We start from the raw sequence: 56,071 nt of genomic DNA, 5'->3' as shown, positions 1-56,071 counted from the left end.
ACTCCGGCGGCACCGAGCGGCCCGGCGCCTGGGTCGCCGAGATCACCGACATACCCGACCTGAGCACCTGGCCCAAGGGAATGCGGCTGATCGTCCGCAAGGAACGCCCCCACCCCGGCGCCCAGTTGCGCTTCACCGATCTCGACGGACTGCGGCTGACCTGCTTCGCGACCAACACCAAAGGTGGCCAGCTCGCCGACCTGGAACTGCGTCACCGCCGAAGGGCCCGTTGCGAAGACCGCATCCGAAACGCCCGCGACACCGGCCTGCGCAACCTGCCCCTGCACGACACCGCGCAGAACCGGATCTGGCTGGAGATCGTCTCCCTCGCGCTCGACCTCCTCGCCTGGATGCCGATGCTCGCCCTGACCGGCGACACCCGCCGCTGGGAGCCGAAGCGCCTCCGCCTCCGCTTGTTCTCCGCCGCCGCCCAGCTCGTGAACACCGGCCGCCGCCACTGGCTGCGTCTGCCCACCCAATGGCCATGGACGCCCGTGATCACCAGCGCCATGAACCGGCTCCAGGCCCTCCCGAACCCCGGCTGACCAGCCAATTCGACTGTCCCAACAACCCGCACGACCACCCCGGGAGTGGAACCCGGCGCTCATCCGACGCGACAACCGGGCCATCAGTCTGCCCCGCCCCAAGAAAACGGCACCCCACACGCACAGAGTCCCCGTCAACGAGCTGACGAGGACTCATGAACGATCGAGGCTAAAGGCCCTAGAACCGTAACTAAAGCGGGATCATCAGGCGCTGATGAAGCGGCTCGACATGCAGCGAGAGGCAGCCGAGCGTGCCGATGCGGCCGCCACAGCGGCAGCGGAGCATGAGGCCCAGGAAAGGCGGGAGCAGCGTAAGCACAGCCGGTACATGGCCGGCCTCGTGATCGGCGCCGTCGTGGCTGTTGCGATGCTCGGCGTTGGCGTTTACGTGGCGAAAGACGCCTGGTGGCTAGCCACCCTCCTCTGCGGGCCCAGCCTCTTGGCCCTTGCCAAGATCTTCGTCCTACGGCGCAGCGACCCCGACGACATGAAGTTCGTCTCCAATGTGACTCGCGCTTCCACGAATTCCGCCTCTCAAACGCAGCTGCCCTCGCCCTAACTCGGCCATTGCGGCCGCATTCGTTGCCCTAGCTCCGCTCCGGAATTCCACAGCGGCCGAGTATCTCTGAGCAAAATGGTCAATCATCATCGAGGGACTGCCCCCTACCAGTGTCAGGAGGCTGAGGCCAAGAGCATCGACCTCCTTTTGATGCTGGCAGCCCCACTCTGGACCTCATCGGCGCTCATCGAAGGCGTAGCGGGGTCACGAGGGCGTGGCGGGTGGTGCCTGCCAGGACTTCCACGACGGCGAGGCCAGAAGGAATCCTGGTGTAGGTATCACCGGTGTCTGCGCGGCTGCGTTCTGCTGGACCGGCCGCAACCAGGACCTGCGCAATTTGCGCAGCGAGCGGCGCCGAAAGCGTCTGCGTGAGTGAGGTGCGTCCGTTCGGAAGACGTACCGCGAGCATGCGGGGCCGGGTCTGCGGCCCGGTGTAGCCGATCACGTCGGCATCGACAGTCTCAGCATGCCGGATCTTCTGCCATGCCCCGGTGCGGCCGGCCCGGTAGGGAGAGGTGACACGTTTCGCGACGATGCCTTCGACGCCGTGCTCGTGGTGGAGGGTGTTGTACCAGGTGAGTGCGGTGTCGCGGTCGGTGGTGGCGGACACGGCCTGGATCGGGGTGTTCACGGGCAGTTCTGCCAGGAGGGTGAGGAGGGCTGCGCGGCGCTCGCTGTACGGGCGAGGCCGGACATTGCCGGACGGCAGTTGCAGGGCGTCGAAGGCGATGTAGTGCGCGGGGCGCTGGGAGGCCAGTCGGCGGGCGCGGACGGGGGAGGAGGCAGCTCGGGCTTGTGCGGCCTCGAAGCTGATCCGTCCGTCCTCGGTGGTGATGACGGCCTCGCCGTCGAGAACGGTCCCGTCCGGGAGGTGGTGGCCGGCGAGGGCGAGGTCTCCCCATGCGGCGGTGACGTCGCGCCCGGAGCGGGCCTGCAAGCGGACCCCGTCGCCGGTCCGCCACATGATCATTCTGTGGCCGTCCACCTTCATCTCGTAGCTCCAGTCCGTTCCGGTGGGCAGTTCCGGTACGGACCGGGCGAGGGCGACGGAAACGGGCCAGTCCACCCGTCCAGCCTGCGGCGGCGACGGCTGTGGTGCGCGGCGGCGTCGGGAAGCGGGCCGTGTCGCAGGCTCATACGCTGGTGGGGCTCGGGGCTGTCGTGGAGGTCTGTGATGCCCCGATCGCTGTGGAGCGGCGTCTTTTCCTTTGGCCTGGTGACCATTCCGGTGAAGCTGATGAGCGCCACCGAGGACCATTCGGTCCGTTTCCATCAGGTCCATACGGAAGACGGAGGCCGGGTGCGGGTGCGCAAGTACTGCGAAGCGGAGGACCGCGAGGTGTCCGCGGGCGACATCGGCAAGGGGTACGAGGTCTCCAAGGACACGCTGGTCGAGGTCACGGACGAGGAGCTGGAACAGATGCCGCTGCCGACCGCGAAAGCGATCGAGATCGTCGCGTTCGTGCCGGCCGCGTCGATCGACCCGGTGCGACTGAGCGGCGACAGCTACTTCCTGCAGTACGACGGCCCGGTCGCGGCGAAGCCCTACGCGCTGATCGCCCGGGCCTTGGCCCGCAACACGAAGGTGGCCGTCGCGAAGCTGGCGTGGCACGGGCGCGAGCACCTGGTGCTGCTGCGGGTGCGGGACGGGGCACTGGTCGCACACGTGCTCAAGTGGGACGACGAGGTGCGCGACCCCTCTGCGAAGAAGACAGCGGCGGCGAAGAAGCCGGCCCGGCGGCAGCGGGGCGCCTAGGACGGCGTTCCGTCGGGATGCCGCAGCCCGGAGTGTGCGCCGGCACGACGCCCGGCCCAACAAGTCCGTCGTCCAGGACGAGTGCTGTCTGAACTCCTGATCAAGAGGATTCTGCGCAGCTGCTCGGCCGCCGGTCAGCTCGCCATACTGGCCGGCTCCTGCTCGCGGTGGTGCTTGAGCGCGTCACGGGCGGCCTGTACGTCGTCGGGAGCGAACTTCGGTCCAGTACTGGTGGCACACGAGAAGCTCAGCGAGTTCGAGTTCCCTCGCTCGCGGCCGGGCAATCGCCGCGGCGTCCTCCGGGTCCCAGCCGGGCGAGGCGGGACGGGACGCCGGCCGCCACGCGTTCTCGTGCGTCTCCCACCCGTCCATCGGCTCCACCGACCACGGCACCTTTTCGAAGAGAGCCCGGAGGTCGGCGCGGACCTGATCAAGCTCGTTCTGGGCGTCGATCAGCATCGGCGGAAATTCGTACGTTGCCACGCCCCTATGGTACGTCTGTTCGAATCGAACCCTGGCCTGCCCAGGGCGGATTGCGGCACCTCCTGCGCCTTCACGTTGTCCCCGCATCGGCTGGTTGATCGACTGCGGATGTCTCTGGGAGCGGTTGCGCGGGCGTGCCAGTGGCCGGGGTCTGGCTGAAGTAGGCGAGGACATCGCCGGCCTGTGCTTCCCGGAGGGCTCGCCGTTCGTGGGGCCCGCGCAGGAGCTTGTTCCACGCGTCGACAAGCTGTGTCGCATGGCCGTTCCCAAAGACGATGACAACGACGGCACAGCCAGCTGCCCCACCAGGGTGCATCGGCCACTGCCCCTAGCAGGCCACCCGTGATGACGCTGGTGACTGCGGAAGCGTTCATGCCACGCTCCGGGCGGTGCAACGGCTGCAGAGCCGGCCTGCGCCGCCTTCGCGGCCCTCGAATGAAGGACCAGTCAGTGACAGTCTCCTCCCGGTCCCGCAGAGCCGTCCAAAGCCGGATGAACCCTGCACGTCGACCCTAAGTCGCGGCCTAGGAGCGTGTCTGAGTAACGGGCAACTGGCCGGGAGGTCGTGATGGGCGGGATCGGTCGTGGTCGCTCGGTCAGCGCCTGTGGGGCCGATGAGCGGGTCGGTCGGAGGGGGATTTCGGCCCGCTGAGGCCGGTGTGGCCGGATGGTCAGCCGGCCAGGACGGCGAGTCCTGCGGTTCCGGCGTGTCGGAAGATCTTGCGGAGGTTGTGGCAGGCGGCCAGCAGTCGCCACTCGCCGCGGGCTCCGTCCTCGCCGCGGAGGAGGAGTTGGCGGCCGTTCTGGCAGGTCATGATCTGGCCGAAGACGGGTTCGACGATCGCTTTGCGGCGGCTGTAGGCGGCCTTGCCGGGCTTCGTCCGCAGTGTGCGGGCCATGCGCTCCTTGAGGGTGGCGCTGGCGGGGATGCGTCCGCGGGGTGCGGGCGGGACCTGTTCGTCGTGGCCGAGTCGGCCGGTGGCCATGAACGTATCGGTGCCGCAGGCGAGTTGGCGCTCTTTGGAGGCCTGCAGGTTGGTCTCGGAGCAGTAGCCGGCATCGACGAGGGCCTGCCCCGGGTGGACGCCGGTGTTCTGCGCGGACTGGTCGAGCATCGGGGTGTAGTTCAGCGCGTCCGAGGCGTTGGTGGTGATGTCGGCGGCCGTGATGACCTGGTGCTCTTCATCGACGACGGCCTGGGCGTTGTAGGCCTGGATGTAGGCGCCGTCGCTGTTCTTCATGATCCGCGAGTCGGGGTCGGTGAAGTTGGCCTGGGCCTTGGGCTTGGGCCGGGCCTTGGCTGCTGCCTGCTCGCCCGCGTCGGTGACGGCCCGCTCGTCGCTGGTCCCGGCGCGTTCCTGACGGCGGCGTTCCTTGTCTTCGGCGTGAGCGCGGGCCTTGTCGGCGGCCTCGGTCTCGATCTGCGCGCGGGCGGCCTGCAGCCTGGCCAGGCGCTTCTCGCGCCGGTCCAGCTCGGCGGGCAGGTCGGCCTCTTTGCCGTCCACGCCGAACCGGGCATCTTCGGCGGTATCGACTGCTTCGGCGTCGTCCAGCAGGGACCGGGCCGTGGCCTCCAGGGCGGCGATCTCGGCTTCGATCTGCTCTTCCTTGCCGATCAGGCGGCCGTAGCTCATCGCCTTGTGCTTGGATGCGCTGGCCTCCAGCTTGGTGCCGTCCAGCGCGACGCGGCCCATCTTGACCATGTCCAGCTTCCGCGCCAGGTGCAGCGACTGCAGGAACAGGCCGGCGAGCGCGTCCAGGTGGCGGCGGCGGAACCGGGCGATCGAGCGGAAGTCCGGAGCCTGGTCGGCGGCCAGGAACCGGAACGCGACGTCATCGACACACTTACGCGTGATCGCCCGCGAGGAGCGCACCCCGGTGGTGTAGCCGTAGATCAGCAGCCGCACCATCAGCCGCGGATCGTAGGGCGGGTAGCCGCGCTTTTCGGTGTAGTCCGCCAGGATCGGCGACAGGTCGAGCACCTCGTCGACCAGGTCGGCAACGAACCGGGCCAGGTGATCCTCGGGCAGCCAGTCGTCCAGCGACGGCGGCAGCAGCAGGACCTGGTGCGGGTCGAACGCCCGGAACGTCTTGTCCACCGCCGCCGGACGACCCTGCGGCTGCTCCTTCTCACCCGGCTCGATCTCGAACAGACCATCCCGATCACGCATACCGAGATCATCCCGCATGAATCATCACGAACCGCAAGCGGGGTGTCCGTTACTGAGACACGCTCCTAGCCAGGTTTGATGGTGGCGAGCTGCGCGAGTAGCAGGACCAGCCGGTAGACGTCGGCGAAGTCGGCGGCGGTGAAGGTGACTGTCCGGCCACCTTCACCGCGTGAGACACCTGGCACGAGTGTCGCCAGGTCAACCATGTACGGCGCGGAAAGGTCGACCTCGACGTCAAGCGGTCCGGCAAGGGCCAGCGGTGAAACCTGTGCACGCTGCGTGATGGCTTCGGCGGCCGCATGGCGCAGCCGCTCCCGAGCTTCCTCGGGGTGCAGGGCGACGGCGGCGCCCTGACCGAGGGCTTGCTTGACCGCGACGGTGACCGCGGTGGGGACCAGATCTTGCAGTTCGGCGCAGGCGCTGTCGTCGCCGCTGAGCAGCACGACCGGTACGTCCAGATGTCCGGCCATGGCGGCGTTGAGGCCGATCTCGCCCATGGAACGTCCGGCCACGCGCACGTCGAGGATGCCGTCGTTCATGGTGTGTGCCAGCACGGCCGGTCCGCCGCCGGCGCGGGCGTGGTAGCCGACCAGCAGGACCGCGTCGGTCTGTTCGTCGAGTCCGCCGAGCATGCCCAGGGGCCGCGGCTTGCCACGGACCAAGTGCGCCCGGCGGTCGAGTTCTTCGGGCAGCAGGTTGCGGAAAGGGCCGTGCGCGTCGGCGACCCGCACCTCGGCCGTGGCTTCGACGTCCAGGACACCGGCAATCACGGCGTTCGTCTCCGCCGTCATTAATGCTCGGCCGCGCTCGTAGTCGTAGCGATCCGGGTTCGTCTCGGTGGGATGCACGATCCCCGAGATGCCCTCCATGTCAACAGAGATCAATATCTTCATAACTCAGGAAGCCTAAGTGCTCTGCACGCCAGGCTGACACTGCGCGACAGAACCCCTGAGCTTGTCGGCCAGGCCGTCCCCAGGCCCTGACGCTATTTCTCGTGAACATCCAGGAACTTGTCGATCACCAGATGCCGCCGCAACCAGTGAACAAACGCTGCTGCTGAACGCGAACGAAGCTACGTTCTCCAGACTCGGCTTTGTCTTGCCGCAGGTCAGGGCACCGCTCGGCGGCAAGATCAGATGAGACGGGACAATCCGCATGAACTGTGGATTCGAGGTTCAGAAACCCGGGAGCGTTGACCGCTAGGTGTCTCGCTGCCCGTGATCGACCTGCTCCGTGGGCTTGTCATCTGGAGGGGGCGGTGGTGGTGAGGGGAACAGGAGGTCTTCGAAGAGGTCCAGCGCCAGCAGCAGGAGCAGGAGCAATACCGGCACGAGCAGAGCCAGCACGACCACGATGCCTCCCGACGAAGCGGTGATCACGGGAACGGTGCGGCGGCAGAAGGTTCAGTCTGAGTGTGGGCTGAATGGGTGAGGGCCGCATGCCCGAGGCGAGGACGTGTAAGCCGTTCGGGTGACATTGGTCCGGCGTCGGCCTGCTCTCGCAGGGACTGCCACAACGTCGGCGCAGCACCGCTGTCTCACCGACCACGTTGACCAAGTTGTCCATTCGGCTGCTTCAGCTTGCCCACCGACGCCTGCGGGTCCCGCCGGCGCATCTCCCCTTTCGGCCGGTGTCTGCGGCGTGCTGGTGAGCGCGGACGATGGTGGAGTCGATGCAGTGTGCCAGCAGTGTGGTGGCGTTGCGGACACGGCCAGTGGGAAACCCTCCCCGACGCCCTCGCCAACCCCGCCGACCTTGACGCCTGGTACGCCCGCGACGAGCAACGCCGCCGCTGGCGTGAGGAAGCAGAGCAGCGACGGCAACAGGAGTGGGAAGCGGAGAGGGAACGCTGGGCACAGGAACCTGACCCGGATCCCGGGCCCGCCCCCGAGGCCGCGCCGTGTGAGCGGTGCAAAGGGCCGATCACCGGCCCGCTCGGCTAGGACCTTGAGTTCGCCCCGCCGGAGGACGGCCGGCACTGCCCCCTCCTGCCGCACCGACCTGCGCCAGCAGTACCCGACGCTGCGCCAAGCGGTCTTCGGACGGCGCTCGCGCAGCAAGTAGCCCGGCCCCGCCAGAACAGTACGGGACCGGGCTAGCGCTGAGGGTCGGCCGGGACCTCAGCGTTGCGCGTGCTGTGACCGGAAACGATCACCGGGGCGGGCAGTCAGCGGGGGAGGGGGATGATGCGAGGATGACCACCAGCTCACGCGCCCATTCGTTCAACGCGGCGGCTGACCAGTACGCGGCCAGCCGGCCTTCGTATCCTTCCGCGCTCTTCGACTGCATCGAAGAGCTCACGAGCCGTCCCCTGGCGAGTGCCCGCGTCGCCGATATCGGCGCGGGCACCGGAATTGCCACCGCTCTGCTGCGTGAGCGCGGGGCTGACGTGATCGCCGTTGAACCGGGCGACGCCATGGCCGCCAAGTTCCACACCGTGCTCCCGGATGTGCCGATCATCAGAGGTGACGGCAACGCCCTACCCCTCGCGGACGCCTCCCACGACCTCATCACCTACGCGCAGTCCTGGCAGTGGACCGACACCATCCGCTCGGTCCCGGAGGCACTGCGGGTCCTGCTTCCGGGCGGTGCGCTCGCGATCTGGTGGAACACCACTGCCTTCGACGTGCCCTGGATCCGAGAGCAGCACCAGCGGATCGCGCACCACTGCGGAGTGAAGCCGACTTCTCGGGTGCGTCCCGACGACGGCGACGCCGTCCGACTCGCGGGACTGTCGGGGCTCCGGGTCGCGCGCCGCCAGGTGCGATGGAGTCGCGTGGTCTCCCTCGACATGCACCTTGCCAATATCAGCAGCCGCTCGGCGTTCCTTGTGCTTGCCGAGGACGACAGGCGTGCCTTTCTCTCCGGGGAGCGTAGGCGACTGCGCGAGTTCTTCCCCGACGAGGTGGTGGAAGAGACCTACGTGGTTGATCTGCTGGTGGCCACTCGTCCGTGACCTGGATGGTGTCCTGGGTTCGGGAAGGGCAGTCAGGCCACTCCGGCGGCGGGGCGGCCGCCGAATCGGATGCCTTTCTCGCTGCGGCGCGGGCGCGTTCACACCGCTGTGCGGCCAGGACGTCGGGATGCCAGCCGTTTTGGTTGCGCCAGCGCAGGTAGCGGTGCAACTCGCGTGTCTGGGCGGTGTGGTTGGGGTGGTGGGAGTTGGCGAGGGTGAACTGCCGCAGCGGCCCGAAGTGCGCCTCGATCGGGTTCGCCCACGACGCGTTCGTCGGCAGACGGCCGGTCAGCCGCGGGGGCCGCTCCCTTCGTGGTAGCCGAGTTCGGGGTAGGGGGTGCGGGTGCTCCAGGAGCCGAGGTCGGGTGTGTTGGCCAGGACGTCGTGCCAGGGCCGGGCGCCGGGAGTGGCCGCCTCGCCGGGAGCCGCCGCCTTGCCGGATCTTCGTCCCCCCAACGGGGATGATCAGCCCGTCGGGCGTCCTGCACGTCCGATCGGAACACGTGATTCGAGGGAGTGGACATGTCGCAGCGCCAGTCCGGCACCGTGAAGTGGTTCAACGAAGAGAAGGGGTTCGGTTTCATCACCCCCGAAAGCGGACCTGACCTATTCGTGCACTTCAGGGCGATCCAGGGCAACGGCTTCAAGAGCCTGAAGGAAGGCCAGAAGGTGACTTTCATTGCGGTGCAGGGCCAGAAGGGTATGCAGGCGGACGAGGTCATCGCAGAGCCCTGAGCTCCCACCACGGAACAGTCGGACCGCTACCGGCTCGGCACCGATACACAAGGGGACGCATGCTTGCGGCGGTGGTCAAGCTTCGGTGAGACGCGCTCAGGATTGAGCGAGACGGGACACCGAGCCGCCCGCGGAGGGAGGCCAGGTGGTCCGTGCCCATTCGTCACCCTGCCACCCGCATTTCGTCGCTTCCCCTCCGTTCGCCACGCGCGCGTGCGGCCGCCGGACCCTCGTGGGTGCCTTGCACGATCAGTTCCCGGATGAAGTCCGCGAGCGCGGCGAACACGTGGAGGACCAGGCGGCCGTCCGGAGTCGTGGTGTCCAACGCCTCGTGCAACGACTGGAAGCCGGTACTGCGCCTCTGCAGGTTGGACACGATGGAGATCAGGTCTTGGATCGATCGCCACAACCGGTCGAGGGAAGGCACCACCAGAGTGTCGCCGGGCCGGAGGTAGTCGAGGCACTTCCCCAGTTCCTCGCGCTCCGCAGTCTTGCCCGACTTCTTGTCGGCGAAGACCCGCACGCAGGCGGCCGCGTCCAGGGCCGCGATCTGCCGCCGTCGTCTACCCCGCGCGGAGCGGGTGGGAGGGATCCGGCGCCGCGTCGTTGGTGAGGCCGGCGCTGAGGGTTCGTCGGGGGCTCGGCGGCGCTTTGGGGTGGGTTCCGAGGACTCGGCGCAACGCGGCGACCCGGGGCGGGCGTCTGGACTACCGGGCCTCGGTCGCGCAGTGGCACGCCGACCGGCAGGCCCGCCGCCCCAGAACGTCCAAGCTGGCCGGCAACGAGCGGCTTCAGGAGTATGTGCGGGACCGACTCGCCGGCACGGTCACCACCACGGACGGCAGCACGGTCCCTGGACCGCAGACGCGGTGGATCGGGCGACGGCATGGTCCGCGCAAGGACCGACGCTGGGCGACATCCTGGAGCCCGGAGCAGATCGCCCGCCGACTCCCGGTCGATTTCCCCGATGATGAGTCGATGCGCATCTCCCACGAGGCGATCTATCAGGCCCTCTACGTCCAGGGGCGCGGAGGGCTGAAACGCGAGCTGACGGCCTGCCTTCGCACCGGCCGTGCCCTGCGCGCTCCTCGGGCCCGGGCCCGAGGCCGGGGCAAGAACTTCGTCACCGACGAGGTCAGGATCTCCCAGCGTCCTGCCGAGGCCGAGGACCGTGCAGTGCCCGGACATTGGGAAGGCGACCGTGCGACACGAAGTTGCACGAATTTGAGTGGACTGACCGATTGGAGAGGCAGTTGATGAAGCTGTAGGTGCAGTCACGGGTCCGTGTCCGTATGACCCGTCCCCACCCTTGACGTGCGATGCCGGTAACGGCGTGGTGCGAAGCTCAGGGGAAAGCCCAAGGACTTCCGTTCCATCCGGGAGTTACCGGCAAGGGGAAGACCGGACGGGTGAAGTACATGAACTCCCGATGATGCCTCGTGATCCCAAGCCCTGCCGATGGAATGTGTGAGTGGGGTGTATGGCTAGCCGTTGAGAAGCGGCAGGCGCTGGCCGGTAGAGGTCACTCCGGCCAGGTAGACACCGTCGCCTCGGGGTAAAGGGAGCACCCACCCCGGTCGTATCTCATTCGTGTGGAACGTGGAAACCCCGTTGGGGTCCGGGCCTTTTTTGGCTTGGTCAGCCGACCGTAAGGAAGGCTCAACTCCCCAGCGGGAACAGGACGGCCCAAGAAGCCAATGCCGGAAGCCGAAAGGAATCGGGAACCCGGGGCGGACGATCGGACTCTCCGCCGGTCGCCCCGCACAACCGTCCGGATACGGGTGAACTGCCCGGACCCGAAAGGGTGCTGACGTGGGCCGGGTGAGCCTGTGGAGAATCACTGAACGACGACGACGGAACCGAGGGGCAAGTTGGACACAATGCAGATAGCGGACGAACCGGCCTCGGCCCTTCCGACTGCTTCTGTGCCGGTGAACGGACCCGAGGGCGAAGACTTGGACTGGGCGTCGATTGACTGGCGGCGGGTCGAGGAGGACGTACGGCGTCTGCGGCAGAGAATCTTCACGGCATCGCAGGCAGGGGACCTGAAGAAGGTCCGCAATTTGCAGAAGCTGATGCTCCGGTCCCGCTCGAACACGCTCCTGAGCGTGCGACGGGTCACGGAGATCAATGCTGGACGCGCGACGGCGGGAGTCGACGGAAAAGTCGTGTTGCTTTCCCAGTCCAAGGCCGCATTGGTCAAATGGGTCCAGCATCGCGCCCGACCGTGGATTCCCAAGCCCGTCAAGCGGGTGTTTATCCCCAAACCGGGGACCATGAAGAAGCGCGGACTCGGAATTCCCGTGATTGTTGACCGGTGTCTGCAAACTGTGGCATTGGGAGCATTGGAGCCCGAGTGGGAAGCGCGGTTCGAGCCGAAGTCGTACGGCTTTCGGCCCGGCCGCGGCTGTCACGACGCGATCGGGGCCATCTACTCCACGCTCAACGGGAAGAACCCGCAGCGTGCGTGGGTACTCGACGCAGACCTGACGGCGGCGTTCGACCGCATCGACCATGATCGGCTCATGGCCGCTCTCGGCACCTTCCCCGCCCGGGGACTGGTCCGTCAGTGGCTGAAGGCCGGGGTTGTGAATCGCGGTCGGTTCGCCCCGACCGAGGAGGGAACTCCGCAGGGTGGGGTGATCAGCCCGTTGCTCTTCAACGTGGCCCTGCACGGGATGGAGGAAGCCGCAGGGGTCCGCTATTACACCACCGGCAGAGATGTCGGGAGTGCACAGAGCGGCAGCCCCGTGCTGGTGCGGTACGCAGATGATTTTGTCGCGATGTGCACCAGTCGTGAACAGGCCGAACAGGTCAAGGAACGGCTGGCTGCATGGCTGACGCCCAGGGGACTCGCCTTCCACGAGGACAAGACACGAATCGTCCACGCGGAGAGCGGGTTCGACTTCCTGGGGTTCAACGTCCGCCGCTATCACGGCAAACTGCTGATCAAGCCGAGCAGAGCGGCTCAGAGACGGATCCGGGAACGGCTCAGCACCGAAATGGTGGCCCTGCGAGGGGCCAACGCCGGTGCGGTACTCAAGAAGATCAACCCGATCGTGCGGGGTTGGTCAGCCTATTACCGGACGGTGGTGTCCAGCGAGATCTTCACGGCGCTGGACAATCACATGTGGAAGCTCGCCTACAAGTGGGCCAAACACAGCCATCCGAACAAGCCGAAGCACTGGATATCCGACAAGTACTTCGGCCGGTTCAACAAGTCCAGGAACGACCGGTGGGTGTTCGGTGACCGCGACAGCGGCGCCTACCTGCTCAAGTTCTCCTGGACGAAGATAGTCCGGCACCAGTTAGTCAAGGGGAAGGCGTCCCCGGACGACCCTGCTCTGGAATCCTATTGGGCTCAGCGTCGCCGCAAAGGAACCCCTTTACCAGTCGATGCTATGACCGTGCGTCTACTACAGGCACAGCACGGCCGTTGCTCGATCTGCGGAGGGCTCCTGCTGCACGCCGACCACCCGCCGCAAAGCCCAGGAGAATGGGAAGCGTGGCGGGTTGTCATCCGGAAGGCGATCTCCAAGCAATACATCGCCTTCCGGAACTGGAGCACGCCGGACGGTCAACGACTCCGTCTCCTCCACACCCATTGTCAACGGCGGAATGGAGCCGCTGCGATGACGAGACCAGCACTTTTGCCTGCCAGCGAGCCTCCGGGACTTGCTTGAGCCGTGTGCGGTGAATAGCTGCTTGCACGGTTCTGAGGGGGCGGGGACGCAGTAATGCGTCCCCGCTACCCGACTCATCATCGGCCTGAACAGATCAGCGATCGGCACGCTGGTCGAACGCACCACCCGCTTCACCATGCTGCTGCACCTGCCGCCCATGCCCGGCCACGACGGCCCGCGGATGAAGAACGGCCCCGCCCTTTCCGGCCACGGCGCCCAGGCCGTCCGCGACGCGATCGCCGAGACCATCACCACCCTGCCTGAACAACTCCGCAGGTCACTGACCTGGGACCAGGGCGCGGAGATGGCCCAGCATGCCCAACTCCGCCTCGACACCGGCTTGGAGGTCTACTTCGCCGATCCCCACAGCCCCTGGCAGCGCGGCACGAACGAGAACACAAACGGCCTGCTGCGGCAGTACTTCCCCAAGGGCACCGACCTCGCCAGGCACAGCCGTGGCGACCTCAACGCCGTCGCTCTCGCGCTCAACAGCCGCCCCCGCAAGACCCTCGCCTGGAAGACGCCCGGCGAGGCATTGAGCGAGCAGCTACGCTTGTTGACAGACAGTGTTGCAACGACTCCTTGAACCTGAGCAGTACACCTCTCGCGAATTCGCCGAACTGTGCGCCCAGTTGGGGGTCAGGCAGTCCATGGGAGCGGTCGGCACGAGCGCGGACAACGCACTCGCCGAGTCGTTCAACGCGGCCCTCAAACGTGAGACGCTCCGTGGCGCCCGCGGCTTCGACGGGGCTCGTACGCACCTGCCCTGCGGCGGGCCGACATCGGGGTCGCCATGGGCCGCTCCGGCACCGACGTGGCCCGCGAGGCCGGTCCGGTGCCGCTTGGACTCCCCGACCACCCGTGCGCCGCTTCCGAGCCGGACGGCATCGTCGCCTGCGGGCGACGTCTGGGGCCACCACGGTGGGACGCGTCCGTGCTGGACACACCCACGGGTACCGCTCTTCAGGACGGCATCGGGTGCGAGACCGGTCGGCCGCTGCGAAGAGCGCGATCGACGTCCTCGCTGGTGGGCTTCTGTCGCGTGAACACATCTTGCCCCACCACAGTGGACTCCCACGCCTCCACCGTGGCGGAGCGGGTCAGCAGCCAGGTGCTGAGGATGCGTTCCGGGTCTGCCAGGAATTGGCCGCTCCAACTCGTGACCGAGCCTACGTTGCCGTGTTCGTTGCGCCAGGCGACTGTCCAGCCGAGAGCGATGCCGTTCCCCGGGCTCGTAGGCCCGTCATGGCGCCCGGTGAGGAGGTACGTGCCCGGCGTGTGTCCTACGGCGGTCACGTACCGTCCACTGACGGTCCCTTCCGGGTCCACCTCCAGTTGCATTTGTGAACCAAACTCGTTGTACCACTCTCCATCAATGGGCATGATCTTCTCTCTACTCGCTCACGCCTGCGGCATCACGGCCTGGAACCGTCAATACCACCTGCAGTGATTGCAACCGTAATGTCAAATGTCCGGATGAATTCGACAGGCGTGCCGGAGGCTGGGAAGTTGGGCGGGGTGCCACAGAAATCAGGCTGCGTTGGGATGGGCTGCCAGGGAGCGTTGCTGGGTGTCCGGTCTGCTGCGCGCATGTGGACCACTCAGCATGCATGCTAGGAATGCGACGCGCCCGTGGCCTGTGGCGGAGCGCCTGGTGCCGGTGTTGACGACATACGGTCACCCACCTTCTGGGACAGGAAGACTCTGGGCGATCTGCATTCCCTTGACACTGGCTGGCCCCGGAAGCGCTCAGGGACCCCACACCCGCGATCGCGAAGATATGCGCCTATCCGGACGCCCGCTCTTGGACGGCTTCGCCGTGGGGCCGTACGAGTGCGATTTACGCCCGTACAGCCGGAGGTAACCGTCCTGGGCCGTGGTTGCCCTGGGCGAGGCGGTCGAGTTCTCAGGCTGCGTCGACCGGCGCAGCGGGGGAGCATGGTCGCTGGGGCAGGGACTGACGCGGTCGGCGTGTCGGAGTCCATGCCTCGACGTTGCCGAGCGAAGTGGGGCTTATATGTCCGAACCATCACAGAGACCTGCCTGGCGACGGATCCCCGAGGACGTGGCCGACGCAGCCATCACGGTGGCCCGGGCCGCCGGGCGCGCAGCCCTACACCCCAAGTCCACGATCGATCGCGCACGTCATCTGCCCGAGATCGTGCCCGCGCTGGGGCAGGCAGTGAAGCCGATCCTGACCGGGCGAATGGACGACTGGCGTGGTGAGTACGCCTACACACTCGGTGAGCAGGCATTCGTCTACGGGTTTCCTTACATCTACAACGCCCAGCTGAGGCACGACTGGGTGACGCAGCCGCGGAACCCGTCGACGGTTCCGTACGCGCCCGTCAACCATTTCTGGCATGCCGAGCGGTTGCTGGACGCGACCTATCGCGACGGCGGGTGTCCCAACAGCGACACCCTGTATTCGGTGGCCTGGGTGAACCTCGGCAGTGAGCCGGTCATTCTCTCCCATCCGGACATGGGAGATCGGTACTTCACCTTCGAGCTGGTGGGGATCACGTCCGACAACTTCGACTACGTCGGTCAGCGCACCACCGGCTCCGGCGCGGGCAGCTTCGCCCTCGTCGGCCCGGAATGGCAGGGAAAGCTTCCCGCCGGGGTGCGGCGCCTGAAGGAGGCGCCCAGCCCCTGGGTTCTCGTCCTCGGCCGCACCCTCGTCAGCGGCCCGGACGACGTGCCACGCGTCCGGGAACTCCAGGAGCAGTACCGGCTCACCCCGCTCAGCCTGTTCGGCAAGCCGGACGCGAAGGTCCCCGAGAGCCGTGACGTCCTGACCCCGATCCCGGCGGCGGAGGACCCCCTGGGGCCGTGGAAGACCCTGAACGCGATGCTGGGCGAGAATCCTCCACCGGCCCATCACGACGTCCTTCTCCGACAGTTCGCCCAGATCGGCATAGGCCCCGGCCTCGACGTCGAGGCTCAGCCCGCTGCGGTCAAACGAAGCCTGATCCGGGCCGCCGGCGTCGGCGTGCCCCTGCTCAAACAGCAGATTCTCAGCGGCGACTGGGCCCACCTCGTCCACGGCTGGCGCTACCCTCCCCCGCAGATGGGACGCTTCGGCGACGACTTCCTCAAACGCGCCGCCGACCAGTCGCTGATCGGCGTCGCCGCCAATGACCCCGCCGAAGCGGTCTACTTGCTCAACTTCGACGACGCGGACGGCAACAAACTGGCCTCCGAAGGCCGGTACGAACTGCACTTCCCCGGTGACGCCCTGCCACCGGTCGACGCCTTCTGGTCGTTGACCGCCTATGGGGAGGACATGAATCTCATCCCCAACCCGGCCAGTCGCTACTCGGTGGGCGACCGCAGCGCCGGCCTGCAGCAGGACGCGGACGGCGGACTGACCATCCACCTGCAGAGTGAGCAGCCCGACCCGGGCAAGGAAGCCAACTGGCTGCCCACCGCGAAGGACGGCACATGGTTCGTGGCCCTTCGCATGTACCGGCCCCGTCCCGAGGTGATCGACGCGACCTGGGAGTGTCCTCCGCTGACCCGCGTCGCCTGACTTTCCACGTCGGCAGAGCTACCGCCAACCTCGGCATTCGCACAGGGAGGCCGCTATGGCCACCACCCAGGAGACCATCCGATTCAATGAGCTTCGCAACGCCCGCTACGGAGAGTTCTTCCTGATCAGCGCGGGCGACGAGGGCGGTCTCCGAGCTGACGTGTACAACACCACCGGTCTCAACGACTGTCCGCCGGAGAAGTGGTCTGCCCTCGATCCGCAGACCCTGGCCCGGGATACCGGAGTGTCTGCCGTCTGACCGAACGGCCCACGGTTCTGGCTCATGGACCGCATCACCGCGTTCAAGGCCGGCGACGTCCGCTCCTTCCAGGGTCTCCAAGCCCGCTGGCTGGCCGTCCTCAGCATTCCCGCAGAGTTCGACTTCAGCGGCAGCGGTGCCGGGCGTTTCTACACGGACACCGTGATCAACCGGGACACCGAGTGGCTGTTCTCCGCGGGCAAGCCCGTTCACCAACTGCTCGATCCCGAGGGCCGTGTCTACGTGATGCAGGCGTACTCGCACATCGTGGATGACACCCTCACCATGGACGCCCTGCCGGCGCTGAGGGACCGAATGCAGCTTCCGACCTACTGGACGTACCGCATGGAGACCCCCGAGCGCGACCTCGTCCTGCGGACCACGACCGGTGAGGCGCATATCCTCCAGGACGAGTTGGAGAACACCTACATGCTCCCTGAGATCCCCTCAAGCCGCTTGTGGTATCTCGCCCCGCCTTCGTACTGATGAACAGCGAGCCGGGAGTTCCACCACGGGGCGGACAGATGGCCGCGGCCGGATGACCAGCACGCCGCTCAGCCATGCGACTGCGGCCGTCGAGGCCGGGGTCTACGGCGTGTCGGTCGCCGCTGGCGTCTGCCTCGTCGTGCTGGCGGGCCGGTGCTGGGCGGTGGTTCGGCTCACCGCGGCCAGAAGCGGGCGTGGGAGAACGAGTGGGTCACTGGGGAGCCATCCAACGTCTGACGTAGGGAGCTGGGCGCCGGGGCCGGAATGCTGGGTAGGGCGAGTACGGGTCAGCGTCTCCAGCGACGTTGCTCAGCCGTTCGGCGCCGGATCACGTACAGGTGGGCGATGGCCACGACGGTGGACGCTGCGCAGAGCGCGGCCAGCGCGATGAACAACAGCCGATCGGGGTGGGAGGCTGAGCCGGCTTTCCAGGCCAGCAGAGCGAAACCAGCGGCACCCAGCACGAACAGGGCTCCGAAGATGCGGGAGAGGAGGCGCCGGGCGGGCAGGTCGCTCTGTGCCCAGCGTGGCTCGCTGCCCGTGTGGCGCCAGCGGCGCGCAGCGGCCCGTGCCCGCCGGTCGGCCGCTCGTGCGTGCCAGCGCTGTGTCGCATGGTGGCGGTGATGGTGTGGATAGGCCATCGCTTCATCCCTTCCCCGAGGCGCCGTCCTTGTACGCCTCGGGTGCTTCCTCGATCACGCTGCGCCACGAGGCGGGGCGCACCGCGACCCCCGCACCGGCCAGCTCCTGGCGCAACTGCCGGGCGGACGTCTCACGGTGGGCGCGGTGTCGGCTCCAGACGCGGCCCGCGCCGTGGCAGCAGGAGTCGAAGGCCCGGTTGCCGGTGCTGCCGGTCATGACGTAGGAGGCGGTGCCCATCGTGCCGGGCACGAACACCGGCTGGCCGAAGGGGCGCAAGGCGTCCGGTAGGTCGGGGTGGCCCGGCGGCGCCCGGGTGGCGCCCTTGCGGTGGACGCACAGCTGGGGCCGGGCGGCGCCGTCGTCGATGTGGCGTTCCAGCTTGGCCAGGTTGTGCGATACGTCGTACAGCAGGTCCAGACCCGCGCCGGTGGCCTCGCGGAAGACGCTGCGGGCGGCATCGGCGAGCAGTTGGCGGTTGGCGCGGGCGAAGTTCGCGGCTGCGGCCATCGCGCCCAGGTAGGCGCGGCCCTCGGGCGAGTCGACGGGCGCGCAGACGAGTTGCGGGTCGGGTACCTCGATGCCATAGCGCTGCATCATGCTGTCCATGGCCCGCACGTGGTCGGAGTAGATCTGGTGGCCCAGGCCGCGCGATCCGCAGTGGATCATGACGCACACCAGGTCGACGCGCAGGCCGAACGCCCGCGCGCACGTCTCGTCGTAGACCGTGTCGACCGTCTGGAGTTCCAGGAAGTGGTTGGCCGACCCCAGGCTGCCGACCTGGCTGGCGCCGCGTTCCAGCGCGCGCTCGCCGACCCGGGTGACATCGGCGTCGCCGACGGCCCCACCGTCCTCGCACCGCTCCAGGTCCCGCGGCACCCCGTGGCCCTGCTCGACCGCGTACCGGGCGCCGCCGCGCAGCACCTCGTGCAGCTGTGCCCGGCCCGCCAGGTGCCACAGGCCGCCGCGCCCGAGCCCGCGCGGCATCAGCCCATCCAGCCGGTCCATCAGCACGGGCAGCTTCGGCAGCAGGGCGGCGCGGTCCACGTGCGCGGTGAGCAGGCGCACTCCGCAGGAGATGTCGAAGCCCACGCCTCCCGGCGAGATGACCCCGCCGTGGGCGACGTCGGTCGCGGCCACGCCTCCGATCGGGAAGCCGTAGCCCCAGTGGATGTCGGGCATCGCGTACGAGGCGCGGACGATGCCCGGCAGCGTGGCCACGTTGGCCACCTGCTGAAGGGCCTGGTCGTCGGGTTCGTCCGGCAGCAGCTCCTGCGGGGCGAGGACGACTCCGGGTACGCGCATGGCGCCGCTCTGTTCGATGCGGAACCGCCAGGGTCCGTTCGCCACGAGCCGGATGTCCATTTCGGTTCGGTCTCCCTGGTGTGCCGTTCCGGCGGGGGACGTCGCGACAGGCGTCACACGTCCAGGGTTACCCGGCAGGCCCACCCGTGCGCGTCCTGGGCCAGTTGCAGCCCGTGCAACGCGACGGCCTTGGGCACGGCCCCGGTCTGCGTGGCCATCGAGCCTGAGTCGCACACGTACCCCGTCGGCCTCCGGCATCATCGCGACGTCCACAGGGAGTTCGTCCGAGCCGTCCATGCGGTAGATGACTTCCTCAAGTACGGCGCCCAGGAGTCGGCCGTCGTCCTCGGCGGACACCACGCACTCCCGGGCGACGCCGGAGACGCCCGATGGGAGTTCGGCGAAGCTGCCGACCATGCCTCGCACCGCCTCGGCAATGCACTCCGCGCGTGTCGGCGCCCACGCCTCGACACGCAGATCACCGGTGTGCGGAAGGTTCCGATGACCTCGCGGCAACTGCCCGGGCCTGGCATGGGTCATGGTCGTCCTGGGATTCCTGCCGGTCGGCCGAGCATGCGTTCCGCCACGGCCGATCATGGCAGGTACGTTGTTGTCGCATGGTGCAGGGGCGTGCGGCAGGTCTTGTAACCCATCCTGCCCCCTTCCACTGGTCACCCCACGTGGTCGCACGGGTGCGGATCGAGGGTCAGAGTCGTCCGCACCCGTCGATCGTTCCTTTAGGGGTGGCGGTTCAGCCCTCGATCTCGATGTGACGGGGCTTGGCCGCCTGAGCCTTGGGGGCGGCGACGGTGAGGATGCCGTTGGCAAGGGTGGCGTGCACGTCCTCGGCCTTCACATCGGTGGGCAGCAGCGCCCGGTACTCGAATAGCCCGGTGCGGCGCGTGGCGCGGCGCAGCATGCCTTCCCGTTCGCGTTCCTTCATCTCCCCGGTGATGTGCAGTTCCCGTCCGCTGACCTCGACGTTGATGTCCTCGCGCTTGATGCCGGGCAGTTCGCACTCGACCTTGTAGGCCTCGTCGGTCTCGCTCAGGTCGGCCAACGGCGCCCAGGCCATGGGCTCCGTCCGGGACGGTGCGGCGGACTCCAGGAACCGGTTCATCCGCTCGAAGAATTCGTCGAACTCGGCGGCTATCGGCGGGTAGGCCCGCTCCAGCAGGTGGCCGTGCCGGTGTCGTGCGGGCAGAGTCATGAGGCTCACCTCCGCGGATGTGGACTGGAAAAGCCATGTGACTCTCTCGCTCTCCATCATGAGCGGCGGCTGCCCGGTCTGCGACTTGCACCGGCACGGCACGGATGCTGCGGGAGGGCGTGCTTCGGGGGCCGACGATCAGTGCGGCGACGCCCGGGGCGATCAGGGCCGGCAGGGCGGCGCCACTTTCCAGGAGTCTCGTGCTCGGGGGCACGGTCTCGTCGCTGTCCGACGTGCCCTGTAGTTTCAGCAGCCACTCGCCCAGAACACCGTGGAGGACGCAGGCCGGGAGGAGCAGCGGGAGTAACACCCAGGCGCGGCCTCAGCCGGAGTTCCGGGTGCAACCCCACACTGCGCGGGGCCAGGCTGACATAACGTCAGCTTTCCAACCGAGTCCAGGTGCTGTCGCCCCACGACGTGAGGGTCCGGGCCGTTGCCGTAACCACTGGGATTCCTGGGCGTCGTTGACAGTCGTGGCCGGTTGCGAGAAGCGGCCGGTACCCTCGCTGCAATCCAACTCCCAGGATTCAACGAGGAGTTGGCGCGGGCCCACCTCGCTGACTCTGGTGAACCCCCGTCCCGGGCGCAACGCAGGATGCGCGCCACGCCCGAGAGGGCCCTATCCCTCAACTGTGGCTTGTGAGAGTGCGGAACGTGGGCTCTTGTCCGTTTCGTGGTTGAGGTTGTGGAAGGACCGCTGGTCGCGGGTGGGGGGTGGTCCTCAGGCGCCGGGGCAGGCGAACAGGCCGGGTTCGGGTTCGATGAGGATGCCCCGGCTGACCAGGCGTTTCAGTTTGCAGCGGATGCCTTCGGTGTTCTTCGGGAGGATCGGCAGGTCGAGGGCCTGGCAGAGGTCGCGGGCGCGTATCGGCCGGCCCGCGTCGGTCAGGGCGGTAAGGATCTGCTGGTAGGCGGGGTGGTCCGGGATGTCGGGGCGGTCCGGCCCGGTGGAGGGTGAGGGCAGCGGGAGAGTGAGGAGGGTCTTGCGGGTGATGCGCAGGTTCTCGCTCTCCGCGTCGAGTTCGCCGAGCTGCCGGGTGAGCTCTTCGATGCGGGCCCGGAACTGCCCGGCCTGGTCGTCCAGTTCGCGTTCGCGGGTCTCGATGTGTTCCAGGATGACTTTGACCTGCGGGTTCTCGCTCATGCGGTCCTCCAGGAGGCGCTGGTGGCTCCGGTGAGGCGACGGCTCATGACGGAGGCCATCGCCCACAGAACGCGGGAGCGGGAGGAGGCGGGGCGGTGTTCGTAGTCGCGTACGAGACGGCGGTAGAACATCAGGATCCCGTTCGTCTGCTCCACGATCCACCTCCTAATGATGTTGTCAAGCCGCAGCAGTGACGGGGAGGTTGCTTTGGTAGCACTGTCCGTCACGGATGAGAGCCCACAGGACGTTCACGCGTCGTCGGGCCAGGGCGAGGACGGCCTGGATGTGCCGCTTGCCTTCGGCGCGCTTGCGTTCGTAGAAACGACGCGACTGGTCGCAGCTGCGGATGCTGATCAGCGCGGAGGTGTAGAAGACGCGTTGCAGCCCGCGGTGATAGCGCCTGGGCCTGTGCAGGTTGCCACTGATGTTGCCCGAGTCCCGGGGGACCGGAGCGACTCCGGCAAGGCTGGCCAGGCGGTCAGCGGTGCCGTAGCGGCTCATGTCGCCGGCGGTGGCGGCGAGGAACTCCGCGCCCAGCAGTGGGCCGATGCCGGGCATGCTGGAGATTACTTCGGCGAGTTCTTGGTCGCGAAACCGGGCCGCAATGAGCTTGTCGATCTCGGTGATCTGCTCGTTGAGGCTCATCACCTCCTTGGCCAGGGTATGGATCACCTGCGCCGTGATCTTCTCCCCGGGGACGGCGGTGTGCTGGCGCTCAGCCGCTTCCAGGGCGACCTCGGCCAGGGCTTCGGGACTGCGGGTGTTACGGTTCCGCAGCCAGGTCTCCAGGCGCCTGCGGCCAGTTCGACGCAGAGCGGCCGGCGTCTGATAGCCGGTCAGCAGAATCAGCGGCCCGGCGTTGCCCAGGTCGAGGACTCGCTCCAAGGCCGGGAAGATGCTGGTGAGTTGGCCGCGCAGGCGGTTGATCCGGCGGGTGCGGTCGGCGTTCAGGTCGGCCCGACGGCTGGTGAGGATCCGCAGTTCGATGGCGTGCTCGTCGTCCGGCTTCAGGACGGTCAGGTCTCGGCGCATCCGGGCCTGGTCGGCGATGACGGTGGCGTCCTTCGCGTCGGTCTTGCCCATGCCCCGGTATCCGGCCGAAGCCCGGTTAACCGCCAGGCCGGGTATGTAGACGAGGTGCTGGCCGTGGTTGAGCAAGAGGCTGATCCACAGTGCGGCCATGCCGTCGGCAACGTCGACCGCCCAGACCACGTCCTCGTCGAGGGCCAGCACATCGGCGAGCAGGGCCAGCAGCTCCGGCTCGTCGTTCAAGACCCGTCGCGACAGCAACCGTACGCCCTCCGCGTTGAGGACCACGCAGTGGTGATGGGTCTTGCCGATGTCCGTACCCGCCCAGATCTGGGCCACCTGTTCCTCCGGTCGTTCGATGACGCTCTGTTCTCCCGGACGACCTCGCCGGCGTGGTCCTACTCAGCGATCCGCTCGAAGGCGTTCGCAGCTCCTAATCAGCGGCCGAGTCGTCGTGAGACACCGGGCGGCCAGGTGGATGGAACCATCGAGGGCAACCGCTTGGAAGCCATACCCGGTGTCTCTGGGTCTCTGGACCTTACGACGGCCCGTCCAACCCACGAACAAGGTAGGACCGTTTGGCCTGTGGAACGAAGCCCTTGTCGTCCGGGTTGCGCTCGACGATCTCGACGTCGATACCCACGTTCTTGCCGTGCTCGACGACCTTCTTCTTGAAGCCCTGGTCGACCAGGGCCTTTTTCACCGTGTCGCACTGCTCGGTGACAGCGTCCAGCAGGGCGATGCCGGCGGTGTTCTCGTGCGCGGAGGCGGGCAGGACGACGCAGTCAATGACGAGGCCCAGCACGTCCACGGCCAGGCATCTCTTCCTGCCCGGCACCCTTTTCGCGGCGTCCCGGCCCGTCGTCGTGGCCGGGACGCCGACGGCCACGTGGATGCTCTGCGTGTCCAGGACCACCAGGCTCGGGTCGGCTAATCGTTTCCGCTTCTCCCGCAGCTGCCAGCGCAGCAGGTCGTGAATGTCCTGGTCGGTGCCCTCGTCGCGCCAGAGGTAGAAGTAGTACTTCACCGCTCCGGGCGGGGGCATGTCGTGGGGCAGGAACTCCCACTGACAACCCGTGCGGTTCTGGTAGAGGATGGCGTTCACGATCTCCCGCATCGCGTACTTCCCCTGATGCCCGCTGACCGACGGATGCCGGGCCTTCCATGCCGTGATCACGGGTTCGAGGAGCTCCCACTGCTCGTCGGTGAGATCACTCGGGTACGGCTTGCGCATGCTCATGCCACAACTCAAGCGAACCCCGAACTCCTGACCACCAGCGATGCCCCAACATCACACCATCGAGCGATGACAAGACCGACGGAACGCCACATCCCGCACTCTGAGGGTCTTCGTGTACGACTGCCCGGACGACCACGGTGTCCGCCACGTCGGGCACATCATCAACCCGGTTCTCGACGAACTCGACCCGCCTGGCCGGCGACTCGTCGACGAAGGGGAGGGCTGCCTGTCCGTGCCGGGGGCCGTCATGGACGTCCCGCGGACCGACCGTGCCGTAGTACGCGGTTTCGACAAGGACGGCAGGCTGCTGGTCATCGAAGGGACGGGGTACTTCGCTCGGTGCCTGCAGCACGAGACCGATCACCTCTTCGGACACGTGTATCTGGACCGGCTCTCGAAACGGGACCGAAAGGATGCGCTGAGGCAGATGGCTGACCGCCGCGAGCAGGTCTTCGCCCATCGGGCCACCAAGGCGGCCAGACTGATCCGTTAAGCACCGGCCGGGGTTGCGGCCCTTGATCAAAGATCCTGCAGGCCACCTTTCAGGGGGTCCCACCGCAAGCCCTCAAGCGGTGTCAAAACACTCTCCGCCAACACCGGGCGGTGTCACCGCCGATCGATAGTCGCTGCCAGAACTCGGTTCTGGCACAGATCTTGGGGAGCTGTCACGGAGGGTGGCCGCAGTGTTCGATTGCGATACACCGAGCGGGTGTGAGAACCCATCTTTGAACCTCGATTGATCTCCTCGCGCCCGCCCGGCTTCATCGCGGTGAGTGCGGACACTGCCGAGCACGAGCTCAGTCGGACAGCGCGACCGGGGACCACATGCCGAACCACTGCTCGGCGCCGTAAGCCTCAAACCGCTCTACCTCGATGAACGGCGCTGTCACGTTGTTAAGTGCGTGGGTTTCTGACGTCGTGTCGGGGCGTGGCGGAGGTCGGGTCTCGGGTCGGTGCTCAGGCTTCGGCGGGCAGGCCCGCGATGCCGGTGACCTGGTCCCAGATCGCGAAGCGGATGGTCATTTCGGATCGGTAGTCGGAGGCTGTCATCAGATGGCGGCGGGGCCGGAAGTGCGGTGAGATGCCGCTGAACGCGGACAGAAACCGCTGCGCTGCGCCCACACTACGGAAGCCTTTCATCGCCTGTTCACGCTGCCTGGTGGGCTGATGACTGTTCTCCGCCCGGTTGTTCAGACCCTTGTGTGAGCGGTGTTCGACCGAGGGCATGCCCTCGCGGTGGGCCGCGCCGTAGGAACGCAGCCTGTCGGTGACGATCACCCGCGGCACCGCCCGGGTCCTCTTCATCAGACGACGGAAGAAACGTCGAGCCGCGGCCTTGTTGCGACGGTTCTGGACAAGGATGTCGAGGACGTTGCCGTCCTGGTCGACGGCCCGCCACAGGTACTTCAGCTCCCCGTTGATCTTGATGAAGACCTCGTCCAGGTGCCACTTGTCGCCAGGCCGGGGCCGGCGGTGGCGCAGCGCGCCTGCGTAGCCCTGCCCGAACTTGACGCACCATCGCCGGACCGTCTCATACGAGACGACGACACCGCGCTCGAGCATCAGCTCCTCGACCTCGCGGAAGCTGAGCGGGAAGCGGTGGTAGAGCCACACGCAGTGGGCGATGATTTCCGCTGGGTACCGGTGCCCCTTGTACGACGGCGGCGCGCTACCCACGGACAACCCCCCTCCACCATGATCAACCAGAAGATCATCCCATCCGGTCAGCCAAACGTGACAGTGCCCTGCCCGGAGAACAGGCACATCGCCAACACGAAGTAGACCACCAGCCGGGCCGGCAACAGCCGGTTCCGCTGCTGCACCTGACCCGTCTCCGCCAGCACCTCATCCACCAGCGACTGAGGGAACGCCTGTGTCAGCACCCCGACCGCGACCCGATCCGACAGCCGCTCACCAGATGACTTCAGTTGACCCGCTCTTGGCACATCAACAACAACGACCGGATTGCCTCTAAGAACTCCTAACAAAGTGAGAGGTTGACCAGTCGGCGCCAGCAGATGATGCCGCAGGCCAGGCTGAGGAAGGCTTCGTGGATGTCGTCGCGGATCTCCCAGCGGATGCGCAGTCGGCGGAACCAGTGCAGCAATGCAAAGCTCTGCTCGACCACCCAGCGGTGCACGCCCAGTCCGGAACCGTGCTCGACGCCGCGCCGCGCGATGACCGGGGTGATCCCGAGGGCCCGCACCTGCTTGCGGTACTTGTCGTGGTCGTAGCCGCGGTCGGCGTAGAGCGCGACCGGTCGTTGTCGGGGCCGTCCGCGCCGGCCTCGTACGGGCGGGACGGCCTGGATCAGGGGGATGAGCTGGGTGACGTCGTTGCGGTTTCCGCCGGTCAGCGATACCGCCAGCGGGATGCCGTGCCCTTCGGTGATCAGATGGTGCTTGGAGCCTGTTCGGGCACGGTCGACCGGGCTCGGTCCTGTTTTGGGCCGCCTTTGAGCGCCCTGACGTGCGAGCCGTCGATCACCGCCCTCGACCAGTCCAGCGCGCCGGCGGCGTTCAGTTCGGCCAGGAGTGATTCGTGCAGACGCTGCCAGACTCCCGCGTCGTTCCAGTCACGCAGGCGCCGCCAGCAGGTCATGCCAGAGCCGAAGCCCAGCTCCTGGGGCAGGAACTCCCACGGAATGCCGGTGTACAGCACGAACAGGATGCCCGACAGCACCTTCCGGTCGTCCAGACGCTTGCGGCCGGGGTGATCCGTTCGGCGCGGCACAACCGGCAGCAACGGCTCGATCCGCGCCCACAGCCCATCCGGCACGATCCACGGCGGTTGCTCACCCCTTCTCATGTGCAGGCTAACAACCCATCAGACACCAACATTCCAAGGCAAGTTGCGGCATTCTGTTAGGAGTTCTAAGTTACCGGTACTGAGGCTAGGCCACGTCCACCCGTTCGTAAACGGGACTGGACCGCCTTCGATGGAGCGGGGGCCGGCCCCGGCCCTCAGTGGCCGCTCGTCCTGCTGACCCGCGAACGGGCACCGTGCTCCGTCGCGGACGCGGAGGCAGTGGCCGCAGGCACGACGACCGGTTCCCACCAGAACACCGTCCAGCACTGGATGTCTCTCACCGAGGCATCGCCCACGCCCTAGCCGGATGACGCGGTCCTCCCATTCGAAGGCCGATGTGACGGGGGATCGGGTGAGATGCCGCTGGCGCACCGGAGTAGCAGGACGTGACGATGCGTCACCTCATGTGGTTCCGAGGTATATTTCCGCGAACGGCTTCAGCCACGCTGTGATGGTCTCGGGGCCGCTGGGGACCGGGCGACAAAGGTGCAGCGCTGAGGCGGGACCATCGCGCGCCCAACTGATCCTGAACCGGCGCCAGGCATCAGCGCTGTGGCCTGAATGCGCCGGGTCTGACTCCCTTTAAGGAGACGTCGGCGATCGGCGTCACCCCGTCCCAGGAAGTGCACCGGCGGCCGCCCGTGCGGAGCTCCGAGCAGGCGCGCTGGGGTGGGGGGCGGGCAGCATGGGGGTGACGACGTACTGGTCGGTCGACCCCTGGTCTATGACGGGTGCCGTCTCGGCGGGGTCGACGCGACGGGGTCTTCCTGCATCAGGGAAGTGGCTCAGTCACCCGACCACCTCTTGTACTGCGTGGTAGGTGTGCCCCATCATCGGTGTGCCGGTTCCCCGCCATCGGTGCCACGGCGGCGGCCTTTCTGAGCGACACCACTCTGTTCCGCTTCCGGGAGGTCCTGTGTCTCTTCTGTATCTGCGCACCACCGCGGCCGGCTTCGCGCTTGTCCTCGGGGTCTGCGCCGCACTGCTGCCGGGCAAGAACGCATCCGCCGCACCTGCCGAGTCGGCCGCTGCCGTCAGCGCGGCCCGAGCTGTAACCACCTCGGCGGTCCAGGCGTCCTCCGCCGTGCCGCCGGTCGGGCCCTTCGCCGAGCCGGAGTTCGCCGGCACGTGCACCTGGCACGAGTTCGGCGAGGGTGAGCAGCCGCCGTTGTGGCTGATGTTCATGAACCCGCTGTGTGTGGAATACAACAAGCGCGACATCACTTTCGACGACGGTGGAGCCCTGCGCTTCCTGGTCGCCGAGCCCTCCCGCTTCGCCATCACCATGCTGACCTGCCGCTACTACCAGCGGGACCACTGGAGCGTGCAGGCCACCAACGGGGCCGTACCGTATGTGGCCTGGGACGGTCAGTACTGGTGGGACAAGACCAACCAACGGGCCGGTGCCCGCCTCAGCCATTTCAGCGTCAACGGCCGGACGGTGGGCATCGGTGACGCCATCGCCGTCCTGCGCTCGGCGAACTTCGACGAACTGGCCGACGTGCTGTCCGGCTATGGTCAGGAGGCCGGCGAGACGGGTTTGACCGTGGCGCTTCCCTTCGACCTCGGCTGCGCACTGATCGGGTGATGGGTCATGTCTACCCTCGACCGACGAGCGATTTTGAAGGCGCTCACCGCATCGGTTGCCGTGTTGGCCACCGGGGGGCTCACCGCCGCCCCGGCATCCGCCGCGGCTGATGTCTCCGAGGACTGGACGACACAGACCCTGGGGGCCTTTGCCGACACCCTCATCCCCGGTGAGAGCCGGTTCTCGGGTGATCGGGTGTGCGCCGGAGCGGTCACTGGGCCAGGCGCCGTCCAGGCGGGTGTCATCGACGTCATGAACTCGCCCCAGTTGCCGTTGGCCCCGCTGCTGCCGGCGATTGCGGCCCTGCTCGACGTCCGTGCCGTCGCCTACGCGGCGGTCCGGCTGATCTGGCTGTCGCCCAGCCGGCCACCCTTCGTCGATCTCTCCTTCTCGCACCGAACCAACCTGGTCCGCGGCCTGTTCGGCTCGGATGACATCGACCAGCCGGTCTGGCAGGTCCTGAGCCTGATGGTCGGTATCGCCTTCGACACCGCCGGGCAGTTCGACACGGGCTCCGCCCTGACCCAGGGCCACCCGGGACTGGCCTGGCTGCGCTTCCCCACGCCGGACCCGGACGGCCTGTGGCGGTTCGCGGACTTCTCCTACGGCCGCCCGCTCGCGGCACTCCACCCGGCCACGACTCCCTCGGGAAGCCCCGCATGAGCGAGACCACGGACGTCCTGGTGATCGGCAGCGGGTTCGGCGGGGCCATCCCCGCGTACTACATGGCCGCGGGCGGAGCACGCGTCACCATCCTCGAACGCGGGCCTCGTTGGGGTGCGGCGGAGTTCAGCCACTCCATGCGGCTCGGCACTTTCAACAAGATCGTCGACGTGATCCGCGGCGACGGCGTGTCGGTGGTGGCGGGCAACTGCGTCGGCGGCAGCAGCGTCGTCTACTTTGCCGGCTCACTAAGGGCACCGTCGTACGCCTTCGAGCGCCGCGGCAGCATCGGGCGGCGGATGTGGCCGGCGTCCATCAGCCGTGCCACGCTCGACCCTTGGTACGACCGGGCGGAGCAGGCGCTGCCGGTCGCCCGCACCGGCTGGTCGGACGTCTCCTACGCGGGTGGGGTGCTGGCGGCCGCCTGCCAGCGGGCCGGGCACACCTGCAATCCTGTTCCGGTCGCGGTGGACACCGCGGCCTGCACCAACTGCAACTGGATGCTGTCGGGCTGCAAGTTCGACGCCAAGCGCTCCATGCTGCTCAACTATCTGCCCGCAGCGGAAGCCCACGGTGCGGTCATCCGACCGCTCCACGAGGTCCAGCTGATCACACCCTCACTGGAGTCCGGCTACCGCTACGCGGTCACCTACACCGTCCTCGACCCCGATGACTACACCTGCACCACGAACGTGGGGATCATCAACGCCAAAGTCGTGGTGGTGGCGGCAGGCGCGGTGGGCACGCCGGTGATCCTCCAGCGGTCCTCCCCGCTGCTCGGCGGTGTCCCGGACGCGGTCGGGCGTTACTTCTCCGGCAACGGCGACCACGTCAGCGTCGCCGATGTCGACGAGAGCAAGGTACGGTCGCTGCTCGGGCTCTCCCGTCCCGACGGGACCGCCTATCAGGGGCTGCCGATCGGCCGGCCGATCACCTCTGCGACGTACGACTACCTGGATCCGTCCGCACCGGAGTACAGCCGGTTCATGCTCCAGCAGATCTACTTCCCGCCGCTGACCAATGTCCTTGCCCAGACAACCGGTGCGCCGAGCTGGTTCGGCGTTGACAAACGGCAGATGCGAGCCCGCTGGAAGTCCTGGCTCACCCTGCTCGCCATGACCGAGGACGACAACGAAGGCACCTTCGGGGTGGCTCCCCCGACCGGAAGCTTCATCCGCCTGGCACCAGGTCTCGGTCAGGGCACGATGTCCTTCCACCCCACCACCCGAACCCGCCAGGCATGGGACCGGGCAGACACGGCGCTCCGCGGAATACTGGAGAAGGATGGTCTGTCCCGGGTCCGCCCATGGACGGAGGACGTGGCCGGTTCGGTCACGGCCCACCCGCTCGGGTCCGCCCGCATCGGCGACGACCCGGCCACCAGCGCCCTCAACGACAAGCACGAACTGCGGGGACTCACCGGCCTGTTCGTCACTGACGGCTCGGCTGTTCCGGCCTCGCTCACGGTCAACCCGTCACTGACCATCGCTGCGCTGGCTGAACGGGCGACTGCCGGGATCGCGGCCCGCGTCGCTGAGGCCGGAGTGGCGATCACGGGCGGCGTCCCGCTGCCCGGTCGATAGAGCCGCGGGAGACTGCGGACCACACCGCCGGCTCCGGAAGACGTGACCTGAGGTGGCGGCGAACCTGCCGGATGCATCCCGGGCCAGCCACGGCGGTCCGGGGGCTCGGGGGTGGCGGACGGCCGCGGGCCGGCGTGACTGGATGCCCGTGGACTGGGAGATGGGCTCGCCCACGGCGGACACCGTCTGGTGCGGCGGTGGCCGCCGTGGGCGGGCCGGGACCGGACGGTGCCGCATTGCCGCGGCACCTGCCGGCGTCAGGGCGCCAGAAGCGCCTGCCAGGTGGGCGAGGCCATGATGCCGTCGGCCGTGAGCCCGCGGCTGGTCTGGAACGACCGCAGGGCAGAGGCCGTGGCAGGCCCGAAGACGCCGTCCACGGGCAGGGCCGCACCGCGAGCGTTCAGCAGGCTCTGCGTCGCCGACACCGCCGGACCGGTGCTGCCCTGCACAGCCGTCACGACGAGCGCCTGCCAGGTCGGCGCGGCGGCGATGCCGTCGGCCGACAGGGCGATCCTGGTCTGGAAGGACCGCAGGGCACTGGCGGTGGCAGCGCCGAAGGTGCCGTCCGGGGTCAGGGCCGCACCGCGAGCGTTCAGCAGGTACTGCAGGGCCTTGACCAGGTCACCGGTCTGCCCCTGCTGGAGACGGGGCCAGCCGACGCCGGCGAGTGGCGTGCCGGCGCCGGAGGGGATGGTGAAGGGTACCGGGATGAGCAGCTGGGTGTTGCGCACGTTGGGGATGCCACGGCGCTTGTCGATGCCCCGGCCCACTTCCTGCGGGTCGTTGGCGGAGAGCTCCCGCGCCAGGGAGGCCAGTGCCGCGGGGGTGCCGGTGTCCCCGTTGGCCGACAGCGGCGCGTCGGCGTCGACCATGGTGGTGAAGATGGACAGCAGGCCGCCGCCTTCGGCGATCTCCAGGACGCGGCTCTGGATGGGCCAGTCGATGTGCGAGGCCGTGTTCACCTCCCAGAAGCCCTTTCCGAGGGTGGAGGGGAAGGCGGGACGGTGGGCCGTGACGTTGTTGGCGTGGGTGTGGCCGTCGACCATTAGGACCACGTTCGGGAAGCGCAGCAGCAGGTCGCGCAGGGCAGCGCCGCCGTGCGGGTGGTCGTCGTCGGTATTGTCCATCGAGTCGATCGTGTGGTGGCAGAAGACGACGAACAGCTTGTCCGTGACGCCGGGCTGGGTGACGACCGTCCGGGGCCTGGTGCCGTCGGAGTCGTCGAGTTCGTAGCGGGAGCTGTTGGCTTTGAGTTGGGTCTGGAGCCAGTTCCACTGGTCCTGGCCGAGCGCGCCGTCGGCGCCTCCGCTTTCGTTGGTGGTGTCCAGGACGAGGAACTTGACGAGGTCGTTGGCCCCGGACGGTATCGCGTAGTACGCCTTGTCGCTGCCCGGAGCGAACCCGTGGCCGGCCGGTAGTCCGGTGGTGTTGAAGTGCTCGGAGACGAACTCCTGCCGTGACAGCAGCCGGCGCCCGGGGTCGGGGGTCACGGTGGCGGTCTTCAAGGTGAAGTCGCCGGTGATGATGTCCTCGAGGAATTCGACGTAGTACGAGGGGTCCGTGTAGTTGAAGACGTCCGGAACCCCGTTGACCTGTGTCAGTTTGGTCTTGCCGGTGGCGATGCTCTTCAGCGGGTCGAAGGGCAGCGCGTCGGGCGGGACGTTGCCCTGCACCATCGCGTCGTGGTTGCCGTAGGCGGCGTACCACGGCATGCCGAGGCCGGTGGCGGTGTAGGGCTTGCGGGCGGCCGCCAGCAGCCCGGGGAGCACAGGGAAGCCGTTGAGGTCGTCGTTGTCCGGCGGGTTCTGGTGCGCCTCCGGGTGCCAGTAGTTGGCGTCGGGCCCGAAGATGCCGCTGGAGACGCTCTCGTCCTTGGCGAGGTCGCCGGAGTCGGGGCGGACGGTGTTGCCGTCGAGCAGGTTGACGTACCAGCGGGTCTCGTTGTACTGGCAGTTGTCCACCGCGTCACCGGTGACCACGGTGAAGGCCAGCGGGGCGCTGGTGCGTGGTCCCCGGTCGACTGCCCTGAGGGCCCGGCACATGGCGTCGGTGGAGTGCGTCGAGAGGAACTCGTGGGCCCGGTAGGCAGAGGCGGTCGGGTAGGAGTTGTAGTGCGGGGGACCGAAGTCCGCGAGCCGGTCAAGGCACTCCACGCGCAGCGGCGACTGGTCGTCGATGATGTGCAGGTCCGACATCTGAGCGAAGGCGGCCAGCGACCGGGTGATCTGGGGAGTGGCGGCGTCGGCGAGGTCCCGGCGGACGATATGCGGCTCACCGGGAGCCGCGACGATGCCGTGGTAGCCCTCGCCCAGGTCCGGACCGCGCTGTACGGTCACGTCGAACGTGGTGAGGCCGAAGGTGGAGCCAGTGGTCGAGGGCGCCTGCGTCGCGGCGCTGGCGACGGCTCGCAGTCCGCCGACGTCGATGGCTGCCGCCACCACACTTGCCGCGGCTGCCGCGAGGACTCTTCGCCGGGAGATTTCCATGTCGCGTCCTGTTCGATCGATGGGGTGTGGGGTGGAGCGATGGGAAGAGGCACGGTGGGGTGCGGTTTCCGTCCCTCGGGGCTGGGGGGCTGGGAGGCAGGTTGCCGCCGGACGCGGGAAGGGTGCTGCGGGGCCGGGCGACCGGGCTTGGCAGCAGGCGCCGAGGCAGTGGCAGGCGTGCGGATGCCGCGGTGACGGCCGTCGGCTCCAAAGGGCCGCGCGCGGAGGCGAGGCCCGCATCTGCCGAGGCCGGTGCAGACGGGCGTGCGGGTCCAGATGGCAGGTGGGGGTGTGCTGTCAAAGGCGGCCGGTGCGCAACGGGTGGCGCCCGGTGCCGGCCGGCATGTCTCCTGGGGCCGCGGCCGGCGCAGGGAGCGGGTGCTGCCGACATCGATCAAAGGCCGATACGACACTGGAATTTCCCTGCATCAGGCAGAAATGAGTGCCCGTCACCTATGTGGCAGGCCGGTCTACGGAGGAAAGCCTCGCCAAGAGTGGAGCACCAAGGCTCGGTGCTGCAAGAGGTGGGACAGTGACTCATCCACTGAGTACGTCAAACCTCGCAGACCTGCGGGCCGTTGAACCGCTGAAGCTTTGCAGCGCCGCAGAGCTTGTGGGCATGGTGCTTTCGGAGCAGATCCAGCTGGTCGTCGAAGAGGTAGTCGAGGAGGGTGAGCGGATCCTGCTGTGCGCGGGGACTCCGGAGGACACCGCGGTCGGCCCGGTCTGCAGGGTGTCGTCGGGACATGTGCACGGCTATCACCGGCGGACCGTTCCCGACGTGCCGGTGCAGTTCTTTCGGGATCACAGCGCAGAGGTGTGCACAGTCTCGTGCACACCTTGAGATTGCACAGTGACCCGCCGTCGACGACGAGCCAAGTTACCGCTGCGCGGCGGGCGTTCAGCCCCGTAGGAGCCCATTGACACCGAATGGGCCCAGTGATTCAGTGGCTCAGCCACTTAGCACTCTCTGTGCGGAGGATCTGCCGGATGAACTCACGCAGTACAACCTTTGCCGAGACGATGCGGGGCACGGTGCGCCTCGTCGGCGATGCGGAGACTCGGCGGGTCCGCCTGGACCTCTCCGTGCAGGCGACGTCGGTCCTCAGACCGCTTGGGACAACGACCGCGCGGGTGTCCGGACGCGTTCGCATCGAAGGTCTGGTCGACGACCCCGGCGCCGCCGGTGAGATGGAGATCTCGCCGCTCGCCCGGCGCAGGATCGTCTACCGTGTCGGCTTCACCGTCGGAGACCGGAAATACCTGCTGGTGGGCTGGAAGTCGGTCTCCCTGCGCCGGCCGGTGGCGTCGGTGACGGTGCTCCCGTACAGCGTCTACGAGGACGGGCAGCAGGTCGGGCAGGGCACGTTGCGGTTCCCACTCGCGAGCCGGCTCGTGCCGTTCCTGGCGAGCTGGCGCTTTCCCCGTCGTGACGAGGGCGTCAGCGCGTACACACCCCGCTGGGACGGCTCGCCGGGACGGACGGAGGTCTGGTACACCACCCTCACCGATCCTGTCACCGGTACTGGTATCTGGCTGCATCATGAACTCACGGCGCCCACTGACGGAGCGACGGAATACGCTCACGGCTGGGTTGCGGTCTTCCCTCCGGAAGGACCTGTCGAGTATGCACGGTTCGGTCCGGAGCCGTGGGTGGCATCACCGCAGGGGTTCGACACCACGGAGGCCATGGTGGGCTCCGGACGGCTGAGGGGCGCGACCGGGCGCTTCCGCTGGGACGTGGAACAGACCTCCCTGGGCGCGCCGCTGTACACGTTTCCGCGGTGGGCCTGGCGGCGCCCACTCCTTCCCGCCGCGCAGATGCTTCCGGCGTCGACATGCCAGTTCACCGGTGTCGTGGAGCATCCCGGCGGTCGACTCGAGCTGCGTGGCGCGCCAGGAGCCACCGCGCGGATCTACGGGCATGGCAACGCTCGCCGCTGGGCATGGCTGCATGCCGATCTCGGTGACGGAGACGTGCTGGAGGTCGTTGCCGCGGTGGCGATGCGGCCCGTACTGGGAAAGCTGCCCCCCATGGTGTTCCTGCGGCTGCGCAAGAACGGACGTACCTGGCCGCGACGCGGACTGCGCTCCGCCTTCGGATGGGCGGGCCTCGGGCGTTTCCGCGCTCGCATCGGCCTGCCGGTTTGGTCGGTCACCGGGCGAGCCGGCCTACGTCGCATTTATGTGACCGTCACGCAACCCGAGGAACGGACGCTGGCGCTCGAGTACACCGACCCCGATGGCAGCAGGCTGGTGTGCCGCAACAGCGAACGCGCCGATGCCCACATCGTCGTGGAGCGGTGGTGGGGCGGCTGGCGTTCCGAAGCCCGGTGGACACTGACCGGAACTGCCCACGCGGAAGTGGGTGAGCGTTGACCGCAGCCTCCGGGGTCTCGTCGCCGCACTGCTCGCTCCTGGACGAAGGCGCCGAGGCAGTGATCGTCACGGGCGAGGAAGACGTGGTCACCCGCGTGAAGGAGCTCACCGACGGCCACGGCGCCCGCGTCATCTTCGACCCCGTGGGAGGACCTGCTCTGGCGGGCTTGACCGGCGCCGCCGCGCCCGGCGGGACCGTGATCATCTACGGTGCGCTGAGCAGCGAGGCCACGACAGTGCCGGTGTGGGGGTTGATCTTCAAGAGCCTCACCATCCGGAGATACAAGGTCCACGAGCTCACCACCGACGTCGAACGCCGCAAGGCTGCCGTCGACTGGGTCCTTGACGGCCTTGCTCGCAAGACCCTGCGACCGGTCATCGACACCGTCTTCCCGCTGGAGGACATCGTCGGGGCCCACCGTCGTCTCGAGTCCGGATCCCAGGTCGGCAAGATACCCCCAACTCATCGTTCGAGAGGGGGACACGGCCGGGTCCGGAGGTCAGCGGCTTACTTGCAGGATGGTGAAGAACGTCACGGGTAGTTGGTCGCCCTTGGCTCGCCGCGCAGCCCGCCGCGGGCCAGCCCCGGTCAGCGGCTTCGACGCCCGAGGGCACCCAGCATGACCTTCTCCGTGCCACGCAAATACTTCTCCGCTGCCCGCTCCGCGTCCTGCGGCCTGCGGTCGATCACGGCCCGTACCAATGGGCCGAGTTGGGCTGCCGCCTCGGCCGGGTCCTCGAAGGGCGCCCGAAGGGCGCCCCGAACGGGCAGGTATGCGTTGAACAACGTGTTGGTGAGCAGCAGGTACACCCTGTTGCCGGTGGACCGAGCCAGTTCGCGGTGGACTTCCGCATCAGCCAGCTGAGCGATGTCGGCGTCGTCCGCTGCGCCCACCGATTCCAGCAACTCAGCGAGCCGCCGCGCTTGCCGCGCGGTCCGACGGATCGCGGCGCGACGAGCGATGAGTACGCCGACATGTCGCCGCACTTCGAATACGTCCACGAGCCAGCCGCTGTCCTGGGAGGCCAGCATCGGCAGCAGGTCGGCGCCTCCGACCCTCAGAAAGTCACGGATCCGCGTGCCGACGCCATGTCGCGTGCTCAGCAGGCCCGCCTGCTCAAGACGAGACAGAGCGTGCTTGAGAGTCGTGCGGGTGACACCGTATCCAGCCGCGAGTTCCCGCTCCGGCGGCAGAAGAGACCCCGGCGGGTGGGTTCCGCTGAGGATGTCGTCGCGCAGCCTGGCCTCCAAGAGGTCGACCACCGTCTGACGCGGGATGCTCTCTGTCGCCACGAACCATCTCCACCGTCTCATGCTGGACCTGTGGCTCAGCCATTCCGGGAACGTTAAACAATGGCACTAAGCGTGGTCAAGGGTCCCAGATGCCCTCGGACCTTGCCCCAAGGCCAGGTAGTTGGTGCACCCGGCGCCGACGGGGTCGCCGCCGAGATCCCTTTCTGGACCGGATGCGGTCCGCAGGAACCGAACCCGCCATGGGGGACAACCGTCTTCCTCCTCTGCGGTAATACCGCCGAGTCACAGTGCGAGCATCCTGCCTGCTCGAAGGAGAGCAGGCTTTCCAGCCAGTCGGCGTCTTCGCCCTGGCGTACGTTGTCACCCTTGGGGAGTGGTAGGAGTCGATCCGGGCCCCCGTAACGTTTGACCCGGTCGGGGGTGACCAGCGGCGACAGCAACGCCGGGACGGCTGCGTCCAGTGCCTCCAGCGCCGCCCGCAGCGTTTCGCCGACGAACTCCATCCGGTTCAGCGTTCGCACGGCCGCGAGGACATGGGTGGAGTCGGTGCGCTGGGGCCCCGGAACGCAGCAGCGCTCGCTATCGAGTTGGCTGCCGCCTCCACGCCATCCGTGAGGCTGGGCGCCAAGAGTTCAGGCCGGGTTCGCCAACGAATCCGCGTACTACGCGCTCCGCCACACGATCATGAACGGGCGCAACCCCTGGATCACTCACCCGCACTGCCCTCGGCCTCCCGGGACGACCGGCACGCTACCCCTGCCGCGCGGCGCCGACACCGCATCCTGGCCCTGCTCCAGGAAGACCCCACGCGCCTGTGGCAACCCCGCGACATCGCCGCCCACTTCGGCGATGTCACCCTGGAGACCATGTACAGACAACTGAATCGGTGGGCCGCCAGCGGCCTCATCCACAAACTCGGCCCCGGCCTCTACGCCGCAACACCGTGGTCTCCAGCCCCACTTGCGTGACCTGCGAAAACGCTAACTACCCGGCCTTGGGTCAGGGCCCCACCTAGACCTGCTCGCCTGGATGCCGATGCTCGCCCTGACCGGCCGGGCACGACTCTGGGAGCCCCGCTGCCTGCGGCTCCGCCTGTTCTCCGCCGCCGCCCAGCTCGTCACCACCGCCCGCCGTCGGCACCTGAAATTCGCGACGCACTGGCCCTGGACCAACGTGATCACCCACGCGATCGAACGAATCCAGGCCCTCCCGAACCCCGGCTGACCAGCCGCGACCCACCCCTACGACCAGAACCCGCACGCCGGAGCCGTGGAACCCCGCCCCCCCCCCGACGCGACAGCCGGGCCAGTGACCTGCCCGCACCCCATCCAACAAGCCGAAACGGCCCACCAGATGAACCAACGAGCCGTCACGAAAGATCGAGGCTAGTCGTGCGCGGACCGCGAAGACGAAACACCACCACCATGTTGGCGCGGTCCGCTAGTCGTTGCTTCCGAAGAATGATCCCCGCACATGGCTCCATGCCGAAGGACCGAACGTGGTCTCGGGTACTGCCGAAGAGTCCGGGAAGGTCCGCCAGACCATCAAGGCACCACTGGGCAGAACCTCATACTTGTGTGCTCCGGCGCCAGGCTCGTCTTCGTATGACATGGCCAGGAGTTCTCGATCTTCACGGCTATCGCGGTCCGGTATCGCCGCCGGCAAAAGAGTGACGTAAACGCTCATGCCTTGACGGTAAGGCGGACCAGCAGATTCCGCCTGCTAAGCGGTAGGGGACTCTCGAACCTCGTGAAGTGCCCCCGATGCCGACCTGGAGACCGGCGTGACGACCGGGTCGGTGATGCCGCCGGGGCAGGTGTCGCGTGCGGTGTCCCAGCCCGCGAGTCGGGCACCGGCGTGATAGGCGCTGTCCAGGAAGGCGCGGACGGTATCGCGAGGTGAAGAACTCGTGCGGGCGATGTCGTAGTCCAGGACCGCCAGGTGGCTGCCCCTGCTAGGCACCCAATGCGCGGACGCGGGCTCAAGTGGCTGTTCGGCCAGACCGGAGGGTTCAGGGGCGGTATAGGAGTAGAACGCGGGCTTGGGAAAGTCCGGACTGCCGAACCAGAAGCCGGCGCTGATCGCCTCCCGGGAGTACGCCTCTCGCGTGACGGGGTCGACCGAGGTGGGCTGCTCGATGACGCGTTCGGAGAAACGGGTCACGGCGATGTCGAAGGTGTGCCAGAAGTGGTGCACCGGGCTCGTCTTGCCGGACCACTGTGCCGCATACTCCTCCAGCACGAGGTTGACCTGGGAAAGTATCTGCCAGTAGCGGGTCACCTGCGCCGGTTCGTAGGCGCGGTGCTCATGGTCCTCGGCAAAGGGGCGTGCCGCATCCGGCAGGTCGTAGGGTCGGGGCAGGGCGACCCGCGCGCTGACTCCGAGTTCCGCCAGAGCCGAGTGCAGCTGCTGGTAGAAGTCGGCGACCGACAACCCCGGCAGTACGAACGAGATCTCGCCGCCCCGGCCGGTGGTGACGACGAGGCGGTGGTCGACGAAGTCGAAGTCGATGCAGAAGTAGTCGCCCTGATCTGTGAGACCCATGGGCCGAGTGGTCAAGCCCCGCCCGGTCAGATGCGAGGGCACGTTCCACCAGTGATTGCGCCGAGGTGAGGCTGCTAGGCGTACTTTTCCGACAATCTGCGCGAACCGGTGCAGCGTGTCCTTGGTCGGGCGCCAGGACTCGTACGCCAGGGGCGGGAAGAGTTCCACGAGGGCCTCCCTGTGATGGATGGGTAAACCCGAACTCACCACCATCATGCATATCCCCACCCGGGACCCGCGACGTGACAGCGCCGCCGCATCGCGCTTCGTCACTTCCGCTTCCGCCGGACCGGCCACTGCAGCAGTGCCGAATTACGGGCTCTGTCGGGGATCTTGTGATCGGGGCTGGTGTCGGTGGCGCCTGCCATCGTGTCCCCGGTGTACTTCGCGGAGTTTCGAGGCGCTTGTTCCTCATCTGTCTGGTGTCGTGGTGGAGTTGGTAGAGCGATCGGTGAACGGGATCACGATGCATGCCCGTGTTCGTGGCACCGATGCGCCGTGCTCGCGCTGTCAGAGCACCTCGGCGCGGGTGCACGGCCGATACCTGCGACGCCTGTCCGACGCGGCGGTCAGCGGTACCCGGGTAGTCATCGAGCTGCTGGTACGCCGGTTCCGCTGCCTCAACGACGCCTGTCCAGCAGTGACGTTCGCCGAGCAGGTGACCGGGTTGACCAGCCCACACGCCCGCTACACCCCGCTGATGCGCGGGACGCTGACCTCGATCGCCCTCGCGCTGGCCGGGCGAGCAGGCAGCCGACTCGCCGTCGCACTGGGGGCACCAGCAGCGAAGGACACACTGTTGCGCCTGCTCAGAGCCTTCCCGGAGGAGCCCGTCGGGCAGGTCAGGGTGCTCGGGGTCGACGATTTCGCATTACGGAAGGGTGACTCATACGCCACCGTCCTGGTCGATCTGGAGCGGCGCCGTCCCGTCGACGTCCTGCCGGGACGCGACGCCGACCCCCTGGCCACCTGGCTCCTGGACCACCCCGAGGTGGAGATCATCTGCCGCGATCGGGCCGGAGCGTACGCGGAGGGCGCCCGCACGGGCGCCCCGCAAGCTGTGCAGGTCGCCGACGCCTGGCACCTGTGGAAAAACGTCGGCGAGGTGGTCGAGAAGACCGTCGCCGCCCACTACACCTGCGTGCGGGCCGTGTTCGAGAAGCCACCGGTCCCTGAACCCACCACCGCGCCCACTGGCGACGACGGCCCCCTCGCAGCATCGATCGGGACACTGGACGTCTGCGGGCGCGAGCGCCGCCTGGTGGTCCGCACCCGGGAGCGGTTCGCCCTGGTCTAGGACCTGCTGCACGAGGGGGCCTCGCTGGAGTCGATCTGCCACCGGCTGCAGCTGGACCGCTCGACCGTGCGACGCTTCGCCCGCGCAACCAGCATCGACGAACTCCTGGTCAAAACAATCAACCGGTCCACGATCCTGGACGCCCACCGGCCCCATCTCCACCAACGGTGGAACGAGGGCTGCCACGACACCGCCCAACTGCACCGTGAGATCACCGCTCTCGGCTTCACCGGGGGCATCCAGACCGTCCGCCGCTACTTACGGAACTTCACGCCGTCCGCCCCCACGCCGGCGCCCAGGCCCGCGCCGCGGCCCCGTCGCGTCGTCCGATGGATCATGACCAATCCAGGCAACCTCCCCGACGCGGACGCCCTCTCCCTCAAGGAGATCCGCGTCGGTTGTCCCGAGCTCGACGCGGTCACCGACCACGTCCGCGACTTCGCCGAGATGATGCGCGACCTGCGTGGCGACCAACTGCCGCAGTGGATGGAGCGAGTCGAACAGGACCCCCTGCCCGCACTGCACTCCCTGGTCAACGGCCTTCGTCGCGACCAGGACGCCGTCGTCGCCGGACTGTCCAGCCCATGGAGCTCCGGCCAGGTCGAGGGACAGAACACGAGAGTGAAGCTTCTCAAGCGGGCCGGATACGGCCGCGCCAACTTCGACCTCCTACGCAAGCGGATCCTGCACAGAACCTGACCCCCGATCATAAGATCAGCGACGTTTTCCATGGGGGCCGTGGTCGCGAGCGGCGGCTCGGGCAGCCCTGGAGCCGGCCTAGATGTGCAGCCAGATCCGCAGCGGACCGACCGGCTCGAAGCCATGACGGACGGCGACCGCCAGGTCATCGGCGTGCTCGTAGCCGACCACCGGCAGGCTGGGGAACAGCCATTGCACCGCGTCAAGTACGACCGGCCAGGCCGCGTCAGGGCCGCCGTCCAGAGCGAAGACATTGGAGATTCCGACCACCTGGTCGCTGCGACTCGCCACCGCTCCGGCAACCACCCGGCCGTCAGGGGACTGTCCGGCGAGCACGAAGGTGGCCGGGTCGTCCAGCAGTTCAGGCCGGAAGAGGTCCGCGTTCCCTCCCCCGTCGTCCCAGGCGAGCGCCCAGGCGCGCAGCGTGTCCGGATCACCCGCCACGTCCCAGGCAAGGTCCGATGCGGCGGCGGGCACACTCGCCGGGCGGTGGATCCACTGTGCCTCGAACAGCACCTGGAAGCCGGCCTCCGTCAGGTCGAGGTCAGCGAAGCTGTCCTTGACGGAGGCGCCGGGCGCGGTGGTGTCGATCCGGGCTGCCAGCACGGCCGAGTCTGCACCCGGCACCAGCGTCACCGCGTCGGGGTAATACAACGGCGTTCGGGCCGGAGCGGCCCAGGCCTGTGCCCTGAACTCACCCGCCAGGCCGTGCGATCGGCTCATCGCCGCGCACCACTCGGCGTTGTTGCGGGCGGCGGCCTGGATCAGGAGCTGCTTCGGCGTCGTCACGAGCGCGGATCATGCTCCATCCCGGCCAGGCCTGTCGAACGGTTTTCCGCTGCCCACAGGACGGACGCTCCGAACGTCGGCCAGCTCCTGGGGAATTACGGGCTCTGTCGTGGATCTTGTGATGCCGATCAGCGAGGCGGATAGAGTTGCCCCGTAGGCTGAGAGGGGTGACGGTGAGCTCGACAGGGGCGGTGGGTGGTCGGCGTCATCCCTGACGCGGAGGCTCGGGAACTTCCAGACCGTTACGTCCATCTCATACGGCCCGGCGACCGGGACAAGCCGCCGGGTTTCAGCCAGGCGCTGGCCTGGTGGTTGAACGGCGGCGAGGAAGAGGCGTTTTTCGATCGCTCCATGGGTCCTTCCGGTTCCTTGGCGCCCACGTCGGTCGCTTATCGATTCGCGGACTCCATCGAGGACGCCAACGGGTCCACCGCGGCCACGGACGCCATGCAGGACGCGAGTATGACGTTGATGCCCCAGGCAGTTGGCGCTGGCCTCTTCGTTGCGACTGCCCGGAAGGCAAACCCGGTCGCGGCCCTGTACTACGGCCTTGGCGCTCAACAGTCGGCGATGCTCCCCGGCTGGTTCGGGAACGTCCTACTCTCCGCCGACGAGGTTCGGACCGCTCTGCCTCGGGCTGAGGAAGCCCTGCTCCTGTCCGACACGCAGCGAAGCACCGCCCTCTCCCGGATTTACCGACTGGATGACCGCTATGGGCGACACACCCGATTGCGATGCGGCGGGACTCATCGACGCGCCCCTACGGGTGATTCGACACGCCGCAGAGGCCGGATCCGGCGTTGCCGCTTTCAGCCGCTGGTACTGACCTCGGTCTGGCACTCAGGGACTGCTGAGGACTCGTCGCCGGAGGAGGTCGAGGTTCGCCCGGCCATAGCCCATGCGCTTTAGCAGTTTGACCCTCGTAACCTGGCCTTCGACCTGGCCCGAGCTCCAGGAGGTCGACAATGCAGCGGTGACCGCGTCCATGTCCCGCTTCATGCCGTTGACCAGGGAGTGCATGGCGGGAAGGTCGTTGGCCATGACCCGGTCCATCCAGGCGGGCAGCTCCTCGCCGCGTAGGTCGCGCATCATGCCTGCGAAGTCGCGGACGTGCCGTGCGGTGGCGTCGAGGTGGGGGCAGGCGGCGCGGATCTCCTTGAGCTCGGTGGCGTCGGTCTCGGCCAGGTGCTGAGGGTTGCTCATGATCCAGCGGACGACGCGGCGGGGTTTCGGGGCCGGGCGGAGCGTGGGAGGCGGTGCCGGCGGGTTCCTGGGCCTGGGGCTGTGCGGCTTCTTGTAGGGCTTGAGGTAGCGGCGGACGGACTGGATGTCGCCGGTGAAGCACTGCTGTTGGAGTTCGCGGTGCAGTTGGGGATGTCGTGGCAGCCCTCGCGCCAGCGCTGGTGCAGGTAGGGCTTGAACTGGTCCAGGATTGACACGCGATTCACCGCCTTGACCAGCAACTCCTCCAGGCTGCCGGCGCGGGCGAAGCGCCGGACGGTCGAGTGGTCCAGCCGAAGTTCGCGGCTGATCTGAATCAACGACAGTCCATGAGACAGGAGTTGCTGCACCGCTTGGTAGCGCTCGGTGGTGCGGGCGACCAGCCTTCGAGGACGGCCGAGCACGTCCAATGTGCCATCCGGCGGGACGAAGACGGTCCCTGCCGTGCCGGTGGGCTCCGCGGCGGCCAGCGGCGCCGTGGTCGACATCGCCTGGACCGGGGGCACCGTGAACGCCTCGCGGATGCAGTGGTGGTGGGCGCCGACCGTCTTCTCCACGGCCTCGGCGAGGTTTCGCCACAGGTGCCAGGCGTCGGCGATCTGCTGGGCCTGGGGTGCCCCGCTGCGGGCTCCCTCCGCGTAGGCACCGGCCCGGTACTGTCCGCACTGCGGTAGTGCCTCGGACCGGGTGCACGGCCGGTACATGCGACGGCTCGCGGATGCCGCGGTCGGTGGTGCCAATGTGGTGTTCCAACAGGACTCCTATGACGATGCGGCGGAGCAACTGGTGGGCAGTATCAGGGAGTTGAGCGGGAGCATCCCGAACAAGTCCTCGTTCACGCGGGCGCGCAGGCGTCTGGGACCGCTGGTCCTGGAGGCCGTCTTCCGCGAGCTGGCCGACCCGTTGGCCCCCGTCGGCCTGGAGGGCTCCTTCTACCGCGGGATGCGGCTGGCCGCGGTGGACGGGTTCGTGCTGGACGCGCCGGACACACCGGCCAACCGTGCCGCGTTCGGTGGGCCGGTCAAGAACGGCCAGCCGGCGGGGTTCCCTCAAGTGCGGGTGGTGACACTGACCGAGTGTGGCACGCACGCGCAGATCGACGCGGCGGTGGGCGGATTCAACGGCGGTGAGCGGGAGTTGGCGATCACTCTGGCGACCTCGGCGAGCAAGATGCTCGTCATCATGGACCGGGGCTTCCCCGGGGTCGAGTTATGGAAGGCCTATCTCGGATTCGGGGCCCATCTGCTGATCCGGGCTCGCTCGCCGGTGGCGCACCGGCCGGTTGAGTATCTGCCCGACGGGACCTACCTGGGGAGGATGAACCTGGGCGGGCAGAAGGGCGCTCATCCTGGCGGGGTGCTGGTCCGGGTGATCGAGTACCGCGTCGACGGCGGCGAGGTGGTCAGGCTGTTGACCGATCTGTTGGACCCGGTTGCGTATCCGGCGGCGGAGTTGGCAGAGCTCTACCATGCCAGGTGGGAGGCGGAGTCGGCGTTCCGGCAGATCAAGACGTTCCAGCGCGGGCCGGTCGAGGTCCTGCGCTCGGGAGACCCGGATCTGGTGCGGCAGGAGGTCTGGGCGCACCTGGTCGTGCACCACTGCCTCACGCGGGTCATCATGTGTCTGGCCGACGACAACGGCATCAACCCGGACCGGGTCTCGTTCGTCAAGGTCCTCAAGCACACGCGGCGCAGCGTGGTCCGACAGTGCGCGGATACGCCCAAGAAGATCAAGAAGTTCCTGGCTGTGCTGGCGGCGAAGGTGCGCCGGAAGCTCGACAACGGCGCCAGGCGCCTGCGTGAGGCGGACCGGCACCTCAAACGGCCGGACTCGAAGTACTCCTCGAAGCTCTCCTACCGGATCAACACCCGGGACCGGCAACCGACACGGCGGATCACAGCCAAGGCCATCACGCTGCACACCGCGATAGTCCAGTAATCAAGCAACGGCATTGTGTGCCCGGCGGCATGTGGCAGACCGTGACGGCCAGGCCGGTCCGGGCGGCGAACGCAGCCAGCTCGGTCTTGAAGGCCCGGGTGCGGTAGCCGTTGGAGCCGCCGGCATCGGCGGTGATCAGCAGACGTCTGGCCTGCGGGTAGTCGAGACGTCCTTGCCCGTTCCACCAACGGAGGATCGACGCGACCGCGAAGGCTGCGGTGTCGTGATCCGTACCGACGTTCACCCAGCCGGTGTCCGCCGCCAGGTCGTAGATGCCGTAGGGCAGGGCCTTGCCCAGTGCATCACCGGGGAAGTCATGGACGTCAACCCGCACGGGTTCACCGGCCGGCCGCCATTGACATCCCGCATTCTTGAACTCCCCGACGACTTCCTTCTTTTTCGTGTCCACACTGACCACCGGCTCGCCGTCCGCCTGATGGTCCTTGACCTGGTCGTTGATGTACCGGAACTGAGCGTCCCGGTCTGGGTGTTGAGCGCCCTCAAGGGTCTTGGCATTGGCCTGCAGACTGAACCCGTTCTCCCTCAGCAGCCTGCCCACGGTCGGCGCCGAAGCGGCACGGCCCTGCCGCGTCAGCTCCCCGGCCAGAGACCGCAGTGACCTGGTCGTCCACCGCAGCGGCGACATCGGATCGCCCCGCTCATCCGGCTCGACCAGCGCCAGCAACGCCGGAACGAGCAGCGGGTCAAGCTCCTCGGCGCTCTTGCGACCGCCGCCGTCCCGTCGGACCCGGCCATCGGGCAGCGGGTCCTCACCGCCCTCCAGCTCGAACACACCCTTCCGCACCGTCGTCTCGCTCACCCCTGCGGCACACGCGACGGCCCGGACCCCGCCGTGCCCCAGCAGCCGGGCCTCGGCGGCCAACGCCAGCCGCTGCTGCCGCTCATTCAGATGAGGTAACAACACCCCGAACCTCAGGGCAAGTTGGTCACGGACCTCGCTCGGTATACGCATACCACACCAACGATAGGAAGACCGTGAAGCAACGTGTTGATTCTTTACGGGCCCTAAGCGGCCAACCCGAGCAAGCCCGCACCGCATGGCAGCGAGCCCTTGAGCTGTATCACGCCCAGCACCGCACCGACCACGTCCAACAACAGCTCGACAGCATCGACAAACACAACCCTGCGTTCCACAGTTGAGCGGGGTTCTCGGGGGTGTGGCAGGGCATCGGTGCAGGTCAGGCGGTTGCACCTAGCGCGAAAGGCCGAAAACGCCTAGTGGCACGATGTTGTCACCCCCATGCCTGTGACATGGAATGATGTGCGTATCGTCTAGCGGCATGTATGTGAAGACGACGTCCCGGCGGAACAAGGACGGGCAGACGGTCCGGTATCTGCAGCTGGCCCACAACGAGTGGGACCCGGCCGTGGGGCGTTCGCGTACGAAGGTGCTGCACTCCTTCGGCCGGGAGGACGAGCTCGACCGCGAGGCGGTGCGCCGACTGGTCGGCGCGCTCTCGAAGCTGCTGGACCCCGCGTCCGCGCTGGCCGCGACCGGCTCGGGAGACCTGTCACTGATCAGTTCCAGGCCGTGCGGCGGGGTGCACGCGCTGGACGGACTCTGGCACCGGCTCGGCCTCGACGGTGTCGTGCACCGCCAACTGGCCGGGCGGCGGCTGGATCCGCGCGTCGAACGGGTGCTGTTCGCGCTGGTCGCCAACCGGGCCCTGGCCGCCTCCAGCAAGCTCGCCGCGACCGAGTGGATCGCCGACGACGTCCACATAGACGGCCTGGAGGCGATCAGTGACGAAGCCTGCTACCGAGCCATGGATTACCTGCTGACCATCGAGCCGGCCCTGGCCAAGGAGACGTACTTCCAGGTCACCGACCTGCTCAACCTGGAGGTGGACCTGCTGTTCTTCGACACCAGCTCCACGTACTTCGAGACCGAGGACGCCGACGAACCTGTCGCCCGCGACGAACACGGCGAGCGCCTGGCCGCCGACGCGCCGGCCGAAGACGCGGTGCGACACGACGGGTTCCGCACCCACGGCAAGTCCAAGGACTCCCGCGACGATCTGCCCCAGGTCGTCATCGGCATGGCCGTCACCCGCGACGGGATCCCGGTGCGGGTGTGGTCCTGGCCCGGCAACACCGGTGACCAGGCCCTGATCCGGCAGGTCCGCGACGACCTGCGCGAGTGGACGCTGTCGAAGATCGTGTGGGTCGCCGACCGCGGCTTCACCTCCGCCGCCAACCGCCGGGCGCTGATGCGCGGAGGCGGCGGCTACATCATCGGCGAGAAACTCCGCACCGGATCACCCGAAGTACGCGCCGCCCTCTCGCGGCAGGGCCGCTATGCGTCCGTGCGCGACAACCTCCAGGTCAAGGAGGTCAACATCGGAACCGACGACCGGTTCGTGATCTGCTTCAACCCCGACCAGGCCACCCGCGACGCCGCGATCCGTCAGCGGATGGTCACCCAGCTCACCGAGGCGATCGAGGCCACGGACAAGCTGCCCAGGCCCGAACGCGACAAGCTGGCTGGGGTGTTGTCCACCAAGCCCGGTCTGAAACGGTTCTTGCGCACCACCCCGAGCGGGCTGCTGCGGGTGGACAAGAAGAAGATCGCCGCCGAGGCCAACCTCGACGGGAAGTACCTCCTGCGCTCCTCGGATCCGAAGCTGTCGGCCGAGGACATCGCCCTGGGTTACAAACAGCTCCTGGAAGTCGAGCGCGGCTGGCGCGACATGAAGCAAATTCTCGATCTCCGCCCCGTTTACCACCGCCGCGAGGACCGCATCCGCGCCCACGTCCTGCTCTGCTGGCTCGCCCTGCTGCTGATCCGCGTCGCCGAGACCTCCACCGGCCAGACCTGGAACCGCCTGCGCGCCGAACTCCAGCGCCTGCACGCGGTCACCTACACCGGCCCGGCCGGCACCTTCCGCCAGTCCACCGACCTCACCAAGCCCCAGCGCGACATCTTCACCGCCCTGAACGTCACCCCGCCCAAGAAGATCATCGATCTGACCGCAGGCCGCTGACCAGGCACTATCCCCCCGCCTAGTGACACGCCATCTCGGCGTGCTCACAGGCGTTTCCGCAGGTCAACCCACGTTTTCGTTCCCTAGTCGACACCGCTAACTGTGGAACTCAGGACAACCAGCGGCAGCCAAAGCCGAAGCCACAATTGGAGTAGGGCGTGGTTCGGTTTGAGGGACCATGCTCGCGAGCCACCGCGGGCGCCGCACTGAGCCTCCGCCAACTTGAAGACGCAGGTCAAAGGGCTGGTGTGACCGGCTTTCGGGGTGCTCACGCTGGTCGTCGGCGGCAGTCTGCGGAGTAGATCGTTTGGCGGAGCCGGGTTCGCCGGTTCCTGCTCGCAAGGGCCGGGCGGCCTTCTACGATCCGGTGCATGGATCCCGAGCTGCTGGAACGGATCACCGCGCGGCGCGCGGAGCTGGACGAACTCGAAGAACAGCTGGCCAAGCAGTTGGCGGAGGTACGGGCGGAGCGGGACGAACTCGCCGCCGCCGAACGTGTCCTTGAGCGGATTAGCGAACAACTCGCCGACGAGCGCGCCTCTGTCGCGCCGGCGCCTGGGCAGGTGGGCGGACGGGCGGTGATGCTGATCCCGCGCCGCACGTCAGGCGTGGAGGAGACCGCCCTTCCGTCGGACTACCAGCGCATTCTTGCCGTCGTGCGGCAGGCCGCCGGTCCGGTCATGGCCCGGCAGGTCGGCGACGCGCTGGGAATCGACGTCAGCGTGCGGGCCAAGCTGGAGCCGCTGCGCGGGAAGCTGGTCAGACTCGTCGATCGCGGCTGGCTGCGCAAACTGCCCGACGGCCGGTTCACCACCCGCCTGTAACCTGATCTGCGGCCTGCCGCCTGCCGCGGTGCGGTGCGGTGCGGGCGTAACCGGCGTGCCCCCGGCGGCCGTTGGAATTGTGTGACGAAAACCAAAGAACGCGCCGAGGACACCTGCCCGCTTGTCTACCAATGCCGTCTGCCGCTGTCCACGCGCACCGTCAACCACCTCGCCGGTCTGCTGCGTCGCCATCTGAAGGCGATACGGTCCAGGTGGCGGATCCTGCCGCCCGGGAAGATCGCGGTGATCGTCCTGGCCGTGCTGCGTCACGACCAGCGCCTGACGGACATGGCCGGCGGAAACAATGTCTCCGAGTCGACCGTCCGCCGCTGGCGCGATGAGCTGATCACCCTGCTCGCCGCGCAGGCGCCGCGCCTGGACCGCGCCCTGAAGAAGGTCGCCAAGCAGGGCGGGGAGGTGGTCCTGATCGACGGCACCCTCATCGCCACCCAGCGCCGCACCGGAAAGGCCGACCGGCGGAACTACTCCGGCAAACACCACCATCACGGCCTGCACTTCCTCGCCCTGACCGACGAGAGAGGCCGCCTGATCTGGATATCTGCCGCCCGGCCCGGCCGCACCCACGACAACACCGCCGCCCGCCACGACCACATCCTGGCCCACCTGCGCGCCGCCGGCCTCGGGGCGCTGGCGGACCTCGGCTTCCGCGGCCTGGACAACGACGTAGTCGACCCCGTGATCGTCACCGGGTTCCACGCCAGCCGCACCCACAAACTCACCCCCGGCCAGAAGACCGCCAACCGAGTCCTCGCCGTCGGACGCGCACCGGTCGAACACGGCTTCGCCCACCTGAAGAACTGGCGGATCCTCACCAAGCTCCGCACCGATCCCGCTCACGCGACGCGCCTCCTGCGCGCCCTGCTCGTTCTGACGAACCTCGAAGTCAACCGCTGAGACAACGACGCAGGAGGTTCCCGGCATTCGTGTTGTGGCTGTCGGCAGGAGTGGCAGTCGGTCAAAGTCGATTCTTCCCGGGCCTGCGGGGACAGGAGGAGTGACTGGCCGAAACGTCACTGCTGTACCTCGTGTTCCACATTTACGGTCTGATGTCACTCAGGGCCTTCGGCCCACTCAGCGACAAGGAGTCTTTTTCATGCGCTTAAGATCCATTGTGAGTGCGTTCGCTGTTGGTGTGGCGTTGGTCGCCACGAGCACTCAGACGGCGCTGGCGGACCCGCCGCCGAACCCGGCACCGCCGGAGATCACCGTGACCACGCAGGACGCCTCCCCGCAAGCGACGACGAGCTGCAACTTCTACGCCTCCAAGCCCATCCACAGCGGCTCCCGGATGACGGGCACCGGAGGCATCAAGACGTGCTCAGGTGGTCCCGTGGCCTGCACCAGCGAGGTGGACCTGGAGCTCTACAACGACTTCTCGAACCAGTGGATGACGACCGGGACCGCGCACCAGTCCAAGTGCGCGCCTCCGCTGCGATCGTCGACCGCAGCGGCAACCTGCGAACACCACTCCGGTGACCCGACCCATGCCTTCCGGACGACGACGTACGGGACCCTCGTGAACTCGGGCGGCTCCGCGGGCAGCGGCACGGCGAACAGCCCCGTCCTGTACCTAGCCTGCGTGTAGTGGGAAGTTCGAGGGCCTGCGCCGCTCAGGCGGCAGGACCTCCAACTGCCCCAGAGAGGATCGATCATGACCTCGGACCACGACACGCTATGGCGTCGCTGCGCGTACCTCGGTCGCGTCCTGCTGCCACTACTGGACCAGGAGCCATGGCGTCAGGATCGCCGCCAAGAGCGGCTGCACTCCTGGGGCATCGACACGGCGGTGGGCGAACGACTCATTGAGGTCTTCGCGGCCTTAGCCGCCCACGCTGTCGCGGTAGACGCTTCCTTGCCCGCAGGAGAGTTCGAGACCCTGCCCCTCAGCACCGTGGCCGACGCGGCGACCGGCAAGCAAGACTTCGAACTACTCGCCGGGCTCCCAGACACCTTCGCCGACGACCGAGACGAAATCGCGGTCAAAGTCTTCCGCCTGTACGCCTACAAGGGCGGCCAGACCAGTCTCCAGCTCCTTCGGCTGAGCACGGAAGTGCGCCATACGCTGACCGTCCTTGCAGCCCGCGAGCCGGTGCCCTCCCCCACGTGCGGAGACATCTTCCGCAAGGCGGACGATGCCAACCTGCCGCAGTAACGACGTGGTGCGCGGTAGCTGAAACCCCGGTCTGAGCATGCGAACGGCCGTGCGGGACGATCATGATTGTGACGTCAAGAGGGGCCCGCACGGCCTTGAGCCATCGTATCTGCACCGGGATCCCGCGCCGTCGCCTGGGCAAGCTGGTCGCGGAGTTGGCCGGGCCGTGGGTGGCCGGGCAGGAGTCCCAGCTGCGTGAACGCCGGGGCCATGACCGGCAGCGCGCCGCCGGAGCGGGTCCCGACCACCAACTCGTCTTCACCGACCGGGTCGTCGCCACCCTGGTCATCCTGCGCTTCCAGCTTCCGCATGCCGTCCTCGCCCTGTTCTACGAGGTGGACCGCTCCACGATCACCCGCGCGGTCCACGAGATCCGCCCCCTGCTCGCCGCCCGCGGCTTCGCCGTCCCTGGAAGTCCCGACCTGCGCCTTCGCACCCTGGCCGATGTCTTCGCCTACGCCGCCTCCCACGGAGTGGAACTGCGGATCGACGCCACCGAGGTCCGGGTCCGACGTCCACGGGCGAACAAGCCCGGACGCCGGGCATTCATCTCCGGGAAGATGCGGCAGAACACCAAGAAGGCCACCGTCGTCACCGACGAGAAGGGCCGGACCCTGTGGGCGGGTGCCTTCCGGCCCGGCCGCCAGCACGACCAGACCGCGCTGAAGACCGAGGGCATCTGCGACCTGTTCGAGAGGTTCCCCCAGGTCAAGGCCAAGGTCGACGCCGGCTACCGGGGACTGGCCAAGCAGTTCCCCGCCCAGGTCCAAGCGCCGCCGCTGAAGCCGAAGAAGGATGCCCCGCCCGAGGACCTGGCGGCCTGGGAGGAAGCGCGCAAGCAGCAGTCCTCCGAGCGGATCTGCGTCGAGCACGCCAACGCCGAGCACAAGCAGTGGCGGCCCCTGCAACGCTGGATCGGACGCCGCGAGTACTTCGACCAGACCTACCAGGCCATCGCCGGCCTGGTCTCCGACCGCGCGGCCATGCGGTAATCAACCACCAGCCAACCCGCCAGGCCAACACGGCCCGACCTCAATCGCGCACCCCGTCGTAAGCACGGAGATCCCCACTCCCGGCCGTTGGCGCCAGCAACACAACACAGCCTGACGGACGATCTACTGCTCAGACTGCCGCCCGCGACCAGCGTGAGCACCCCGAGAACCGGTCACACCAGCCCTTTGACCTGCGTCTTCAAGTTGGCGGACGCTCACTGGTGCGCATCACGGTGCGCGGGCCCGGCGCGCACCGCACCGCGATGGACACACTCACGGTGATGGTGCGCATGGATGGCGCGGTCGGTGCGGACCCCTTGTCGGGTTGAGAATCAACCCTTGGCGGGGTCGGAATCGGCGGCGTTCTTCCTAGACCACGTTCGCTACCGCCCGCATCGTCCCTTTATGGGTGTGCGATGCTGTGCATCGAGGGGAGAACTCTCCCTCCAGCACCTCCTCTTGAGGCTTTCACGCTGGGTGAACTGGTGCGTGGTGTGGTGCGCACCCCGCACCACGATGCGCACCGGCCAGCGGGAGTGCGCGGCATGGTCCGCACCGGGCTGGGAGCTGTGGAACTTCACGTAATTCCCCTGAAGGGCCAGGCGCCGGGACAGCCGCGGTGGGAGCGCTGCGGCCGCGGGCCCGGGCAGCTGCATCCCGGCGACCAGGCGGTGGTCGACGCCTTCAAGAGGATGCTCAGCGCCCGCAGGACGCCGGCCCCGTGGACCGAGGGCGCTGGTTCAACGCCCGCGGACGACCAGCGTGACGCCCACGCAACCCCCAGCTTGGAGCGGGAAGGCGCCCACCGACCTGTACCGCGCGGTCACGCTGAGGAGATCGCGGTCGACGGCGAGACGGAGCCGGTGGTCGTGAGGCTGGATGGTGTGGAAATCGAACACCCACGCGAGGTGGGGCAAGCTCACCCAGGAGCAGCTGGAGGCGTTGCGGGAAGTTGGCCACGATCCGGTGATCCAGAGGATTCGCGCGGAAATGGTGTGGTGCCGGGGCGCTGTCATGCACGGCGGCCCGGCACCGGAGTGGTGACGCGCGGTGCTTACCGGACTGCTTACCTGACGTCGACGTAGTCGCCGGGGGCTGTCGAGGCGGCGGTGGTGGTGGTGCCCGCGAAGACGTAGCGGTAGTAACCGTCGACCGTGGCCTTGGTGGTGGTCTTCAGGACGCCGGTGCTGTTGGTCTTGACCGTCTTGAGGGTGGTGTAGGTGCTGCTGCCCTTCTTGCGGAACTGCAGCTTCGCGGGCTGGGAGGCGTAGCCGGCGTACTTGCCGGTCGACCAGTTGGCGCGGGCGAGCTTGCCCGTGACCGTGATGGTCTTGCCCTTCTTGACGGGCTCGGGTGTGGCATCGGCGGTCAGCGTGGAGAGTTTTTTGATCGCGGCGGTGGCGACGTCGTCGTTGTAGCTGGCGTTCGCGTACAGGTCCCAGGCACCCAGGAACAGCTTCCAGGTCCCGGCTACGCCGTTGTCCTTCATGTCGGTGGCGGGGTGGATGTTGAAGAGGGCCTTGCAGTTGTAGACGCCCTGGGTCGCGGTCTCCGTGCAGCTGGGGTCGTCGTCCGTCCCCAGGCCGCCGGTGATGCCGGCCGTGGTCGAGCTGTCGGTGCCCTGCCACAGGAAGGCCTCGGTGAGGGCGACGCCGTTCTGGTCGGTGGCGGTGTACGTGATGGTGACGGACTTCGTGCCGGTGGTGCCGAGGGCGATGTCCTTGCCGCCGTTGATGACCGCGTGCGAGAACTTGGTGTTGCCCAGCGAGTCGTTCGGATGGACGGTCTTCGAGGTGAAGGAGCTGAGCTTCGTCGACGCACCCGGACGCTCCGCCGCCTGGGCGGCTATCGGAAGAGCGAGCGCGGACAGAACGACGGCACCGGAAACAACGGCGACCGCAACGCGTATACGCATGAATCCCCCACGGGAACCTGAGAGGCTGGCCGACGTTTCCCTCGTGCCAGGCCTGTTGATCTCCGCATCATATGAATTCGGTGCGGAAATAGTGAAGATCCTCTGTGCCCGCTCCCGCCGGCTGACGCACACACGCCGATTCCGGCTCCACTCTGCCTACCAACGGCTGCCGCCCGGCCGGACACCTTCCGGACCGCTCGGGCGGGCGAATGCCTGTCGATCCGTGCGACACCTTGCCGACCGCCGCATTCGACTTCTGCCGCCAGTTCGTCATCACCGTGGCGCTCCGCCTCACCGAGATCAGCGCACGGGCTGTCCCGCCGTCCTGGACGTGACCGCGCCGGCCGTGAGGGGCCGTACCCGTCCACGCTGAACCGTGGTGCCTTTTGGGATCCAACCGGGCCACGGGATCCCATCGTGCTGGAAAGCCCGTTTCGCAACGCCCCCTCGGCCGACGTTCGAGTGACCCATCATCGTGGAATGGGAGAGCCCCGCCCGGCGGCTGGATCGGTGATCGTCGTTCTGGCACGCTCGTGGGACGATGTGTCGCGACCTTGATCACGTGGCTACGAAGTCTGACCCAGTCAGCTTCGCTGCCCGTTCCTGGAGCACCTGTTTGGAAGATCGCGTATGCGGATGGGCGCTGACCTGGCAAGACGGTGACCTGCGCGGTTGCAGGCGACTTGCCGACGTTCCCCACTGCTCGCCATCCGATCGGGCACGCAGGGGTCACATGCGCTGTGTCGGCGACGGGTGAATCGTGACGCTCTGACGGCGCTTGGGTTCTACCGGCGGTAGAATCAACGGCATGAGCAAGCCGACGAGCATCAAGACCAGTGAGGAAGTGCGCAACCGGCTGCGTATCCTCGCCGACGAGCGCGGCACCACCATCACTGAGCTGCTGGAAGAGCTCGCCACTCGCGAGCTCACGGAAGCCGAGCGGGAGCAGCGTGCTGTCGAGGCCGCCCGTGAGCTCGGCATTGAGTACACCGAGCAGGTTCAGCAGGTCGGCCAGGACGCCTGGGCGAAGATCCGTGCCCATCAGGGCGGCGCCGGCGCATGAACCTGACGGCCGTCCTGGACCACACCGCTCTGGCCGCCCTGTACCGCGCGGACTCCTTCTTCACGGGCCTCTACATCGAGGCCTCACGTGGCACCGGTCGTGTCATCATCCCCTCCCTCGCCGTGCTCGCTGCCGAACGGCAGGTTGCGGGCGCAGGCAAGCACGCGGCATCCCTGCGGTTCGCGGAGAACGTTCCGTTCACCGCAGCTCATGCTGTGGATGCGATGGACTGGAGAAGCGTGGACTGGCCGGTGGCCCACGCTGCTGCGATCGCCTGGCACGCGGTGAAGGCGGGAGAGCCGCTCACGGTCCTGTCGCTGGAACCCGAGCTGTACGCGGGTACCGGCATCACTCCGCTGAACCCCACCTGACCCGCGCCGCCTCGGACGAAGGGGGGCCGTTTCCCGCGGGAAACGGCCCCCCCTTCTTTGGTCAGTGCCCGGCGTGCAGGTGCGCCTGCCGGGCGATGACCATGCCACGCCAGCGGCTGCGGGTGTGCTGTTCACTGTCGAGCCACCGGACTGCGGAAGCCTGATCGACAGGCATGTCGGCCATGAACTGGGCGATGTCGACGAAGTAGGCGTGATCTTCGTCGGACGTTTGTTCTCGTAGCCGGGTGAGCGTGGCGTGCAGTGCGGTGTGGTCGTCAAGGACGGCCTGGTGAAAGGCGCAGGCCAGCTCGATCGCGGGTGTCAGCGAGGTGAGGCCCGCGATATCGAGTTCGGTGCGCAGCGTGGCGATCTGGTCGTCGACGCTGTCGCTGCCGGCATCGCGGATGAGTTCGGCCCGGCGGACGTTGATGGTGGTGGCGCGCAGGTTGAGGCCGGTCAGGAGTTGGTGGGCGAGGTCGATTTCCGCGGTGGCCTGGTCGGGGGCGTAGAGCGCGATGGCGAATGCGCGCAGGGCCTGGCTGTGGGCGGCCTCGCCGGCCTTGCCGTGCTGTTCGGCTTCGGTGCGTCCGGCGAGGTAGGGCGCGGCGGCACGCTCGGGTTGGCCTTGAAGCCAGTACAGGTCACCCAACACGCGTTGGTGGCGGCCTTCCCAGCCGAGATTCTGGGCGGAGGCGAGGGCGGTGGGGAAGTCGCCGGCCAGGCGTGCGGCGTGGGCCAGGCCGCGG

The 56,071-nt window shown here is 67.8% G+C and carries 51 protein-coding genes and 13 pseudogenes (2 of these 64 running past the window's edge); 35 read left to right on the top strand and 29 right to left on the bottom strand.

What is annotated here, in order from left to right:
* Together OG819_RS49850 and OG819_RS49845 are read left to right on the top strand one after the other, a co-directional pair.
* Positions 1 to 545: pseudogene (locus tag OG819_RS49850) on the top strand (IS1380 family transposase) (its annotated part extends 238 nt beyond the left edge of the window); the annotation flags it as partial.
* A 214-nt stretch (positions 546 to 759) separates the two neighbouring features.
* Positions 760 to 1,104, top strand: a complete 345-nt coding sequence (locus tag OG819_RS49845; RefSeq protein WP_266656299.1) for a hypothetical protein — start codon at positions 760 to 762, stop codon at positions 1,102 to 1,104.
* Positions 1,105 to 1,288: 184 nt separating this feature from the next.
* Here the strand turns inward: OG819_RS49845 and OG819_RS49840 are convergent, their stop codons facing one another.
* Positions 1,289 to 2,170 carry a DNA ligase gene (locus OG819_RS49840; protein ID WP_266656297.1) on the bottom strand — a complete coding sequence of 294 codons (882 nt, stop codon included), beginning with the start codon at positions 2,168 to 2,170 and terminating at the stop codon, positions 1,289 to 1,291.
* 108 nt (positions 2,171 to 2,278) lie between these two features.
* On the opposite strand from OG819_RS49840, the pseudogene OG819_RS49835 reads away from it, so the two are divergent.
* Positions 2,279 to 2,803, top strand: a pseudogene (locus OG819_RS49835) (Ku protein); the annotation flags it as partial.
* A gap of 240 nt (positions 2,804 to 3,043) precedes the next feature.
* Here the strand turns inward: OG819_RS49835 and OG819_RS49830 are convergent.
* The 4 genes from OG819_RS49830 to OG819_RS49815 all read right to left on the bottom strand — a co-directional run bounded on the left by OG819_RS49830 (position 3,044) and on the right by OG819_RS49815 (position 6,893).
* Positions 3,044 to 3,343 (bottom strand): hypothetical protein, encoded by a 300-nt coding sequence (locus tag OG819_RS49830; RefSeq protein WP_266656295.1) that lies wholly within the window; start codon positions 3,341 to 3,343, stop codon positions 3,044 to 3,046.
* A 671-nt stretch (positions 3,344 to 4,014) separates the two neighbouring features.
* Positions 4,015 to 5,496 (bottom strand): IS1182 family transposase, encoded by a 1,482-nt coding sequence (locus OG819_RS49825; protein WP_266652810.1) that lies wholly within the window; start codon positions 5,494 to 5,496, stop codon positions 4,015 to 4,017.
* A gap of 83 nt (positions 5,497 to 5,579) precedes the next feature.
* A complete protein-coding gene (locus OG819_RS49820; protein WP_266635432.1) occupies positions 5,580 to 6,407 on the bottom strand; it encodes a M55 family metallopeptidase in 828 nt (275 codons plus the stop codon).
* A gap of 306 nt (positions 6,408 to 6,713) precedes the next feature.
* Positions 6,714 to 6,893 carry a hypothetical protein gene (locus tag OG819_RS49815; protein ID WP_266656293.1) on the bottom strand — a complete coding sequence of 60 codons (180 nt, stop codon included), beginning with the start codon at positions 6,891 to 6,893 and terminating at the stop codon, positions 6,714 to 6,716.
* Positions 6,894 to 7,193: 300 nt separating this feature from the next.
* Here OG819_RS49815 and OG819_RS49810 point away from each other — a divergent pair, with 300 nt between their 5' ends.
* Positions 7,194 to 7,457: a hypothetical protein gene (locus tag OG819_RS49810; RefSeq protein ID WP_266638325.1), complete on the top strand. Its 264-nt coding sequence runs from the start codon at positions 7,194 to 7,196 to the stop codon at positions 7,455 to 7,457.
* Positions 7,458 to 7,708: 251 nt separating this feature from the next.
* Positions 7,709 to 8,470, top strand: a complete 762-nt coding sequence (locus OG819_RS49805) for a class I SAM-dependent methyltransferase (protein ID WP_266656291.1) — start codon at positions 7,709 to 7,711, stop codon at positions 8,468 to 8,470.
* A gap of 32 nt (positions 8,471 to 8,502) precedes the next feature.
* Here the strand turns inward: OG819_RS49805 and OG819_RS49800 are convergent.
* Both OG819_RS49800 and OG819_RS49795 read right to left on the bottom strand, forming a co-directional pair.
* Positions 8,503 to 8,747 (bottom strand): annotated as a pseudogene (locus tag OG819_RS49800) (IS630 family transposase); the annotation flags it as partial.
* An 11-nt stretch (positions 8,748 to 8,758) separates the two neighbouring features.
* A complete protein-coding gene (locus OG819_RS49795) occupies positions 8,759 to 8,926 on the bottom strand; it encodes a hypothetical protein (RefSeq protein WP_266638323.1) in 168 nt (55 codons plus the stop codon).
* A gap of 66 nt (positions 8,927 to 8,992) precedes the next feature.
* Here OG819_RS49795 and OG819_RS49790 point away from each other — a divergent pair, with 66 nt between their 5' ends.
* Positions 8,993 to 9,205, top strand: a complete 213-nt coding sequence (locus OG819_RS49790; RefSeq protein WP_144314880.1) for a cold-shock protein — start codon at positions 8,993 to 8,995, stop codon at positions 9,203 to 9,205.
* Positions 9,206 to 9,368: 163 nt separating this feature from the next.
* Here the strand turns inward: OG819_RS49790 and OG819_RS49785 are convergent, their stop codons facing one another.
* Positions 9,369 to 9,755 (bottom strand): recombinase family protein, encoded by a 387-nt coding sequence (locus tag OG819_RS49785; RefSeq protein WP_266656550.1) that lies wholly within the window; start codon positions 9,753 to 9,755, stop codon positions 9,369 to 9,371.
* Positions 9,756 to 9,877: 122 nt separating this feature from the next.
* On the opposite strand from OG819_RS49785, the pseudogene OG819_RS49780 reads away from it, so the two are divergent.
* The 4 genes and pseudogenes from OG819_RS49780 to OG819_RS49765 all read left to right on the top strand — a co-directional run.
* Positions 9,878 to 10,405: pseudogene (locus OG819_RS49780) on the top strand (transposase); the annotation flags it as partial.
* Between the two features lie 680 nt (positions 10,406 to 11,085).
* Entirely contained in the window at positions 11,086 to 12,888 is a 1,803-nt protein-coding gene (ltrA, locus tag OG819_RS49775; RefSeq protein ID WP_266647716.1) for a group II intron reverse transcriptase/maturase, read from the top strand.
* Between the two features lie 73 nt (positions 12,889 to 12,961).
* Positions 12,962 to 13,474 (top strand): annotated as a pseudogene (locus OG819_RS49770) (IS30 family transposase); the annotation flags it as partial.
* A 10-nt stretch (positions 13,475 to 13,484) separates the two neighbouring features.
* Positions 13,485 to 13,616 (top strand): annotated as a pseudogene (locus OG819_RS49765) (IS3 family transposase); the annotation flags it as partial.
* Positions 13,617 to 13,851: 235 nt separating this feature from the next.
* On the opposite strand, the gene OG819_RS49760 reads toward OG819_RS49765, so the two are convergent.
* Positions 13,852 to 14,271 (bottom strand): avidin/streptavidin family protein, encoded by a 420-nt coding sequence (locus OG819_RS49760; RefSeq protein WP_266656289.1) that lies wholly within the window; start codon positions 14,269 to 14,271, stop codon positions 13,852 to 13,854.
* 682 nt (positions 14,272 to 14,953) lie between these two features.
* Here OG819_RS49760 and OG819_RS49755 point away from each other — a divergent pair.
* The 3 genes from OG819_RS49755 to OG819_RS49745 are packed head-to-tail and all read left to right on the top strand — an operon-like array spanning position 14,954 to position 17,165.
* Positions 14,954 to 16,420, top strand: coding sequence for a DUF1254 domain-containing protein (locus OG819_RS49755; protein WP_266656287.1), 1,467 nt, complete (start codon positions 14,954 to 14,956; stop codon positions 16,418 to 16,420).
* Positions 16,421 to 16,475: 55 nt separating this feature from the next.
* Complete coding sequence (locus OG819_RS49750) at positions 16,476 to 16,679, top strand: hypothetical protein (protein ID WP_266638319.1); 204 nt, start codon at positions 16,476 to 16,478, stop codon at positions 16,677 to 16,679.
* A 24-nt stretch (positions 16,680 to 16,703) separates the two neighbouring features.
* Positions 16,704 to 17,165 carry a hypothetical protein gene (locus OG819_RS49745; protein ID WP_266656285.1) on the top strand — a complete coding sequence of 154 codons (462 nt, stop codon included), beginning with the start codon at positions 16,704 to 16,706 and terminating at the stop codon, positions 17,163 to 17,165.
* Between the two features lie 287 nt (positions 17,166 to 17,452).
* Here the strand turns inward: OG819_RS49745 and OG819_RS49740 are convergent, their stop codons facing one another.
* The 8 genes and pseudogenes from OG819_RS49740 to OG819_RS49705 all read right to left on the bottom strand — a co-directional run.
* Positions 17,453 to 17,806, bottom strand: coding sequence for a hypothetical protein (locus OG819_RS49740; protein WP_266656283.1), 354 nt, complete (start codon positions 17,804 to 17,806; stop codon positions 17,453 to 17,455).
* A 4-nt stretch (positions 17,807 to 17,810) separates the two neighbouring features.
* Positions 17,811 to 19,169 (bottom strand): RtcB family protein, encoded by a 1,359-nt coding sequence (locus OG819_RS49735; protein ID WP_323138227.1) that lies wholly within the window; start codon positions 19,167 to 19,169, stop codon positions 17,811 to 17,813.
* 210 nt (positions 19,170 to 19,379) lie between these two features.
* Positions 19,380 to 19,649: pseudogene (locus tag OG819_RS49730) on the bottom strand (archease); the annotation flags it as partial.
* 211 nt (positions 19,650 to 19,860) lie between these two features.
* Positions 19,861 to 20,319: an Hsp20/alpha crystallin family protein gene (locus tag OG819_RS49725; protein WP_266638316.1), complete on the bottom strand. Its 459-nt coding sequence runs from the start codon at positions 20,317 to 20,319 to the stop codon at positions 19,861 to 19,863.
* Positions 20,320 to 21,040: 721 nt separating this feature from the next.
* Positions 21,041 to 21,463, bottom strand: a complete 423-nt coding sequence (locus tag OG819_RS49720) for a hypothetical protein (RefSeq protein WP_212726660.1) — start codon at positions 21,461 to 21,463, stop codon at positions 21,041 to 21,043.
* Positions 21,460 to 21,630, bottom strand: a pseudogene (locus OG819_RS49715) (IS5/IS1182 family transposase); the annotation flags it as partial. The pseudogene OG819_RS49715 and the gene OG819_RS49720, both read right to left, overlap by 4 nt.
* A gap of 10 nt (positions 21,631 to 21,640) precedes the next feature.
* Positions 21,641 to 22,831 carry an IS110 family transposase gene (locus OG819_RS49710; RefSeq protein ID WP_266656281.1) on the bottom strand — a complete coding sequence of 397 codons (1,191 nt, stop codon included), beginning with the start codon at positions 22,829 to 22,831 and terminating at the stop codon, positions 21,641 to 21,643.
* Between the two features lie 235 nt (positions 22,832 to 23,066).
* Positions 23,067 to 23,732, bottom strand: a pseudogene (locus OG819_RS49705) (IS5 family transposase); the annotation flags it as partial.
* A gap of 100 nt (positions 23,733 to 23,832) precedes the next feature.
* Here OG819_RS49705 and OG819_RS49700 point away from each other — a divergent pair.
* Positions 23,833 to 24,225, top strand: a pseudogene (locus OG819_RS49700) (peptide deformylase); the annotation flags it as partial.
* A gap of 464 nt (positions 24,226 to 24,689) precedes the next feature.
* Here the strand turns inward: OG819_RS49700 and OG819_RS49695 are convergent.
* The 3 genes from OG819_RS49695 to OG819_RS49685 form a co-directional block, all read right to left on the bottom strand.
* Positions 24,690 to 25,415: an IS6 family transposase gene (locus OG819_RS49695; protein WP_266656277.1), complete on the bottom strand. Its 726-nt coding sequence runs from the start codon at positions 25,413 to 25,415 to the stop codon at positions 24,690 to 24,692.
* Between the two features lie 41 nt (positions 25,416 to 25,456).
* The gene (locus OG819_RS49690) at positions 25,457 to 25,720 is read right to left on the bottom strand and encodes a transposase domain-containing protein (protein WP_266656276.1); all 264 of its coding nucleotides are present in this window, start codon (positions 25,718 to 25,720) and stop codon (positions 25,457 to 25,459) included.
* Positions 25,714 to 26,540 (bottom strand): IS5 family transposase gene (locus OG819_RS49685; RefSeq protein ID WP_266637201.1). Its coding sequence is split into 2 segments (ribosomal slippage): positions 25,714 to 26,180 and positions 26,180 to 26,540, totalling 828 coding nucleotides; the frame shifts between segments, so codons are not numbered across the junction. Before OG819_RS49685 ends, OG819_RS49690 begins: the two co-directional genes overlap by 7 nt.
* A gap of 916 nt (positions 26,541 to 27,456) precedes the next feature.
* Here OG819_RS49685 and OG819_RS49680 point away from each other — a divergent pair.
* From OG819_RS49680 to OG819_RS49670, 3 genes are read left to right on the top strand one after another with little or no spacing between them, the layout of a single operon-like run.
* The gene (locus OG819_RS49680; RefSeq protein WP_266638311.1) at positions 27,457 to 28,128 is read left to right on the top strand and encodes a hypothetical protein; all 672 of its coding nucleotides are present in this window, start codon (positions 27,457 to 27,459) and stop codon (positions 28,126 to 28,128) included.
* A 6-nt stretch (positions 28,129 to 28,134) separates the two neighbouring features.
* Positions 28,135 to 28,791, top strand: a complete 657-nt coding sequence (locus OG819_RS49675) for a DUF5987 family protein (RefSeq protein ID WP_266589963.1) — start codon at positions 28,135 to 28,137, stop codon at positions 28,789 to 28,791.
* Positions 28,788 to 30,374, top strand: coding sequence for a GMC family oxidoreductase N-terminal domain-containing protein (locus OG819_RS49670; RefSeq protein WP_266638310.1), 1,587 nt, complete (start codon positions 28,788 to 28,790; stop codon positions 30,372 to 30,374). The genes OG819_RS49675 and OG819_RS49670 overlap by 4 nt, the downstream gene beginning before the upstream one ends.
* Before the next feature lie 257 nt (positions 30,375 to 30,631).
* Here OG819_RS49670 and OG819_RS49665 read toward each other — a convergent pair whose 3' ends face one another.
* Entirely contained in the window at positions 30,632 to 32,860 is a 2,229-nt protein-coding gene (locus tag OG819_RS49665) for a TIGR03767 family metallophosphoesterase (RefSeq protein WP_266656274.1), read from the bottom strand.
* 532 nt (positions 32,861 to 33,392) lie between these two features.
* Here OG819_RS49665 and OG819_RS49660 point away from each other — a divergent pair.
* The 3 genes from OG819_RS49660 to OG819_RS49650 all read left to right on the top strand — a co-directional run bounded on the left by OG819_RS49660 (position 33,393) and on the right by OG819_RS49650 (position 35,781).
* Positions 33,393 to 33,704, top strand: coding sequence for a hypothetical protein (locus OG819_RS49660; protein ID WP_266656272.1), 312 nt, complete (start codon positions 33,393 to 33,395; stop codon positions 33,702 to 33,704).
* Positions 33,705 to 33,850: 146 nt separating this feature from the next.
* Positions 33,851 to 35,239 carry a hypothetical protein gene (locus tag OG819_RS49655; RefSeq protein ID WP_266638307.1) on the top strand — a complete coding sequence of 463 codons (1,389 nt, stop codon included), beginning with the start codon at positions 33,851 to 33,853 and terminating at the stop codon, positions 35,237 to 35,239.
* A gap of 59 nt (positions 35,240 to 35,298) precedes the next feature.
* Positions 35,299 to 35,781: a zinc-binding dehydrogenase gene (locus OG819_RS49650; RefSeq protein WP_266638306.1), complete on the top strand. Its 483-nt coding sequence runs from the start codon at positions 35,299 to 35,301 to the stop codon at positions 35,779 to 35,781.
* A gap of 47 nt (positions 35,782 to 35,828) precedes the next feature.
* Here OG819_RS49650 and OG819_RS49645 read toward each other — a convergent pair whose 3' ends face one another.
* A complete protein-coding gene (locus OG819_RS49645; protein ID WP_266422743.1) occupies positions 35,829 to 36,533 on the bottom strand; it encodes a FadR/GntR family transcriptional regulator in 705 nt (234 codons plus the stop codon).
* A 972-nt stretch (positions 36,534 to 37,505) separates the two neighbouring features.
* Here OG819_RS49645 and OG819_RS49640 point away from each other — a divergent pair.
* Positions 37,506 to 37,718 (top strand): annotated as a pseudogene (locus OG819_RS49640) (transposase); the annotation flags it as partial.
* 498 nt (positions 37,719 to 38,216) lie between these two features.
* On the opposite strand, the gene OG819_RS49635 reads toward OG819_RS49640, so the two are convergent.
* A complete protein-coding gene (locus tag OG819_RS49635) occupies positions 38,217 to 39,206 on the bottom strand; it encodes a DUF5996 family protein (RefSeq protein ID WP_266656270.1) in 990 nt (329 codons plus the stop codon).
* Between the two features lie 19 nt (positions 39,207 to 39,225).
* On the opposite strand from OG819_RS49635, the gene OG819_RS49630 reads away from it, so the two are divergent.
* Both OG819_RS49630 and OG819_RS49625 read left to right on the top strand, forming a co-directional pair.
* Positions 39,226 to 40,335 (top strand): ISL3 family transposase, encoded by a 1,110-nt coding sequence (locus OG819_RS49630; protein ID WP_323139455.1) that lies wholly within the window; start codon positions 39,226 to 39,228, stop codon positions 40,333 to 40,335.
* Positions 40,336 to 40,401: 66 nt separating this feature from the next.
* Positions 40,402 to 41,034 carry a transposase gene (locus OG819_RS49625; RefSeq protein WP_266656268.1) on the top strand — a complete coding sequence of 211 codons (633 nt, stop codon included), beginning with the start codon at positions 40,402 to 40,404 and terminating at the stop codon, positions 41,032 to 41,034.
* Positions 41,035 to 41,112: 78 nt separating this feature from the next.
* Here the strand turns inward: OG819_RS49625 and OG819_RS49620 are convergent, their stop codons facing one another.
* From OG819_RS49620 to OG819_RS49610, 3 genes are all read right to left on the bottom strand, one after another.
* On the bottom strand, positions 41,113 to 41,823 hold the full coding sequence (locus OG819_RS49620; RefSeq protein ID WP_266656266.1) for a hypothetical protein: 711 nt from the start codon (positions 41,821 to 41,823) through the stop codon (positions 41,113 to 41,115).
* Positions 41,824 to 42,663: 840 nt separating this feature from the next.
* Positions 42,664 to 43,026 (bottom strand): transposase, encoded by a 363-nt coding sequence (locus tag OG819_RS49615; protein WP_266656264.1) that lies wholly within the window; start codon positions 43,024 to 43,026, stop codon positions 42,664 to 42,666.
* Positions 43,023 to 43,748, bottom strand: a complete 726-nt coding sequence (locus tag OG819_RS49610; protein WP_266656262.1) for a hypothetical protein — start codon at positions 43,746 to 43,748, stop codon at positions 43,023 to 43,025. The genes OG819_RS49615 and OG819_RS49610 overlap by 4 nt, the downstream gene beginning before the upstream one ends.
* On the opposite strand from OG819_RS49610, the gene OG819_RS49605 reads away from it, so the two are divergent.
* Entirely contained in the window at positions 43,747 to 44,982 is a 1,236-nt protein-coding gene (locus tag OG819_RS49605; RefSeq protein ID WP_266656260.1) for an IS4 family transposase, read from the top strand. The genes OG819_RS49610 and OG819_RS49605 overlap by 2 nt on opposite strands.
* A gap of 16 nt (positions 44,983 to 44,998) precedes the next feature.
* Here the strand turns inward: OG819_RS49605 and OG819_RS49600 are convergent.
* A pseudogene (locus tag OG819_RS49600) lies at positions 44,999 to 45,955 on the bottom strand (ISAzo13 family transposase); the annotation flags it as partial.
* Between the two features lie 328 nt (positions 45,956 to 46,283).
* Between OG819_RS49600 and OG819_RS49595 the strand changes: the two are divergent.
* The 8 genes and pseudogenes from OG819_RS49595 to OG819_RS49560 all read left to right on the top strand — a co-directional run.
* The gene (locus OG819_RS49595) at positions 46,284 to 47,987 is read left to right on the top strand and encodes an IS1634 family transposase (protein ID WP_266647505.1); all 1,704 of its coding nucleotides are present in this window, start codon (positions 46,284 to 46,286) and stop codon (positions 47,985 to 47,987) included.
* A gap of 371 nt (positions 47,988 to 48,358) precedes the next feature.
* The gene (locus OG819_RS49590) at positions 48,359 to 48,811 is read left to right on the top strand and encodes a hypothetical protein (protein ID WP_266638245.1); all 453 of its coding nucleotides are present in this window, start codon (positions 48,359 to 48,361) and stop codon (positions 48,809 to 48,811) included.
* Between the two features lie 81 nt (positions 48,812 to 48,892).
* Complete coding sequence (locus tag OG819_RS49585) at positions 48,893 to 49,726, top strand: transposase family protein (protein ID WP_266638244.1); 834 nt, start codon at positions 48,893 to 48,895, stop codon at positions 49,724 to 49,726.
* Between the two features lie 238 nt (positions 49,727 to 49,964).
* Complete coding sequence (locus OG819_RS49580; RefSeq protein ID WP_266638243.1) at positions 49,965 to 50,417, top strand: hypothetical protein; 453 nt, start codon at positions 49,965 to 49,967, stop codon at positions 50,415 to 50,417.
* Between the two features lie 66 nt (positions 50,418 to 50,483).
* Positions 50,484 to 50,984 (top strand): hypothetical protein, encoded by a 501-nt coding sequence (locus tag OG819_RS49575; protein ID WP_266638242.1) that lies wholly within the window; start codon positions 50,484 to 50,486, stop codon positions 50,982 to 50,984.
* A gap of 62 nt (positions 50,985 to 51,046) precedes the next feature.
* On the top strand, positions 51,047 to 51,976 hold the full coding sequence (locus tag OG819_RS49570; RefSeq protein ID WP_266647792.1) for a transposase: 930 nt from the start codon (positions 51,047 to 51,049) through the stop codon (positions 51,974 to 51,976).
* Positions 51,977 to 52,435: 459 nt separating this feature from the next.
* Positions 52,436 to 52,561, top strand: a complete 126-nt coding sequence (locus OG819_RS49565) for a hypothetical protein (protein ID WP_266656258.1) — start codon at positions 52,436 to 52,438, stop codon at positions 52,559 to 52,561.
* A gap of 200 nt (positions 52,562 to 52,761) precedes the next feature.
* Positions 52,762 to 53,020: pseudogene (locus OG819_RS49560) on the top strand (hypothetical protein); the annotation flags it as partial.
* A gap of 22 nt (positions 53,021 to 53,042) precedes the next feature.
* On the opposite strand, the gene OG819_RS49555 reads toward OG819_RS49560, so the two are convergent.
* The gene (locus OG819_RS49555) at positions 53,043 to 53,891 is read right to left on the bottom strand and encodes a hypothetical protein (protein WP_266638241.1); all 849 of its coding nucleotides are present in this window, start codon (positions 53,889 to 53,891) and stop codon (positions 53,043 to 53,045) included.
* 209 nt (positions 53,892 to 54,100) lie between these two features.
* Between OG819_RS49555 and OG819_RS49550 the strand changes: the two genes are divergently transcribed.
* The 3 genes from OG819_RS49550 (at position 54,101) to OG819_RS49540 (ending at position 55,325) form a co-directional block, all read left to right on the top strand.
* A complete protein-coding gene (locus OG819_RS49550) occupies positions 54,101 to 54,226 on the top strand; it encodes a hypothetical protein (protein WP_266656256.1) in 126 nt (41 codons plus the stop codon).
* Between the two features lie 473 nt (positions 54,227 to 54,699).
* Positions 54,700 to 54,954, top strand: a complete 255-nt coding sequence (locus OG819_RS49545) for a hypothetical protein (RefSeq protein WP_266656254.1) — start codon at positions 54,700 to 54,702, stop codon at positions 54,952 to 54,954.
* The gene (locus OG819_RS49540) at positions 54,951 to 55,325 is read left to right on the top strand and encodes a PIN domain-containing protein (protein WP_060895202.1); all 375 of its coding nucleotides are present in this window, start codon (positions 54,951 to 54,953) and stop codon (positions 55,323 to 55,325) included. The genes OG819_RS49545 and OG819_RS49540 overlap by 4 nt, the downstream gene beginning before the upstream one ends.
* A gap of 61 nt (positions 55,326 to 55,386) precedes the next feature.
* On the opposite strand, the gene OG819_RS49535 is transcribed toward OG819_RS49540, so the two are convergent.
* A protein-coding gene (locus tag OG819_RS49535; RefSeq protein WP_266656252.1) for a hypothetical protein crosses the window boundary here: on the bottom strand, positions 55,387 to 56,071 show its 3' portion. 518 nt of this gene lie beyond the right edge of the window; the window shows 685 of its 1,203 coding nt (coding positions 519-1,203); its start codon lies beyond the right edge, outside the window; it ends in the stop codon at positions 55,387 to 55,389.

Origin of the sequence: Streptomyces sp. NBC_01549 (assembly GCF_026339955.1) — a bacterium.
Classification (GTDB): domain Bacteria; phylum Actinomycetota; class Actinomycetes; order Streptomycetales; family Streptomycetaceae; genus Streptomyces.
The sequence above is the reverse complement of the archived record's forward strand: the minus strand, read 5'-3'. Positions and strand labels throughout refer to the sequence as shown.

Bases quoted from the DNA above. Each gene is read 5' to 3' on its own strand.
- OG819_RS49790 (WP_144314880.1), top strand. From the start codon at position 8,993: ATGTCGCAGCGCCAGTCCGGCACCGTGAAGTGGTTCAACGAAGAGAAG.
- OG819_RS49805 (WP_266656291.1), top strand. From the start codon at position 7,709: ATGACCACCAGCTCACGCGCCCATTCGTTCAACGCGGCGGCTGACCAG.
- OG819_RS49605 (WP_266656260.1), top strand. From the start codon at position 43,747: ATGCGACGGCTCGCGGATGCCGCGGTCGGTGGTGCCAATGTGGTGTTC.
- OG819_RS49725 (WP_266638316.1), bottom strand. From the start codon at position 20,319: ATGACTCTGCCCGCACGACACCGGCACGGCCACCTGCTGGAGCGGGCC.
- OG819_RS49820 (WP_266635432.1), bottom strand. From the start codon at position 6,407: ATGAAGATATTGATCTCTGTTGACATGGAGGGCATCTCGGGGATCGTG.
- OG819_RS49720 (WP_212726660.1), bottom strand. From the start codon at position 21,463: ATGAGCGAGAACCCGCAGGTCAAAGTCATCCTGGAACACATCGAGACC.
- OG819_RS49735 (WP_323138227.1), bottom strand. From the start codon at position 19,169: ATGGACATCCGGCTCGTGGCGAACGGACCCTGGCGGTTCCGCATCGAA.
- OG819_RS49550 (WP_266656256.1), top strand. From the start codon at position 54,101: ATGCCTGTCGATCCGTGCGACACCTTGCCGACCGCCGCATTCGACTTC.
- OG819_RS49745 (WP_266656285.1), top strand. From the start codon at position 16,704: ATGGACCGCATCACCGCGTTCAAGGCCGGCGACGTCCGCTCCTTCCAG.
- OG819_RS49670 (WP_266638310.1), top strand. From the start codon at position 28,788: ATGAGCGAGACCACGGACGTCCTGGTGATCGGCAGCGGGTTCGGCGGG.
- OG819_RS49570 (WP_266647792.1), top strand. From the start codon at position 51,047: ATGATTGTGACGTCAAGAGGGGCCCGCACGGCCTTGAGCCATCGTATC.
- OG819_RS49740 (WP_266656283.1), bottom strand. From the start codon at position 17,806: ATGGCCTATCCACACCATCACCGCCACCATGCGACACAGCGCTGGCAC.
- OG819_RS49575 (WP_266638242.1), top strand. From the start codon at position 50,484: ATGACCTCGGACCACGACACGCTATGGCGTCGCTGCGCGTACCTCGGT.
- OG819_RS49590 (WP_266638245.1), top strand. From the start codon at position 48,359: ATGGATCCCGAGCTGCTGGAACGGATCACCGCGCGGCGCGCGGAGCTG.
- OG819_RS49630 (WP_323139455.1), top strand. From the start codon at position 39,226: ATGGGTAAACCCGAACTCACCACCATCATGCATATCCCCACCCGGGAC.
- OG819_RS49540 (WP_060895202.1), top strand. From the start codon at position 54,951: ATGAACCTGACGGCCGTCCTGGACCACACCGCTCTGGCCGCCCTGTAC.
- OG819_RS49555 (WP_266638241.1), bottom strand. From the start codon at position 53,891: ATGCGTATACGCGTTGCGGTCGCCGTTGTTTCCGGTGCCGTCGTTCTG.
- OG819_RS49545 (WP_266656254.1), top strand. From the start codon at position 54,700: ATGAGCAAGCCGACGAGCATCAAGACCAGTGAGGAAGTGCGCAACCGG.
- OG819_RS49665 (WP_266656274.1), bottom strand. From the start codon at position 32,860: ATGGAAATCTCCCGGCGAAGAGTCCTCGCGGCAGCCGCGGCAAGTGTG.
- ltrA (WP_266647716.1), top strand. From the start codon at position 11,086: ATGCAGATAGCGGACGAACCGGCCTCGGCCCTTCCGACTGCTTCTGTG.
- OG819_RS49750 (WP_266638319.1), top strand. From the start codon at position 16,476: ATGGCCACCACCCAGGAGACCATCCGATTCAATGAGCTTCGCAACGCC.
- OG819_RS49595 (WP_266647505.1), top strand. From the start codon at position 46,284: ATGTATGTGAAGACGACGTCCCGGCGGAACAAGGACGGGCAGACGGTC.
- OG819_RS49845 (WP_266656299.1), top strand. From the start codon at position 760: ATGAAGCGGCTCGACATGCAGCGAGAGGCAGCCGAGCGTGCCGATGCG.
- OG819_RS49655 (WP_266638307.1), top strand. From the start codon at position 33,851: ATGAACTCACGCAGTACAACCTTTGCCGAGACGATGCGGGGCACGGTG.
- OG819_RS49675 (WP_266589963.1), top strand. From the start codon at position 28,135: ATGTCTACCCTCGACCGACGAGCGATTTTGAAGGCGCTCACCGCATCG.
- OG819_RS49615 (WP_266656264.1), bottom strand. From the start codon at position 43,026: ATGAGCAACCCTCAGCACCTGGCCGAGACCGACGCCACCGAGCTCAAG.
- OG819_RS49610 (WP_266656262.1), bottom strand. From the start codon at position 43,748: ATGTACCGGCCGTGCACCCGGTCCGAGGCACTACCGCAGTGCGGACAG.
- OG819_RS49760 (WP_266656289.1), bottom strand. From the start codon at position 14,271: ATGCCCATTGATGGAGAGTGGTACAACGAGTTTGGTTCACAAATGCAA.